Raw genomic sequence first — 51,146 nt, 5'->3', positions numbered from 1 at the left:
GGACGGCCCACTTCCCCCCCGCCAACCCCCCCCCCGGGCCCGGGGGGGGGGGCGGCGCGGCGCAACCCCCGGGTGCCGGCGGGGGCGAGGGACGGAGCGCCGCGCCCAGTCGCGCCCCCTCCACCCCTTCGGGGTCCCCCTCCCCCGCACGCGGGGGAGGAGCAAGAAGAAAACGCCCCTCCAAGACCCGCGACAACCTCGTCTACGCCGCCGTCTGGCTGGCCTGCGCCGCGCCGCTGGCGTGGCTGGCCTTCCGCGCCTTCACCGGCGACTTGGGGGTCAATCCGATCGAGACCCTGGTGCGCCAGCTGGGCGTCTGGGGCCTGCGGCTGCTGCTGGTGGGCCTCGCCATCACGCCCGCCGCGGTGATCCTGAAGAAACCGCGCCTGGTGCGCTTTCGGCGGACGATCGGCCTCTTCGCCTTCGCCTATGTGTCGCTGCACCTCTTCAGCTACATCGGCGTCGACCTGTTCTTCGACTTTCGCCAGCTGGTGAAGGACATTCTCAAGCGGCCGTTCATCACCTTGGGGATGGCGGCCTTCGCGCTGCTGGTTCCGCTGGCGGTGACCTCGACCAACGGCTGGGTGGTGCGGATGGGCCGGGCGGCCTGGAGCCGGCTGCACTGGCTGATCTACGTCATCGTGCCGCTGGGCGTGGCCCACTACTACCTGCTGGTGAAGGCCGATCACCGCCCGCCGCTGGTCTATGGGGCGATCCTGGCGTTGCTGCTGGGATGGCGGGTGTGGCGGAAAGTCGCCGCGAGGTAGCCCCCTTCCCCCTTGATGGGGGGAAGGGTCGGGGATGGGGGTGACCTGCTGAGCTGGCGGCCGTGCGCGGCTTCCGACGCCGTGGCCACCCCCACCCAACCCTCCCCCATCAAGGGGGAGGGCTTTCTTGGATCTACTTCGCCCCCTTCGCGAACGCCTGGGCCTGGCCCAGCAGCCTCAGCACATTCCCGCTCCAGATCGCCTCGATGTCGGCGTCCGAATAGCCGGCGGCTTTCAGGCGGGCGGTGATCTTGGGCAGGTCGGCCACGTCTTCCAGGCCCTCGACGCCGCCGCCGCCGTCCCAGTCGGCGCCGACGCAGACGGCCTTGGCGCCGCCGATCTTCAGCACGTGGTTCATGCTGTCCATGAAGGTGTCGAAGTTGGCGCGGACCGGCGGGAACTTCTTGTCGAGTTCGGCGCGCTTCCTGGCGTAGGCCACGAAGTCGGCCTGGGTCGCGTCGTCGCCCGGTCCGCGGCCCAGGGCCTCCAGCGCCGCCTTGCGCTCCGGGCTGTTGGCCGAGGCGCGCAGGTAGACCGAGTTGATGCAGATCGCCCCGCCGCTCTCGGCGATCTTCCTGATATGCGCGTCGTCGAGATTGCGCGGGTGGTCGAACACCGCCCGGGCGCCCGAGTGCGAGGCGATGACCGGGACCTTCGACAGGGCCACGGCCTGGTCCACCACATCGTCCGAGGCGTGGCTGACGTCGATCAGGACGCCCAGGCGGTTGGCCTCGGCCAGCCAGCGCAGGCCCAGCGGCGAGAAGCCGTTCCAGATCTTGCCCTTGGGGTCGGTCGAGCTGTCGGCGAACTGGTTGTTGCGGAAGTGGACCGGCCCGGCCATCCGCACGCCCGCGCCGTAGAAGGTCTGCAGCAGGGTCAGGTCCTCGCCCAGCGGCCAGCTGTTCTCGATGCTCTGGAAGGCGAACTTCTTGCCCGCCTTGTTGATGCGGATCGCATCCTCGGGGGTGTAGGCCAGCTCGAACTTGTCGCTGTGGGCGGCCACCATCTCGCGGATCTCGGTCGCGCGGGTCAGGGCGAAGTCGCGAGACTTGCGATAGCCCTCGGCGGTCAGGTCGCCCTGGCCGGTGTAGATCACGAAGAAGCCGCCATCGAGACCGCCGTCGTTCATGCGCGGCAGGTCAACCTGGCTGAAGTCCTGCGGCACGCTGTGGCGGTCGACCATGCTCCAGCCGGGCCGGGCGAAGTGCTCGGGCGTGTCGAGGTGGGTGTCGAGGGTCAGGATGCGCTCGTGCAGCGCCTTGTCAGTTTTGGAGACCGGGACCTCGGCGGCGTGGGCGGCGGCGCCCAGCAGGGCGGCCGAGCCAAGGAGGACTGACAGCAGGCGACGCATGGAACACTCCGGAACAGCTGATCCGGCCAAGCTCGGAGGAGCCGCGCCCCGCGTCAAGGATATTAGATTTTCTAGCGCCCACTTTTCGCGGATGAGCGTCAGATCAGCCCCAGCGCCTTGAAGCTGGCCACGCCGTCGCGACCGACCACCAGGTGGTCGTGGACGGCGATGCTCAGCGCCTTGCCGGCCGAGACGATCTGCTTGGTCATCTCGATGTCGGGGCGTGACGGGGTCGGATCGCCGCTCGGATGGTTGTGCAGCAGGATCAGGTTGGAGCTGGAAAGCTCCAGCGCCCGACGCATCACCTCGCGCGGATAGACCGGCGCATGGTCGACCGTGCCGTGGTTCATCACCTCGTCGGCGATCAGCTGGTTCTTCTTGTCGAGGAAAAGCACCCGGAACTGCTCGCGGGACTCGTTGGCCAGGGCGACCCGCACATAGCCCAGCAGCGCCGTCCAGGACGAGATCACCGGCCGCTTGGTGATGCCTTCGCGCCCAGCCCGCAGGGTGGCCTCGTGCAGGATCTTCAGGTCCACCGCCGCCGTCTCGCCGACGCCGGGCACGGTCTTCAGCTCCTCGACGGTGGCGCCCAGCACGCCGGCGAACGAGCCGAACCGACCCAGCAACGCCTTGGCCAGCGGCTTGACGTCGCCGCGCGGCAGGCTGCGGAAGAGATAGAGCTCGAGCAGTTCATAGTCAGGCAGGGCCGCCAGGCCGCCGGCCCTGGCCCGCTCGCGCAGGCGCTCGCGATGTCCGGCGTGATGGGCGGCGGCGAGGGCGGCCTTGCTCGGCTTGCCGGCCTTATCCGCCTGGAGCGCGCGCGGCGCGGCCTCCGACACCTTCAAGGACTTGCCGCTGACCATCGCGCCCCTCTGCGAGAGAGCGATTAGAGCTTAGCAATCATAAGTTGTCGAGGGCGCGCAAACGCCCTCGACGCAAAGAGCGGATCAGAACGCCGGGACGACCGCGCCCTTGTACTTCTGCGCCATGAACGCCTTCACCTCGGGCGAGGTCAGGGCCTTGGCCAGCTTGGCCACGCGCGGGTCCGAAGCGTTGTCCGGGCGGGTGACCAGGAAGTTCACATAGGGGCTGGTCTTGTCCTCGATCAGCAGGGCGTCCTTGGCGGGGTCGAGCTTGGCGTCCAGCGCATAGTTGGTGTTGATCACCGCCAGGTCCACCTGGTTCAGCACGCGCGGCAGGGTCGCCGACTCAAGCTCCTTGAACTTCAGGCCCTTCGGGTTGGCGGTGATGTCCTTCAAGGTCGAGACCGGGTTGGACGGGTCCTTCAGGGTGATCAGGCCGTTCTTGTTCAGCAGCAGCAGGGCGCGGCCGCCGTTGCTGGGCTCGTTGGGGATGGCCACGGTGGCGCCGGCCGGCAGCTCGGCGATCGCCTTGACCTTCGAGGAATAGGCGCCCAGCGGCTCGATGTGCACGCCGGCCACCTTGACCAGGCCCCAGCCGCGGTCGGCGTTGACGGTGTCGAGATAGGGGCCGGTCTGGAAGTAGTTGGCGTCCAGGTGCTTCTCGGCCAGTTGCACGTTGGGCTGAACGTAGTCGTTGAACACCTTGACGTCGAGCTTCAGGCCTTCGGCCGCCAGCTTCGGCTTGATGAACTCCAGGACCTCGGCGTGCGGCACGGCGGTGGCGCCGACCACCAGGGTGTCGGCCGCCGACGGCGCGGGCTGGCGGCTGCAGGCGGCCAGCAGGGCGAAGGCGGCGAGGCTGACGAGTGCGGCGCGGCGGGCGACCATGAACGGCTCCGATAAGTCGATAATTCCGGGAGGGTATTGCGCACAAACGCCGCCGATGCGGAATCAGTTTTCCTGGGGCGGGGAAGAGCGCGACGCCGCCTCAGTCGTCGTTGGCCGGGTCCTCGGGGCCCTGGATCGTCCAGTTCGACACGAAGTCGGGGTTCTCCAGCACCTCGCCGTTGGCCAGGGTGTAGGTCCCCGGCTGGGCCGACCGGATGTTCGAGGTCTGCGGCGGCAGCAGATAGGTGTCGCCGTCCTCTTCCTTCGTCAGCAGGTCGACGAGGATGCCCTCTTCCGGATCGGCCGACAGGATGACGCCGTGGAACTGCTCGACGTCCTCGATCTCGCCGTCGGCGTCGAGGAAGGTCAGGCCCACCAGGATGATGCGGCCCGGCAGGGTGTCGGCCAGCGCCTGGTCCCAGTGCTCGGGCGGCGGGACGGAAAGGATTTCGTCGGTCATTCGGGGTTCTTAAGGCCGCGCTCGCCGCCTCGCAATCACCCCAGGCGCTTGGCCCGCGTCAGGTTCAGCGGCGCATAGCCGGCGGCGGCGAAGAAGGCCTGGGCGCCGGCGTTGGCGGCCCAGGCGTCCAGCACGACGGTTTCCAGCCCCAGCGCCCTCGCCTCCCCCTCCAGCACATCGAGCAGGGCCGCGGCGATCCCCCGGCGGCGGAACGCCGGATCGACCGCCAGGTGGTGCAGGTAGAACCGCCGGCGGGCCAGGGCGAAGGGCGTCTCGGCGCGGTCCTGGATTTCGGCCCAGCCATAGCCGGCCGCCGCGCCGTCGACCTCCGCCAGCAGCAGACGATGGGCCGGCTGGTCCAGCACCCCGCGCAGGAAGCTCGCCAGTTCGACCGGATCGACGGCGGGCTTGAAGATCTCGGGCGACAGGGCCGCGTGCAGGGCTTGCACGCCGGCGTTCAACGCGACCAGGGCCGGGATGTCGGTGTCGACGGCGGGCCTGATCGCGATGGAACTCACCGGTGCGAGACCTTTCGCACCACCGTGTCGCCGACCATCTGCAACACCTGCACCAGGATCAGCAGCAGCACCACGGTGACCACCATGACGTCGGTCTGGAAGCGCTGGTAGCCGAAGCGGATGGCGAGATCCCCCAGCCCCCCGGCCCCGACCACCCCGGCCATGGCCGTGTAGGAGACCAGCGCGATGGCCGTCACCGTCGCCCCGGCGATGATCCCGGGCATGGCTTCGGGCAGCAGCGCGCCCAGCACCACCTGGCGACGCGTGGCGCCCAGGGCGAAGCTGGCCTCGACCACGCCCTTGTCGACCTCGCGCAGGGCCGTCTCGACCAGGCGAGCGTAGAAGGGCGCGGCCCCCACCACCAGCGGCGGGATGGCGCCGGCCACGCCCAGCGAGGTGCCGACCAGCAGCACCGTCAGCGGGATCATCACGATCAGCAGAATCACGAACGGCACCGAGCGCAGGATGTTGACCAGCAGGCCCAGGCCCGCGTGCGCGGCCTTGTTCTCCAGCATCTGGCCCTTGCCGGTCAGGAACAGGATCACGCCCAGCGGCAGACCCAGGATCACGGTCAGGGCCATGGAGCCGCCAAGCATGGTCAGGGTGTCGATCGTGGCCAGGCCGATGTCGGCCCAATCGATGTTGGAAAACAGGCTCATCGGGCGGCCTCCAGACGATCCACCCGCACGTCGGCGGCCTCGAAGCGGGCGATGGCGGCCTCGACGTCGCCGCCGGTCAGGGCCAGGGTCAGCTGGCCGTACGGCGCGTCACGCAGCTTGTGGATGCGGCCGCCGAGGATCGAATAGTCGACGCCGGTCTCGCGGGCCACCGCGCCCAGAACCGGCTTGTAGGTGGCCTCGCCCTTGAAGGTCAGGCGCACCAGCACCCCCGCCGGCAGGGCGGTCTCGGACGCGTCCTCCGCCTCGCCCACGAAACGACGGGCGGTGTCGCTGGCCGGGTGCAGGAACACCTCTTCCACCGGCCCCTGCTCGACCACGCGGCCGCCCTCCAGCACCGCCACCCGGTCGCAGACGCGGCGCACGACGTCCATCTCGTGGGTGATCAGCACGATGGTGAGGCCAAGCTCGCGATTGAGGTCGGAGATCAGGGCCAGGATCTGCTCGGTGGTCTCCGGATCGAGCGCGCTGGTGGCCTCGTCGCACAGCAGGACCTTCGGCGCCGTGGCCAGGGCCCGGGCGATGCCGACGCGCTGCTTCTGGCCGCCCGACAGCTGGGCCGGATACTTCGTCGCGTGGTCCGAAAGACCCACCCGCGCCAGCAACTCGGCCGTCCGCGCCTTGATCTGCGCCGGTTCGCGCCCGGCCAGCTTCAGCGGGAAGGCGACGTTCTGCTCGACCGTCTTGGACGACAGCAGGTTGAAGTGCTGGAAGATCATGCCGACGCGGCGACGCAGGGCCCGAAGCCCCGCGACGTCCAGCGCCGCCACGTCGTCGCCGTCGACGATGACCTTGCCGCCGGTGGGCAGTTCCAGGCCGTTGATCAGGCGGATCAGGGTGGACTTGCCGGCGCCCGAGGCGCCGATGACCCCGAACACCTCGCCCTGCGCGACCTCGAGCGAGGCCTCGCGCAAGGCCGCATGACCGGTCGCTCCGCGCGCGGCGGCATAGGTCTTGGATACGGCTTCGAAACGGATCACCGGCGGCAGGTCCCTACTTCGCGACCGGAGCGACGGCGGCCGGGGCGGCCGCGCGCGGCGGGGCGTTCTTGACGTAGCGGTCCATCCAGTCGGTCATCTCCCACAGGGTGTGCATCACCGACTCCCGGGCGCGATAGCCGTGGGCCTCGTAGGGCAGCACGGTGTAGCGCACGGTGGCCCCCGCCCCCTTCAGCGCGGCGTAGAAGCGCTCGCTCTGGATCGGGAAGGTGCCGGAGTTGTCGTCCGCCTCGCCGTGGATCAGCAGGATCGGCTCATTGACCTGCTTCACATAGGTGAAGGGGCTCATCTTCGTATAGGTGTCGGTGGCCTGCCAGTAGGTGCGCTGCTCCGACTGGAAGCCGAACGGCGTCAGGGTGCGGTTGTAGGCGCCCGACCGCGCGATGCCGGCCCGGAAGAGATCGCTGTGAGCCAACAGGTTGGCGGTCATGAACGCGCCGTAGCTGTGGCCGCCCACGGCGATGCGGTCGCGGTCGGCCACGCCCAGGGCCACCACCGCGTCGACCGCGGCCTTGGCGTCGGCGGTCAGCTGCTCGACATAGCTGTCGTTGGGCTCGGCGCCGTCCTTGCCGATGATCGGCATGCCCGGGCCGTCCAGCACCGCATAGCCCTGGGTCAGCAGGAACAGGTGGCTGGCGCCGCCCGGACGGGTGAAGCGGTTGCCCGCGTCCACCGTCTGGCCGGCCACCGAGGCGTCGGTGAACTCTTCCGGATAGGCCCACATCAGCATCGGCAGCGGGCCATCGCGGGTCTTGTCGTAGCCGGCCGGCAGGTAGAGGTCGCCCGACAGCTTCACCCCGTCGGGACGGCTGTAGGTGATGGTCTGCTTGGTGACGCCGGCGAACTGCGGGGCGCGGTCGACGAACTTGGTGAGCGCCTTGCCGTTGCCGCCCTTGAGGGGTTTGACGAAGTAGTTGGGAACCTCGTCCTTGCTCTCGCGGCGGGTGATCAGGGTCTTGCCGGCCTCGTCGGCCAGGGCCACCGGCGCCTCGTAGTACGGGGCCTCGGCCTGCCACAGGCGCGCGGTCTTGCCGTCGGCCAGGTTCATCACGCCCACGAACGGGAACTCGCCCTTGGCGCTCGCGCCGTCGCCGGAAACGAACACGCCCTTGCCGTCGGGCGTGAAGTGCAGCACCGCCTCGCCCTTGGCGTTGCGGCGGCTCAAGAGACTGCCCGGATCGTTGTAGCGGTCCTGGTAGTTGCGCTCGACCAGCAGGCGGGGGGCGCCGGACTTGGACGGATCGATGGCCAGGCGCTTTTCCTTGCGGTTGTCGAACCAGCGGCCGGTGACCACGGCGAAGTCGTCGCGCCCCCAGCTGATCCCGGCATAGCGCAGGTCCAGGTCGACCAGCGTCGTCGGCGCGGCCTCGAACGGCGCGGCCTGCATCAGCACGCGGTCGTGGATCTCGACCTTCTTCTTGGGATCGCCGCCGTCCTGGGCCTCGGCCCAGACCAGGGTCGCGGGCGCGTCGCTGCGCCATTGCGGGCTGCGCGGGCCGGCCACCACCGCGTCGAAGGCCGACGACAGGTTGTCGGCCAGCGGGCGGTCGACCAGGGTCTTGACCGGCTTGCCGCCCTCGGCGTCGACGATCTGGATCTCGGTGGGGAAACGGCCGGCCGGCACCAGGTAGCTGTAGGGACGCTTCAGGCGTGTAACCAACAGGTAGCGGCCGTCGGGCGAGACCGAGAAGCCGTTGATCACGCCGGGCGCGCCCACCGGGGTCGACGCCCCGTCGGCCAGGGCCACGCGGGTCAGCTGGCTGGTGAAGTAGTGGTCGAACAGCGCCTCGTCATGGGCGTTGCCCAGCAGGTCCTGATAGGTGCGGATGGCGGCGGTGCGGCCCGCCGACTGCTGGACGATCGGGCCCTCGGGCGCCGCCGGCTCGGCCGGGGCCGCGCCACGGCCGGCCGGGATCTGGCGCACCAGGAAGCCGCTGTCGTCGGGCAGCCAGTCATAGCTGCCGCCGAAGGCCGCGTTCAGCACCGGGCCGGTCAGCCTGCGCGCCGTCGCGGTCTTCAGGTCGGCGACCCACAGCTCCAGGCCGGTGGGCGCCTCCATCACGAAGGCCAGGCTCTGGCCGTTCGTCGACCAGCGCGTCTCGATGAAGCGCGCGCCCTGGGGCAGAGCCACCGGCCGCACCGCGCCAGTCTTCACGTCCTCGAAGGCCAGGCTGTTCATCCAGGTGGTGCGGGCCTCGATCGGGCCGTTGGTGCGCGGATTGATGCGGTAGCCGCCCAGCCGCAGGATCGGGTCGGCCACGGCCCGGATCGGCGGCAGGTTCTCGCGGCCCAGCAGGGCCAGCGTCTTGCGCTCGGGGCTCAGGCTGACGCCCGGCGTCGGCGCGGCGTCGAGGATCTGGGCGATCGGCGCCGGCGGCGTCCGATAGGCCTCGCCGGCGGTGGCGACCGAAGCGGCCCCGCCGCAGGCCATGGCCGCCAGCACGGCGGTCGAAGCCAACGCCACGGCGCGGCGACGGAATTGGGTGTCGAACATGAAGCCCCCGGGAAACGCGTAGGAGGGGCAGCAATAAGCGCGCTTACGGCTCAGGTGAACGGGAAAGTGTGGGCGAGTGGGATATCGGTGGTTGGGTTTTGCAGGGTGGGGAGGCGGATGAGACGCGTGTTGGATCAGCCTGACGCTTCGGCGCTGCGCCTCGCGAGATTAACCGAGAGTACGAGGGCTCTTCCATAGATCAACTGACTGGCCGAGCCTCCTGAGGCGCATTCAGCTCGAAAACCCCGCCGCCGATCTCCGTCAGGAGTTCGTTCACGCGCGCCCGCACTGCAGCCTGCAGTGGCGCATCATCAATAAAACCTGGACTATCGGGGATCTCGACGCGAAGGCGCTCGGGATCGTCCGCTGACAAAGGCGAATAGACGAAACCAAGCCCAGCTTGCGGCAATGCAACACCGATCACAGCGACACCCCTAAGCGAGCCGCCCACAACGCTGTAGTTGAAAGCGGTCGCCCCCGTCAGCTGTGCTCTCTGCTGAGCGGGGGTAATTCCGGTGGCCGTATGGATAGGGTCCCAGGCCATCGACAAGGTTTGGCCTTGATAGATATGTCCGTAGGGTGATCCGAGAAGGCTTATCGGGAAGCCGCCAACGGTGTCGTTGACCAGCGACCCAGCATCTGAGAACAGCCTAAAAAATGCACCATTGAATTGGATCTCAGCGGCCTGAACTCCCCATTCGGGATTATCGTATCCTGGCTGATTGGGCTCCTCTGCGAGAACTTTCCGAACCACATCCGGGTCGCCAATAAAACAATTTTCAACGTCACCCGAAATGCCGCGCGCAGTGATCTTGTGCAGGAACGGCTCTCCATCTCTATGGAATGCCAGAATGAATTCGACATCCGCTCCTGAGGTGGTGCAGGCACCCGCTAAAACATTGGCGACTTCTGAAACTTCGCCACTGGAAAGAAGCTGTTTACGAGCCTGTCGGATTGCGCTCAGAGCTGGGTCAGCGTGGCCAGCATAGGCAACGGAGACATATGGGCTCAGGATGATCCCTTTAAGTCGCCCGGGAAAAGCATCGCGCTTTCCCACCGCACTGTCAGAAATCATCGTATCGGTTAGGAGGCTGATACGCCTACCAAACTTACGCCCAATCCCAACCGTCATCGTTTCCCTGTCATCGGCGAGTTATCAGCCCTCCCGCTATCCCAGCAGTCGACTTCCCTAAGGCGTCTGCGGTCCGTTGCTCCCCCTACTTTCTAACCACCGCCCCGCCCTTCATCACGAACACCGGCTTCTCCAGCACGGTCACGTCAGCGAGCGGGTCGCCCGACACCGCGATCAGGTCGGCGTAGCGGCCGGCGGTCACCTGGCCCAGGTCCTTCTCGCGGCCCAGGGCTTGGGCCGCGTTGACCGTGGCGGCCTGGATGGCCTGGAGAGGCGTGGCGCCGTAGCGGACCATCACCGCGAACTGGCGGGCGTTGTCGCCGTGGGGATAGACCCCGGCGTCGGTGCCGTAGATCATCTTCACCCCGCCCTTGAGGGCCTTGCGGAAGTTCTCGCGCTGGACCTCGGCGATGTCGCGGTCCTTGCGCAGGTTGTCCTCGAGCACGCCGTTCTTGCGGCCTTCGGACTGGGTGTAGTCGGTGTTGTAGATGTCCATCGAGAACCAGGTCCCCTTCTGGGCGGCCAGCTTGATCCCCTCGTCGTCGACGAGGCTGGCGTGCTCGATGGTGTCGATGCCGGCGCGGATGGCCTCCTTGATGCCGGCCCCGCCATGGGCGTGGGCGGCGACCTTGAGGCCGGCCATGTGGGCCTCGTCGGCCACGGCCTTCATCTCGTCATAGGTCAGCTGCTGCTGGCCCGGCTCGTCGCCGCGCGAGAAGACGCCGCCGGTGGCGCAGATCTTGATCACCTGGGCGCCGTACTTCTTCAGCGTGCGCACCGCCTTGCGGGCCTCGTCGGGGCTGTCGATGTTGTAGGGCGCCTTCTGGTCCATCGACGGCGGGAAGAAGGTGCTGTCGCAGTGCCCGCCGGTGGCCCCGATGGCGTAGGTGGCGGTGACGACCCGCGGGCCGGGTACGACGCCCTCGTCGATCGCCTCGCGCAGGCCCACGTCGTTGAAGCGGTCGGCGCCGACGTTGCGCACGGTGGTGAAGCCGGCCTCCAGCGTGGCCTTGGCGTTGGCGGTCTGGGTCACGCTCCAGAAGGCGTCGCTGAACTGCAGGGAATTGTAGCCCCCATAGACCGGCGAGGCGTCGAGATGCACGTGCATGTCGATCAGGCCCGGCAGCAGGGTCGCGCCCGGCAGGTCGACCGCCTCGGCGTCGGGGGGGATCGCGAAGTCGCCGGCCTTGCCGACGGCGGTGATCCGGCCGGCGACCACCAGCACCACCGGCTTGTCGACATAGCGCCCGGTGGCGACGTCGAGCAGCCGCGCGGCGGTGACGACCTTGGTCTCGGCGGCGTGCGCGGCGCTCGCGGCCAGCGCCAGGGCGACCGCCAGGGTCGAAATCGTCGGTCCACGCATCCGGTCGGCCTCGCTTCAAGTTGCAGGCGAGGACGCTAGAGCGTGACCGTGAAAGTGGAAAGGGCGGCCGCGCACGGCGACCGCCCCTTTTTCGTCAGGCCTTGAAGAAGGCCAGCAGGTCCGGGTTGATGATCTCCGGATGGGTCGTGCACATGCCGTGCGGCAGACCCTTGTAGACCTTCAGCTCGCCCTTCTTGACCAGCTTGGCCGACAGCAGCGCCGAGTCGGCGATCGGCACGATCTGGTCGTCGTCGCCGTGCATCACCAGCACCGGCACGTCGACCTTCTTGAGATCGTCGGTGAAGTCGGTCTCGGAGAAGGCCTTGATGCAGTCGTAGTGGGCCTTGACGCTGCCGGTCATGCCCTGGCGCCACCAGTTCCAGATCACGCCCTGGTCGACCTTCGCGCCCGGACGGTTGAAGCCGTAGAACGGGCCGGCCGGCACGTCGTAGAAGAACTGGGCGCGGTTGCCGGCGGTGGCGGCGCGGAAGCCGTCGAACACCTCGATCGGCAGGCCGCCCGGGTTCTTGTCGCTCTTGACCATGATCGGCGGCACCGCGCCGATCAGCACGGCCTTGGCCACGCGTCCCGGCTTGGCGCGGGCGACGTAGTGGATCACCTCGCCGCCGCCGGTCGAGTGGCCGACGTGGATGGCGTTCTTCAGGTCGAGGTGGTCGGTCAGGGCCGCGACGTCGGCGGCGTAGGTGTCCATCTCGTTGCCGGTGTCGGTCTGGGTCGAACGGCCGTGACCGCGGCGGTCATGGGCGATCACCCGGAAGCCCTGAGCGTAGAAGAACATCATCTGGTTGTCCCAGTCGTCGGCCGTCAGCGGCCAGCCGTGGTGGAACACGATCGGCTGGGCGGTCTTGGGACCCCAGTCCTTGTAGTAGATCTGCACGCCGTCCTTGGTCGTGACGAAACCGCTGCTCATGGTCTTGGCTCCTGGGGTAGGGCTCGCGGGCGAGGCCGCGGCGAAGGTCGGGGCGACCGCGAAAGCCGCCAGGCCGAGGCCGACGGCGAGGACGTCCCGGCGCGAGGCGCCGTCGTCGGAAGATTGGGTGGTCATCGGTCGCCCTCTGCATCGAACAATCCGGGGCGCGTTTCGTTGCGGCCCCGAGCCCGTGCAAGGTGGCCCAGCGCGCCTCATGGGGCTTGAACGTATCGCGCGACCGCTGGGACGAACGCGCCGGGACGTTAGATTGATGTGGCGCGTCCCCAAAACGCCCGTCATTCCCGCCCTTGTGGCGCGACCCCCTCTATCAGCCGCAAGGGCGGGAGGGGCGGCGTGCACAGCACGCCGCTGGCGCTTTCACGTGCGAGCGGAACCAGAGGTTCCCGCCACAAGGGCGGGAATGACGGGAGAAATATTGCACCGCTACTCGGCGCGGGGCAGCACCAGGGCCACGCGCAGGCCCGGGCCCATGCCGTTGTACTCGCCCGGCCCCTCGGCCAGCTCCAGCCGGCCGCCGTGCGAGGCGGCGACGGCCTGCACCAGCGACAGGCCAAGGCCCGCGCCAGGCTCGCTGCGGCTGTTCTCCAGGCGCACGAAGCGCTGGACCACGCGGGCGCGGTCCTCCTCGGGCACGCCCGGTCCGGTGTCGGTGACCGAGAACTCCAGCTCGCCCGACGAGCGGCGGCGCAGGCGCAGCATGATCGCCCCGCCCTCGGGCGTGTACTTGATGGCGTTGTCGAGCAGGTTGGCCAGGGCCTGGGCGATGAACTCGCGGTTGCCGCGCAGGGACAGGGCCGGGGTGATCTCGGCCTTGAAGTCCAGGCCCTTGTCCTCGCACGAGAACTCGTAGAGCTCGGCCATGTCGGTGGCCAGGTCGCTGGCCTCGAAGGTCTTCTGATCGGGGGCCTGGCCGGCGGCCTGCAGGCGGGCGATGGCCAGCACGGCGTTGAAGGTCTTGAGCACGCCGTCGGCGTCGGCCAGAGCGGTCTCGAGCGCCGCCACCGGGTCGCCCTTGCCGTTCTCGGCGTCGATCAGGGCCACTTCCATGCGGGCGCGAAGGCGGGTCAGCGGGCTGCGCAGGTCGTGGGCGATGGCGTCGCCGGCGTGGCGCAGGCCGCCCATCAGGCGCTCGATGCGGTCGAGCATGTCGTTCAGGCCCTCGGCCAGCTCGTCGTACTCGTCGCGGGCGCCGCGGATCTTGGCCCGGGCGTGCAGGTCGCCGCCGCGCACGGCGTTCACCACGTCCACAAGCCCCTGCATGCTGCGGCTGACGTTGCGGCTGATCAGCACCCCGCCGGCGAGGCCCAGGATGATGACCAGCGCGCCTGCGCCCCACAGGGCGCGGACGATCTTCATCACATAGCCCTGGGACTCGGCGACGTCGGCGCCGACGAACAGGATCTCGCCGCCCGCCAGGCGCTCCTGCACGCCCCGGGCCGAGCGCCGCACGGCGGCGCCGTCGAGGTCGGTCTCGGTCAGGGTGAAGCTGCGCCAGGTCGGCCCCGCCCCGGTGAAGTCGTCGATCGGCGACTCCTCGATCGAGCCGGTGATCCGCCTGCCGGTCTTGTCGGCGAAGTAATAGAGGAACGGCCGCTCGCCGATGGCCCGCTCGACCAGGGTCTGGTTCAGGGCGTTGACCCCGCCCTGGCGATAGGCCGCCTCCAGGCTCTCCATCTCGCGGGTGATCTCGGCGTCGGCGCGCCGGTCCACCTCGCCGGCGGTGGCGATGTAGATATAGCCGAGGAACGCCGTCGCCGCCGCCGCGAACAGGGCCAGGAACAGCAGGGTGAGCCGGAAAGGCGTCGAGCGAACGAGGCGCGGCAGGCGCATGGATCAGGTCTTCTTACCGATCAGAGCGTCGAGGTCACGCCGGCCGTCCAAGACCCGCAGCACTTCGACGCCGCCCGATATCGGGCGATAAACAATGATCCACGGCTTGACGCTGTGAACGCGCGCGCCGCGGCGTGTGGCCCGGCCAAGGTGCGGAAAAGCCGCTAGGTTTGGCAAGGCCGCCTCCAGTCTTCTCAGCACCGAAGATGCAGCCGAAAGCCCGTTTTCGGAGACGACCTGACGAAAGATGTAGCGAAGGTCCGCCTCAGCCTTGGCCGTGGTGACGAAACACGGCGGCACGGTGGACGGGTCAGGCCTTGCGCTGGACTTGAAGAAACCGCGAGGTCTCCTCTGCAATCAGCTTTTCCACATCAAGCACCGAGCGCTCACCGCCCTGGGCGTCCGCCTCCGCGACGAGCGTCTCTAGCGCATCCTCGTTCCGCGAGAGCCAGGCATCGAGGTCCGCCCCGGAGAGCTCCGGATCGGTAACGACGTCCTTGGTGAAAGGCTTGGACGGCTCGTTCATGGCGCTCAGCCTAACACGGGTCCGGCGGACCGCCTACGGATCGAGCCGGTAGCCCGCCCCGCGCACGGTCTGCAGCATGGCCCTGTCGAACCCCTTGTCGATCTTCGATCGAAGACGAGAAATGTGCACGTCGATGACGTTGGTCTGCGGGTCGAAGTGGTATTCCCACACCTTCTCCAGCAGCATGGTGCGGGTCACCGACTGGCCGGCGTGGCGCATCATGAACTCCAGGAGTTGAAACTCCCGGGGTTGCAGGTCGATCTCCTTGCCCTGGCGATGGACCGTGCGATTGATGAGGTTCATCTCGAGCTCGCCGACCTTCAGGGTCGTGGCGACGGCGCCCGTCTCGCGACGGCGCGACAGGGCCTCGACGCGGGCGATCAGTTCGGGAAAGGCGTAGGGCTTGACCAGGTAGTCGTCGGCGCCGGCCTTCAGGCCGTCGACGCGGTCGCCCACCTCGCCCAGGGCCGACAGGAACAGCACCGGCGTCTGGTCGCCCTCGCGGCGCAGGGTCGAGACCACCTCGACGCCGTTCTTCTTGGGCATCATGCGGTCGACGATCAGCACGTCGAAGCCGCCCTTGCCGGCCTCGACCAGGCCGGCCTCGCCGTCGGGCGCGTGGACGCAGGCGTAGCCGGCTTCGGTCAGGCCATGGGACATCGCGCCGGCGGCCTCGAGATCGTCCTCGATAATCAGAATACGCATCAGCCAACCCCTCGTGCGCCGACAGAGAACAATCGACGTTCTCCCGATTCTATCGACCGGCGCGATAGTTGGCGACTGGATACCGGCTTCGCGCGCGACCGTCCCTTAAACCTTGGTCACATACGAAAAGCCCCGCCTCGATTTCTCGAGGCGGGGCTGATCGTTCACGATGTAAGGACCGCTTAGGGAGCGATCTTGATCGCGATGATGGTCGGGCGGCCGGCGCGGATGATGCGCAGGTTGACGCTCGGGCGCTGAAGCTTCTTGGCGGCCTCGATCGCGGCGTTGACCTCGCCGATCGTGACGACCTGTTCGCCGTTGATGCTGCTGATCACGTCGCCCTTGCGCAGGCCCTTCTCGCCGGCGTCGGACGTGGCCTTCACGCTGTCGATCAGCAGGCCCTTGACGCTGCTGTCGATGCCGTTGGCCTTGCGGGCCGCGTCATCGAGAGGCGACAGGCTCATGCCCAGGGCCTCGGCCTTGGGGGCCGCCGGCTTGGCCGGAGCGGACTTGTCGCCGCCGTCCTCGTTGTCGTTGTCGGCCAGTTCCTTCTCGGTCGGGCGCACGCCCGAGCGGATCTCGACGGTGCGGGGCTTGCCGCCGCGCAGCACGGCCAGCTTGATGACCTCGCCCGGACGGGCCTTGGCCACTTCGCGGGTCAGTTCCGAGCCGCTCTTGATCGCCACGCCGTTGACGCTGGTGACCACGTCTTCGGGCATCAGGCCGCCGCGCTGGGCAGGACCGCCCGGCACCAGGTCGGCGACGATGGCGCCCTTGGTCCCGGCCAGGCCTTGCGCCTCGGCCATCTCGCTGGTGAACGGCTGGATCTGGGCGCCGATATAGCCGCGCACGACCTTGCCGCCGTTGATCAGCTGCTTGGCGGTGGCCTCGGCCACGTCGGCCGGAATGGCGAAGCCGATGCCCACCGAGCCGCCGGTCGGCGAGAAGATCGCCGTGTTCACGCCGATCACCCGACCGTAGATGTCGAACGACGGACCGCCTGAGTTGCCGCGGTTGATGGGGGCGTCGATCTGGATGTAGTCGACGAACTGCGAGGAGTTGTCGCCCAGGTCGCGACCATAGGCCGAGATGATGCCGGCGGTGGCCGTGCCGCCCAGGCCGAACGGGTTGCCGATGGTGATCACCCAGTCGCCGACGCGCGGACGGGCCTGGTTCTCGAAGTTCACGAACGGGAACGCCGCGCCCTTGGCCTGCGGGTCGATCACCTTGATCACCGCCAGGTCGGTGCTTTCGTCACGCCCCACCACGGTGGCCTTCAGCTCGCGGCCGTCCTTCATGACGACGTTGATGCCGTCGGTGTCGGCGTCGGCCACCACGTGGTTGTTGGTGACGATGTAGCCGTCGGCCGAGATGAAGAAGCCCGAGCCCGAGGACTGCTGCTTGGGCGCGGCTTGCGCGTCCTCGCCTTCCTCGCCCGGCTTCTGGCCGCGCGGCACGATGTCGAACGGCAGGCCTTCCAGGCCCGGAATGCGAAGGCGGGCCTTCGGGTCGGCCTTCGAGGTCACGTCGATCTGCACGACGGCCGGCGAGACCTTCTCGAAGATGTCGGCGAAGGACAGCGGCGCGCCGGGCGGCGGGGCGAACATCGGGGCGCTGGTCGCCGAAGCGCGCACCAGCGACGGCTCCTGCTCGGCCGCGCCGGCCGGTCCCATGCGCATGCCCACGCCGGCCAAGGCGGCGCAAGCAACGCCGGCCCCCGCGACGGCGCCAACAATAAATCCTGACTTCCGAGCAGCCATCTTTCGTCTTTCCTCACCCACGACGCTCCGCGCCGGGTTCTCGAACAGAACCTAGTTGCACCAGCAATTCGTGCAACGGTTCCAGGATTATCTTTCCTTCATCCTCGCGGCGTTTCTTGCGGCCTCATCAGGGCGCAATCGTGTCATTCGCCCTCGAGTAGTCCCTTCAGCCGCGCTTCTTCCTCCGCAGACAACGCTTCCGGCGCAGCTTCGGGGCTCCGCCGACGCCGCAGCAGCGCGACCATCAGCCCCCCGCCGGCCAGCAGAACCGCCAGCGGCGTAAGCCAGAGCACCGCGTTTCCAGCCGAGAACGGCGGCTTCAGCAGCACGAACTCGCCATAGCGCTCCGTCAGGAACGCACGGATCTGCGCGTCGCTCCGCCCCTGCTTCACTTGGTCGCGCACCAGAAGACGCAGGTCGCGGGCCAGCGCGGCCTCCGAGTCGTCGATGGACTCGTTCTGGCAGACCAGGCACCGCACTTCCTTGAACAGATCGCGCGCCCTGGCCTCCTGGGCGGGGTCGGGCAGGCGTTCGGAAGGGTCGGACGCAGCGGCCATGCAGGCGATGGCGGCGATGGCCAAGGCGAGGGTGCGGAAAGTCTTCACGCCTGCGCTCCCTTGGCTTTTCGGGCGACGCCCATGCGCAGCCGGCGGTCCGACAACGAGACGACGCCGCCCAGGGCCATCACCAGCGGTCCCAGGAAGATCAGCCGCACCCACGGATTGACATAGGCCCGCACCAGCCAGGCCGGCTGGCCGTTCGCGCCCGCCCGGCGCTCGCCGATGACGACGTAGAGGTCGTCCAGGCCGCGGGGGCAAAGCGCCACCTCCGAGGTGGTCTGGCCGCCGGTGGGGAAGAACCGCCGCTCGGGCTGGGCGGTGCAGACAAGCCCCCCGCCCTGCTTCTCGATGCGCACGATGCCGCGCTCGGCCAGGTAGTTGGGGCCTTCCAGCGTGCCGACGTCGGTGAGGGTCAAAACGTAGCCGCCCAGCTCGAACCCGCCGCCGACCGACAGCGCCTGGGCGGTCTCCACCTTCCAGGCGGTCTCGAAGCTGGCGCCCAGCACGAAGAGGCCAAGACCGGCATGGGCGATGGTCGTGCCCCAGGCGCCGCGCGGCAGGCCGCCGGCCCGGCGTCGCACCTCGGCCCAGGGGACGCGGAAAGCCTTCACCCGTTCGAAGAGCTCGGCCAGCGTCCCGCCGATCAGCCAGAAGCCCAGGACGAGGCCCAGGCTCGCCAGCGCCTTGCGCGGGGTGACCACGGCATAGGCCGCCAGGCCCAGGATCGCGGCGACCAGCAGGGCCAGCCACAGGCGGCGCACCACCAGGCGCGCGTCGCCCCGCTTCCAGGCCAGCAGCGGCCCGGCCGGCAGGATGGCCAAGGCCAGCACCAGCAGCGGCGTGAAGGTCAGGTTGAAGAACGGCGGCCCCACAGAGACGGCCTCGCCGTCCATGGCCTCGCGGATCAGCGGATAGAGCGTGCCCAAGAGCACCGTCGCCGTCGCCGCCGACAGGATGATGTTGTTTAGGACGATGGCGCTCTCGCGGCTGACCGGCGCGAACAGGCCGCCGGCGTTCAGGCTCGGCGCGCGGATCGCGAACATCAGGAATCCAAAGCCCGCCGCGATCCCCATGATGGTGAGCAGCAGCACCCCGCGCGTCGGATCGACGGCGAAGGCGTGGACGCTGGTCAGGACGCCCGAGCGCACCAGGAACGCCCCCAGCATCGAGAAGCCGAACGCCGCCAGCGCCAGGAAGACCGTCCAGCCCGGCAGGGCGCCGCGCTTTTCCAGCACGATGGCCGAATGCAGCAAGGCGGCGCCGATCAGCCACGGCATGAAGCTGGCGTTCTCGACCGGGTCCCAGAACCACCAGCCGCCCCAGCCCAGCTCGTAATAGGCCCAAAAGGCGCCCAGGGTGATGCCGACGGTCAGCAGGCTCCAGGCCGCCAGGGTCCAGGGGCGCACCCAGCGGGCGAAGGCCGCGTCGACCTTGCCTTCGATCAGGGCGGCGACCGCGAACGAGAACACCACCGAAAAGCCCACATAGCCGGCGTAGAGGAACGGCGGATGCACGGCCAGCGCCCAGTCCTGCAGCAGCGGATTGAGCGAGCGGCCCTCCACCGGCGGATCGGCCAGGCGGGCCAGCGGGTTCGAGGCGAAGACGGTGTAGGCCAGGAAGAGCACGCCCAAGGCGCCCTGCACGGCCACGGCCCAGGCCCGCAGGCGCGGCGGCAGGCGCTCGCCGAACACCGCCACGGCCGCGCCGTAACCGGTCAGGACGAGGCACCACAGCAGCATCGAGCCCTCGTGGCTGCCCCAGGCGCCGGCCACCTTGTAGAGCAGCGGCTTGGCGGTGTGGGAATTGGCCGCCACGTTGGCCACCGAGAAGTCCGAGCCGACGAAGGCGTAGATCAGGGCGGCGAAGGCGCAGGCCAGGGCCGCGAAGGCGCCCAGGGCCGCGCCGCGCCCCGCGCCGGCCAGCACGCCCGAACGCCGCCACGCGCCGGCGGCGGAAAGACCCGTCTGGGCGACCGAAAGGGCCAGGGCCAGGACCAGCGCGAAGGCGCCGAACTCGACGATCATTGGGCGGCCTTCTCCGGACCATAGGACGGCGGAGGCGCGCCCTCGCCGCGCCACTCGCCCTGCTCCTTGATGGCCTTGGCCACCTCGCGCGGCATGTAGCGCTCGTCGTGCTTGGCCAGCACCTGCTTGGCGACGAACACGCCGCCCTCGTCGAAAGCGCCGGTGGCGACGATCCCCTGCCCCTCGCGGAACAGGTCGGGCAGGTCGCCCTGGTAGCGCACCTTGCTGGTCGTCTTCTGGTCGGCGACCGTGAACTCCACCAGGCCGTCGGGATGCTTGACCACGCTGCCGGCCTGGACGAGACCGCCCAGCTGCACCTTGCGGCCGGCCGGCACCTGGGCCTCCTGGGCCTGGGCGGGGGTGTAGAACAGCGAGATCGAGTCCCGCATGCCGTACAGCGCCAGGCCGACGGCCAGGGCGACGACCGGCGCGATCGCCAGCAGGATGGTCAGGCGCCGGCGCGCCTTGCGGGATTTCGGGAGAAAGCTCATCGGCCGTTCAGATTCTGCGGGGGCGTGTCGGCGGCCTGGCGCAGGGCGACCAGCACCCTGGGCTGGTCCTTGAAGCGCGCCGAAGCCGCCTTCAGGGCCGCGTCGCGGCGGGAGGCGTCGCCCAGCACGGCGTAGGCGCGCACCAGGCGCACCCAGCCCTCGGGATCGTCGGGCGCGGCGGCCAGGCGCCGGGCCAGGCCCTCGACCATGCCCTGGATCATGTCGGGCGTGACCTCGCCGCCGGCGGCGGCCTGCTGCGGCGCCGCGTCGACCAGGCGGCCGGCCTGGGCGGTGCGGTCGATCTCGGCGGCCAGCACCGGGCGGCGCGGGTCGTCCACGGCCAGGTCGGCCAGCACCGCGCGCCAGCCCGAAAGGCCCGTCTCGAGCCGGCCGTCGGCGATCTCGCCCTTGGCCAGGTGATAGCGGGCCGACAGGTTCTTCGGATCGCGCTCCAGCGCCTGCGCGAAGGCCGTGCGGGCGTCGGCGCCCACCTGGCCCTCCTCGCTGGTGACGAAGGCCTCGCCCAGCGCGGTCCACAGGTCGGCGCGCTGCGGCGCCAGGCGCACGGCCTTGCGCAGCGCCTCGGCCGCGCCGACCGCGTCGCCGCCGGCCATGCGGGCGATCGCGAGGTTGCGATAGAGCTCGGGATTGGCGCCGTCCTTGCCGCGGGCCGCCTGCTCCAGGATCGCCACGATGCGCGGCGGATCCAGCATGGCCGGATCGCCGGCCTTCCACTCGGCCACGCGCTTGGCGAACGGCTGGTCGGGCGCGCCCGGCGCGCCGACGACGACATAGAGGCCCAGCGCCAGCAGCGGCGCGGCGGCCGCGGCGATCACCGTCACGCGGCGCGGGCCAAGACCCTCCCTGGGCCAGGCCGTGCTCTGGTCGGCGGCGGCCAGCAGGCGGCGGCCGGCTTCGGCGCGGGCGGCCTTCAGCTCGCCCTCCGCCAACAGGCCGCGCTCGGCCAGCTCGTCGATCTCGGAAAGCTGGCGGCGGTGCACGGCCATGGCCGGATCGTCCCCGGCGGGTGCCAGGCCACGCGCCGCGCCTCGCAGCACCAGGGCGGCGACGGCGGCGGACAGACCCGCGGCGGCGATCCAGAAGCCTATCATGGCCAGAAACCGATCATGAGACCGCTGTTAGCCGGAGAAGCGTCCGCCCGTCAGTGAAAAAACGCTCTTAAGGGAGGGATTAGGCCGCCATGGCCGCGACGGCGCGGCGGCGGACGATCTCGGCGGTCTTCTCGTCGCGCGTATGGACGATGTAGCCGGCGGCGATGTCGAGATAGGCCCGGGCGATCTGCGGGTCGCCGCCCTCGCCGGTGCGCGCCACGTGCAGGCAGTCCTCGATATACTGGTCCAGGCGCTGGTTCAGCTTTTCCAGCGCCTTGGCGCGGGTCGCGCCGTAGCCGGCCTGGGCCGCGCAGGGACGCAGGTCCTCGATGAAGGCCAGGGCCGCGGCGGCCCGACGCACCAGGGCCTCGTCGGGCGCGGCGTCCAGCTTGGGCACGCCCTTGCCGCCGCCCATCTTGCCCATCATCGAGATCGGCCGCGACGGCAGGGCCAGCGACAGTTCCTTGTCGGCCGCGTTCATCCGCGCCTCGGCCGCCTGGGCGGCGGCCTGCTTGAACTTCGAGATCCGCTTGCCCCACGGGCCGTCCTTGGCCACGTCCACGGCCTGCTCGAACTCGGTCAGCTGGTTGGCGATGCGCTGGGCGCTGGCGGCCGCTTCGCGCCCGGCCGCCACGCCGCCGGCGAGGTCGAAGCCGCGCACCTGCTCGATGCTGGCCTCGATGTCGGCCAGCATGCGCTCGCCGAAGGCCTTGACCTCCGACGAGGCCAGGTAGCGGTCGTTGGGGCGGTCCATCACCGCCGAGATCACCCGCAGGATCCGCCACGGCTCGGGCAGATGCGCGGCCAGCATCTCGAACATCCGGGGCCCGGCGTCGCCGCTGATGGCGCAGGCGTCGCGATAGGCCAGGCGCGCCGAGGCCGCCCGCTCGCCGTTCATCCGGCTGACCCATTCCGACAGCCGCGGCAGGGCGTTGCGGACGATCACCGACAGGTCGAGATAGTCGGCCAGGGCCGCCGCGTCGCAGATCTGGCCCACCGCCTCGAACTCGCGCCGGGTCGGCTCGCGCAGGCCGCGCGCGGCGATCTTGCACAGCTGGTTGAAGACGTCGGGGGCGCCGTTGTCGAGGTCCCAGGGATTGCAGCGCGCCGCGCCCTCGGCGACCTGGCGCGGGGCCTCGGCCTTCAGCGCGATCCACAGCAGGGCCAGCGCCCGGCGCGGAAACTGCGGCAGGTCGGCCGCGCGCGGCTGGCACAGCGGGGCGATCGGCGAAAGGATGGTGTTGCGCACGTAGCGGTCGGCCGTCTCGTCCTCGACGATGGCCCGCACGGTCGACAGCGCCCCGCCCGTGGCGTTGGCGAGGGCCAGCTCGAGACTGCGCAGAGCCGCATCGGGCGCGGTCTCGACCAGCGTCCGGATGATCTGCAGTTTTTGCGCGGCGAGTGCGGCCATGGATCTCCGCCGGGAACTGGGGGGTCCTGGCAGCGTCAACCATGTTGCGGACGAGGTTAAAACTTTCCGAAACCGCTGCTTTTTCAATGCAGGAAGGCAAGGCGAATAGTCGCGGGGCCCTTGGCTCCACCTGCGCGACAGCAAGCTCGCCCGAAGATGGCGCCGGGTAGCGTTAACCCTCGGCGCGCGGCAGCGACAGTACGACCCGCAGGCCCCCCAGCGGCGAATCGTCCAGCGTCACCGAGCCGCCATAGGCCCTCGCCAGCTCGTCGACGATCGACAGGCCAAGGCCGGTGCCCGGCGTGTGCTCGTCCATCCGCTGGCCGCGCTTGAGCGCCTGGGCCCGCTGCTCGAGCGGAATGCCCGGACCGTCGTCGTCGACGACCAGCAGCATCTTGCCCTCGCCGTCCGGCTTCGCCTCGGCCCGGATCCTGGCCTTCGACCACTTGCCGGCGTTCTCCATGACGTTGCCGGCCAGTTCCATGAAGTCCTGGCGCTCGCCCTGGAAGCACAGGTCTTCCGGACAGCGCCAGTCGATCTCGACGCCCCGGCCCTCGTCCTTGTCCTGGAAGATCCGCTCCAGCGTCACCGCCAGTTCGTCGAGGATCGGCTCGACCGGCGTGCGCTCGCCGCTGGTCTGCGAGCGCGCCGCCGCCCGCGCCCGGCGCAGGTGGTGGTCGACCTGCTCGCGCATGGTCTGGGCCTGGCGCTCGACCACCTCGGCCAGGGCGCCGCCCTGCTGGCTGGCCTCGGTCAGCATCACCGACAGCGGCGTCTTCAGGGCGTGGGCCAGGTTGCCGACGTGGGTGCGCTGGCGCTCGACGACTTCCTGGTTGTGGGCCAAGAGGCCGTTCAGTTCCTCGGCCAGCGGCTCCAGCTCCACCGGATAGGGCCCGGCCAGCCGCTCGGCCTTGCCGCGCCGCACGTCGGCGATCTCGCGGCGCAGGCGGAAGATCGGCTGCAGGCCGAAACGCACCTGCACGACAATGGCCAGGATCAGGCCCGCGCCCAGCAGCAGCAGGGCGAAGATCGTGATCCGCCCGAAACGGTCGGCGTCGGCGTCGATCGGCGAGCGGTCCTCGGCGGCGATGAACACCACCGGGTCGGGATAGTTGGGCAACCGCGCCAGGATCGCCGCCGCCCGCAGCGGCTTGTCCTGCGGACCGTGCATGTCGAAGAACTGGGTCTTGCCCGGGTCGGCGGTCAGCCGGTCGACCTGGGCGGTCGACAGCATCAGGTCGCTGTCGAACAGCGAGCGCGAGCGCTCGACCGCCTTCAGCGACCCGTTGCGCTGGGCGAAGATCGTCCAGTAGCGGCCCGAATAGGCCCGCGTGGCGCGAATGTCGGTCAGGAACGGCGCTTTCAGCACCCCGTCCTCCACCGCCGAGCCGGCGTAGAGGTCGTCGGTCAGCACCGCCAGCGACTGGTCGAACCGGCGGATGGCCGCGTCGCGGAACTGGGCGGTCAGGAAGGCCCCGGCCGCCAGCAGGACGATCAGCGTCCAGCTGGCCGCCAGCAGCACCAGCCGCCGGACGAGCGAGCGCTTGCGGAAGCCGAGCAGCATCAGGCGCCGCCGCGCGGGATCACCCGGCCGTCTCGCCTTCCAGCGGAATCAGCCGATAGCCCAGGCCCCGCACCGTCTCGATGCGGTCGGCGCCCAGCTTCTTGCGCAGCCGGCCGATGAACACCTCGATGGTGTTGCTGTCGCGGTCGAAGTCCTGATCGTACAGATGCTCGACCAGCTCGGTGCGGCCGATCACCCGGCCCTGGTGCATCATCATGTAGTGCAGCAGGCGGTATTCCAGCGAGGTCAGGCGCAGCGGCTCGCCGTTGACGCTGGCCCGCGCCGCGCGCGGGTCCAGGCGCAGGCCGCCGCAGGTCAGGCTCGGCGCGGCGTGGCCGGCCGAGCGCCGCAGCAGCGCCCGCAGGCGCGCCAGCAGTTCCTCGGTGTGGAAGGGCTTGGTCAGGTAGTCGTCGGCGCCGGCGTCGAAGCCGGCGACCTTCTCGCTCCAGGCGCCGCGGGCGGTGAGGATCAGCACCGGCGTGGCGACGCTGCCGCGCCGCCAGCGCTCCAGCACCGACACCCCGTCCACCTTGGGCAGGCCAAGGTCGAGGATCACCGCGTCATAGGGCTCGGTCTCGCCCAGGAACTGAGCCTCCTCGCCGTCGGCGGCGTGGTCGACCGCATAGCCGGCGTCGGCCAGGGCCAGCTTCAGCTGGCGCGACAGGTCGGGATCGTCTTCGACGAGCAGGATGCGCATAGTTCTTAAGAGACTCCTTAGCCCCCGCTGAGGATCTGGCCGCTCTCGGCGTCGACGATGAAGTCGATGCGGCGGCCGTCGGTCGTCGCCCAGCGGATGCGATAGTTGCGCCCTTCCAGGCCCGCGTCGAGCAGGCGGCCGGGAGTGCGGCGCGAGATGCGGTCGATGACCACGCTCAGCGGCACCAGCCGGCCCGACTGAACGCCGCCACGCGCCTGGTCCTGCCGGGCCCGCCAGTCGGCGCCCAGGGAGTCAGGGCCGCGCTGGGCCAGAGCCGCGCCCGGGAGGGCGGCGACGATGGCGGCTGCGGCGAGTATGGCTCGGATCGGCTTCATGGCGTCCGGTTTAGCCGCATGCGGCTGAATGGAGACTGAACGCGGGGTTTATGAACGGTGTGCGACGTCCTGTCACGGGCCAAGGCCACGCTCGGACGCAATCGGAGATCACATAAAGATATCTTTATGTCCCAATTGACAATGCCCACGACCCCAGGCTTGATAAGGGGGTCGTGGTCTGCGGGCGCTCGCGCGTCCAAAGCTAAGAGGGAAGCCGGTGCGAAACCGGCGCTGCCCCCGCAACTGTAAGCGGCGAGCGGCCGTCCGATACGTGTCACTGGCGCCCCGAACTCGACTCGGTGGGGCGCCGGGAAGGCCAGGACGGCGGCGTTGACCCGCGAGCCAGGAGACCTGCCTCGACAGATAACGTCCTCCGGCGGGGTGCCCGGTCTGGTCGCGAGTTCCAGGCGCGGGTCGGCCATCCCGTTCGCGCGCCTGCGCGCCTGCGCCCCGTCCAGCCTCCGTCACCATCGAGACAGAGGCTAGTAAATGACCGTCACCGTCGCCGCCCTCGGCTTTCCCCGCATCGGCCCCCAGCGCCGCCTGAAGACCGCCCTCGAAGCCCACTGGGCCGGCCGGCTGGACGCCGCCGACCTCCAGCGCGAGGCCGCCACGCTGCGCGCCCTGGCCTGGCGCCGCCAGGCCCACCTGGGCGTCGACCACGTGCCCAGCAACGACTTTTCGCTGTACGACCACGTGCTCGACACCGCCGTCATGGTCGGCGCGATCCCGGCCGCCTACGGCTGGACCGGCGGCCCGGTCGACCTGCCCCTCTACTTCGCCATGGCCAGAGGAACGCAAGATGGCGGCACGCCGGGTCGCCAGGCCTGCGACCACGGCTGCGCTCACGAGACGTCCGCCTCCGGCCTGCCGGCGCTCGAAATGACCAAGTGGTTCGACACCAACTACCACTACCTCGCGCCCGAGCTCTCGCCGGGCCAGGCCTTCGCCCTGACCTCGACCAAGGTCGTCGACGACTTCCTCGAGGCCAAGGCGCAGGGGGTCTTCACCCGCCCGGTGATCCTGGGCCCCGTCACCTTCCTCAAGCTGGCCAAGAGCAAGGACCCCAACCCGAATGGGGATTTCCAGCCGCTGTCGCTGCTGTCCGCCCTGCTGCCCGTCTACGCCGAGATCCTGCAACGCCTGGCCCAGGCCGGCGCCGACTGGGTGCAGTTCGACGAGCCCTGCCTGGCGCTCGACCTCACCGATTTCGAGCGCGCCGAGATCCGCCGCGCCTACGGCGCCCTGACCCACGCCGCCCCGCGCATCCGCATCCTGCTGGCCAGCTATTTCGGGACCTACGGCGACAACCTGTCGACGGCCGCCAACCTGCCCGTCGACGGCCTGCACCTCGACCTCGTCCGCGCCCCGGGCGACCTCGACGCCGTCATCGCCCTGGCCCGCGACAGCCTCGTTCTCGAACTGGGCGTCGTCGACGGCCGCAACGTCTGGCGCGCCGACCTTACGGCCATTCTCGACCGGGTCGAGCCGGTGGTCGCCGCCCGCGGCCCCGACCGGGTGATCCTGGCCCCGTCCTGCTCGCTGCTGCACACCCCGCTCGACCTCGCCATCGAGACCGACCTCGATCCCGAGGTCGGCCAATGGCTGGCCTTCGCCGTGCAGAAGCTGGAAGAGCTGGCGATCCTGGCCAAGGCCCTGAACCAGGGCCGCGCCGCCGTCCGCTCCGAGCTCGACGCCGCAGGCGCCGCCGTCGCCTCGCGCAAGACCTCGCCGCGCATCCACGATCCCGCCGTCCAGGCCCGCGCCGCCGCCGTCACGGCCCATGACGCGGCCCGCGCCACGCCGTTCGAGCAGCGCATCGTGCTGCAACAGGCCAGGCTAGGCCTGCCGCCCCTGCCGACCACCACCATCGGCTCGTTCCCGCAGACCGCCGCCGTCCGCCAGGCCCGCGCCGCCCACGCCAAGGGCCAGCTGGCCGACGCCGACTACGCCGACTTCCTGCGCGCCGAGACCGCCCGGGCGGTGGCCTGGCAGCAGGAGATCGGCCTCGACGTGCTGGTCCACGGCGAGTTCGAGCGCAACGACATGGTCCAGTATTTCGGCGAGCGGCTGAACGGTTTCGCCTTCACCCGGCACGCCTGGGTGCAGTCCTACGGCTCGCGCTGCGTGCGCCCGCCGATCCTCTACGGCGACGTCTCTCGCCCCGCGCCGATGACGGTCGAGTGGTGGGCCTACGCCCAATCCCTCACCGCCCGGCCGATGAAGGGCATGCTGACCGGACCGGTCACCATTCTGCAATGGTCGTTCGTCCGCGACGACATCCCGCGCGGTGAAACCTGCCGCCAGATCGCCCTGGCCGTCCGCGACGAGGTCGTCGACCTCGAAGCCGCCGGCGCGGCGATCATCCAGATCGACGAGGCCGCCCTGCGCGAGGGCCTGCCGCTGCGCCGCGGCGACTGGGACGCCTATCTCGCCTGGGCCGTCGAGGCCTTCCGCATCGCCGCCAGCGGCGTGCGCGACGAGACCCAGATCCACACCCACATGTGCTATTCGGAGTTCAACGACATCATCGCCGCCATCGGCGCCATGGACGCCGACGTCATCTCCATCGAGACCGCGCGATCGAAGATGGAGCTGCTCGACGCCTTCGAGGCCTACGCCTACCCGGCCCAGATCGGCCCCGGCGTCTACGACATCCACGCCCCCCGCAGCCCAGCCTCCGGCGAGATGCTCGACCTGCTGGCGAAAGCCGGCCAGCGCCTGTCGCCGGCCCAGCTGTGGGTCAATCCCGATTGCGGCCTGAAGACCCGCAAATGGGAGGAAGTCGAACCGGCCCTCGCCAACATGGTCGCCGCCGCCAAGGCCGCCCGCCAGCAGTTGATCGGGGCCTAGCCGACACGGAGGGCGCGCCGCACGAGGCGCGCCCTTTGCCGCCGCCCGTCGTTCCTCACCCTCGGGGGCCTCCATCCGCTAGCGACAACCTGCACGAAGCGGGTGGATTTGATGTCGGCGAAGGGTGGGTGGCGGACATCAAATCCCTCTCTCATGGAGAGAGGGTCATTGGGCCCGATGTCCGACATTGGGTCGCGACCGGACGTTGCTCGCCGGGCCGGCTTCGGACTTCAGATCGACGTCGCAAGCAACTGCCGGCTTTGGTCAACACCGGCCCTTGCGGCGGAAATGACCTGTTGGGCCTCAGGCCGAGATGTCGACCAGCACGCCGGTCAGTTCGCCGGTGGCCTGGGCCAGAGCCGCGCCGGCCGCCTGGGTCGCCTTGGCGTTGGTCTGCGCCACCGCCAGCTGGGTCAGGTCGACGATGGCCGCGGCGGCCTCGCCCGAACCGGCCGGGCGCGGCGGGGCGTAGCGAACGGCGGCGTTGGTTGCGGAAACCTGCACGGCGACTTCCCTTCTGGAAACACCGCGCAATCTGTTCGCCAGGTCTTAACCAGACCTGACCAGGCATGGTTAAGACCCGATGCGCCCGCCCCTAGCGTCGCTTGGGCGTGTAGGGCTTCTGCTCGCGCCAGGCCTGGGCGAACTTCTCCAGGTCCTCGTCGATGGTTTCGGGCAGGGTGACGACCAGGCGGGCGTAGAGGTCGCCGCGATGGCCCTTGGCGTCGGCCAGCCCCCGGCCCTTCAGCCGCAGCTTGGAACCGCTGTTGGCGCCCTTGGGCACCGTCACATTGACCGGACCGTCGGGCGTCGGGGCCTCGACCTTGCCGCCCAGCACCGCGTCGGGAACGCTGACCGGCAGGTCCATGACCAGGTGCTCGCCTTCCTTGCGGTAGATCGGGTGCGGCTTGACCGCCAGCTCGATCAGCGCGTCGCCGTTGCCGCCGCGCCCCGGGCTGCCCTGCCCCTTCAGGCGCAGGGTCTGGCCTTCCTGGGCGCCGGCCGGGATGGTCACGTCGATCGTGCGGCCGTCCGAGAAGGCCACGCGCTTCTTGCCGCCCTTGATCGACTCTTCCAGGTCGATGTCGAGCCGCGCGCGCACGTCCGCGCCCTTGGCCGAGAAGCCGCCGCCGCCGAAGCCGCCGCCGGCTCCCGCGCCGCGATTGCGGCCCAGGATGTCGCCGAACAGGTCGTTGAGGTCGATCTCGGGGCCATCGCTTCCACCGCCGCCGCGCCCGAAGCCGCCGCCCCGGCCAAAGCCGCCGCCGAACGGGCCGCCGCCGGCGCCGCCGAAGCCGCGCATGGTCTCGCGCCCGTCGGCGTCGATCTCGCCGGCGTCGAACTTCTTCTTCTTCTCGGCGTCGCCGAGGATGTCGAAGGCGGCGCTGACCTGCTTGAACTTGTCCTCGGCCTTCTTGTCCCCGGGATTGGTGTCGGGGTGATACTGCTTGGCCAGCTTGCGGAAGGCCTTGCGGATCTCGTCCGCGCTCGCGCCGCGGGAAACGCCAAGCTCCAGATAGGGGTCGCGCGCCAAGGAAGGCCCTCAAGACAGTACGGAAATGTCGAAGCCCCTCAATTAGGCGGTTCCGCGCCGGGCGCAAGCCAAATGTTGCATTAATATCACAGCGAGATTGTCGTGGAGGCGGCCCAGCCCCACGTCGCCGAGCCCTGCGCCACCCTGGCCGACAGCGCGCTCGTCGGCCCAGCCGGCAGGTCGGCCGCCCGCATCGCCGCCGTCCAGGTAAAGCCCGGCGTCGCCATCTCGGCCGTCCGCACCACCGTTTCGCCGTCCAGGATCTCCACCCGCCAGGCCTCTCCCGCCTCGGCCAGCGGAGCCTCGCCCTCCCAGCCGTCGCCGCCGATCCGCGCGCGGCGGATCCACGACAGCCGGGTGTCGCCGCCCACCCTCTTCGCCCTGAGATGCGCCGGCGACCAGGGCCGCAGGGCCAGGCCCCGCCAGTCCGCCTCGACCTGGGTCATCGCCGGTCCCGCCGCCGGACCGCCGGCCGGCGCCGCCCGCCAGGCCAGCGGCAGGCCGCGCTCGGCCAGGCCGACCTCGGCCCGAACCAGGGCCTCGTCGACCAGCACCACCGTCGCCCCGGCCGCAACCATCGTCGCCATGTCCGAGCCCTGCTGCCCGCGCAGCAGGCCGCTCAGCGCCCAGGCGTCGGGCCCGACCATCTCGGCGCTCAGGAACTGCAACAGCTCCCAGCCGTCCGGCCCGCGCACCGTCAGCAGGTTCTCGCCGGCCAGCATGGCCGCGCGGGCCCGGCTCCGGGGCGCGCCGCCCTCCAGGCGCACCACCAGCCGCGTTCCCCGGTCGAACCGGTGGCGCGGCCCGGCCGGCAGATCCGACAGTCGTCCCCACGGTCGCGCAGGCCCCCGCCGTCCCCCGCACGCGCAGGGCCTCCACCTCCGCCCCCGCATGCACGTCGAAGGCCCGCCACGGCTGGGCGGCGACGGCGACCAGCGGCCGGACGTCCTCCTCCGCGCCGGGCAGCGGCGGCAGGTCCAGCACCACCACGGCCGGCGGCCCGACCACCGCACGAGGCGGGGCCGGGCTCCAGTCGATCTCGCCCGCCTCGCCCACGGCGGGCAAGACGGGCAGCAGCTTCACCCGCGGCCGCTCGTCGATGTCCACCCGCGCAACGCGCCAGGTCTCGCCGTCCAGCGCCAGGCGGTCGCCGGCCTGCCAGCGCAGCGCCGCCAGGGGCGACAGGTGGACGACCCGCTCGCGCCGCGCGGCGCTTTGCGCGTCCAGCCGCCGCCGGGCGATGGCGCCGGCCTGGGCGGCCGTCAGCACCAGCGGCGCCTCGACGTCGAGGGTCAGCGCTCCCGGCCCGCCGCGCACCACCAGCCCGCCGGCCTGGTAGTCGCGCGCCAGGTCCACGAACCGCAGCCGCACCGCGCCGGCCGCGTCCTCCAGCCGCCGCGCCGCGCTGGCCGGCGCGGCGCGATCCTCCGGCCAGGCCAGGTCGTCGCCGGCCAGGACGCCTTGCGCCGGGCCCGAGCGCGAGACCAGACGCACCCGCCCGCCGCGCTCCACCGCGTCCAGCCCGAAGGCCTCGGTCAGCGGCGACAGCGCGTCGCGCAGGCGCATCGGTCGGTCGATCACATAGCCTTCCACCAGACCAGACGCCTCGCCCGGATCGACCACCACCCCGGCCCGCGCCGCCACGGCCATGACCAGTTCGCTCAAGCCCGCCGCGCCGGCCCGGCCGTTCAGCCAGTGGCCCAGCCGCCAGTTGGGCGCGTCGGCCCACACCTGCGCCCGCGCCGGAAAGTCGGGGAACGGCCGCGCGTCCCAGCACCAGGCGCTGGCCTCCTCGATCATCGGCCCGCCATAGACCGGCGACACCGGATTGGTCTCCGGATCGCCCACCATGGCCAGCACCGCCTCCAGCGCCCGCCGCTGGCCCAGCGCGTCGGCGCCGCCGTCCGAGAATGGCGGCAGCGAACTCTCGGCGCTCTTGGGATCGACGAACAGGTTGGGCGCATTGGCGCCCTTGTCCACCGCCCCGCAGCCGAACTCGATCAGCCGGATCGGCTTCGATTTCGGGACCCAGGCCGTGGGCGCCTCCGACCTCACGCCGCCCGGCCGGTCGTGGTGCGCATGGCTCCACCACGACAGCAGGTCCTTGGGCCGGAACACCCACGGCTCGCCATGCGCCCCGTCGGTGATCGGCGTGCGGACCTGCGCGGCGCGATCGGCGTTCGAGGCGTAGAACCACTCGAAGCCCTCGCCGCCCGTCAGGGCGTAGCGCAGGTAGTTCGGATCATGCGGCCCGCCCCAGCCGGCCAGGGCGTCTTCGTGCTCCTGCCCGTCCCGCCAGTCGGTGATCGGCGGATAGTAGTCGACGCCCACGAAGTCGATGTTCGGATCGGCCCACAGCGGGTCGAGATGGAAGTGAACGTCGCCCGAGCCGTCGGCCGGCTGGCTGCCGAAATATTCGCTCCAGTCGGCGGCGTAGCCGATCTTCGTCTGCGGCCCCAGCAGCGCCCGCGCCTGCCCGGCCAGCGCCTTCAGCGCCGCCACGGCCGGGAACCCCGCCGCGTCGCGCACCCGGGTGAGGCCCACCAGCTCCGAGCCGATCAGGAAGCCGTCCACCCCGCCGGCCCGCGCCGCCAGCTCCGCGTAATGCCGCACGAAGCGGGCGAAGCCCCATTCGCCGTCGAAGAACGCCGCCGCCTGCGCGGTCGCAGCTGCGGTCCTGTGCGGCGAGCCCGCCCGCCCCGGGGCCGGATGGCAGGTGATCCGCCCGCGCCAGGGATAGGCCGCCTGCTCGCCCCCGCCGTGGGGGTCGGCCAGACCGTTGCCGGCCGGCACGTCCATCAGCACGAACGGATAGAGCGTGACCGAAAAGCCCCGCCGCTTCAGCTCGACGATCGCCTGCGCCACCGCCGCGTCGGCCGGCGTGCCGCCATAGGCCACGCCCCCGCCGCTCTGCGAGATAAGCCGCGCCTGCCCGCGCTCCAGCCCCGCTGCCCGCCAGACCATCGGCTCGGTCGGCTTGTCGGCCGCCTCGACGCCCGGCCGGATCTCGCACGACCCGCAGCGCAGGTCGGTGCCGAACCAGCTGACCACCAGGTTGACCCGCCGCACGTTCGGCAGCTGCGCCTGCAACTGGTCCAGCGACAGCAGCAGGTCGGCCCGGCCCTCGGCGTTGTTCTGGTTCTCGGCCGTCGTGCGCGTCAGCCCCTCGCGGCGCAGCACCACGTCGGTCGCCAGCACGAACTCGCCCGCCCCGGGGATCAGGCACACGCTTTCCAGCCGGTCCTCCAGCCCCGTCCCGTCGCCGCCCGGCCGGCGCAGCACCTCGAACGACAGCTGCGGCGGCCGCCCGCCGAAGGCGTCCAGCGCCAGGTCCTCGAACACCACATAGGCCACGCCCCGATAGGCCGGCGCCTCGCCCTCCACCGCCGCGATCAGCGGGTCGGGCAACTGGTCCTGCGTCCCGCGATGGACGCGCATGACCACGCCGTCCATGTCCATCACCTTGCCGTCGGCCCACACCCGGCCGATGCCGTCGATCGGCCCCTCGCCCACCGCCAGGGCGAACGACAGGCTGTAGCCGTAGGACCGCACGCGCCCGCCCTTGCCGCCGGTCTCGCGGCGGTGCTCGCGGAAACGCGCCGCCCAGATCACCTGGCCGGCCACCCGCGCCCGGCCGAACGCGCAAGGCATCGCCGCCCCCTCGGCCGCGCCGGTCAGCTTCAGTTCGGCGATGCGCGGGCCCGCGGTCCGGGCCGGCGCCAGGGCGGCGGCCAGGCCGACATCGACCATCGCCCCCAGGGTGGCGCCGATCGCGCCCAGCGAACCAAGGCTCGAACCGGCCCCGGTGAGGATCATCTGCGCCATCAGTCGTGCTCCGGAAACGAGAAGGCGGCGACCAGCCGCGCGCGCCACCAGGGTCCCAGCCAGCTCTCGACGCAGGCCCGGCCCCAATAGGCATGGATCATCCGCGTCCCCGCCGGCCCTTGCGCCGACAGGATCGCGCAGTGCTTGGCCGCCGCCCCGGCAAGCATGCGGAACACCACCACGTCGCCAGGCCGAGCATCCGCCGGCTCGACGGCGACCAGCGTCCGCGCCAGCCCCTCCAGCAAGGGCTCTCCCTCGCACAGCTCGGCCCAGTCGGGACGATAGGGCGGCGGCGCCTCGCGCTCGGGCCCGTGCAGCGCCCGCCACACCCCGCGCACCAGGCCCAGGCAGTCACAGCCCGCGCCCCTCAGGCTGGCCTGGTGCTGGTAGGGCGTGCCCAGCCAGCTCCGCGCCTCGACCAGCACCGCCGCGCGGACGCTCATCGCCGCCCCCCGTCGTTGAGGTCGCCCTCGGCCGGATAGAGGGTGAGGAAGTCCTCGCCCGGCAGGGTCGGAAAGCCCCGGAAATTGGTCGCGTTGGCGAATGCGTCTCGGCAGGTCGTCCAGCGCCGGTCGCAGGTCGCGCCGGGATGGGCGGCCAGGTCGACGCCGCAACGCCCGTCGCCCAGGGTCGCGTCGCAGCTGCGGGCGTAGGTCCGTCCCGCTGCCCGCTCCAGGTCCGCCGCCGGCCCCTCCAGCTCGGCGGTGAAGGCCTGGCCCGTCCAAGAGATGCGCGCCACCCGGGCCCGCCACAGCTCGACCAGCAGGTCCGGCGCGCTCCAGTCCACTCGCCGGCAGACCACGTGGGCGCCGTCATAGAGCCCCGCCTCGATGTCGGCCGCGGTGATCGCCGCCCCCTCTTGCGAAGAGTCGTCCAGCGCCCCCAGCGCCGCGGCCAGGCCGGGTCCGAACCCCGCCTCGTCCTCGGCCGCCCCCGCGCTCCAGCCGCTGGCCGCCCGGCAGACCGTCCCCGCCACCGTCAGGTCGCGGTCGTGATCGGTGAAGCCCAGCGCCACGCCGTCGGCCCGGGTCAGCACCCAGGCATGGCACAGCCGCGCCGCCCCGCTTTCGATGCGCGCCGCCAGCGCCGCCTCGACCGCGCGCATCAGGCCCGCACCTCGACCAGCGACACGGCCCCGACCCGCGCCGCCCCGAACCCCTCCAGGGTCACGTCGAGGCGGTCGAGGTCGAAGCGCACCGGCGTGTCGAACAGGAAGCCGGCGGTCACCGCCGCCCCCGCCGCCGGCGCGGCCGCAAGGGTGACCAGGCCCGTGGCCGCATCCACCGCGAAGGCCCCGGCCGCCTGCTCGACGCCGGCCACCGCCACCCGCACCGTCCCGGCCTGCGGCTTGGCGATCGGCCGCGACACCGCCGTCTCTGCGGCCCCGTAGGCCTTGGCCAGTTGGAACGTCTTCCGCGTTCCGTCGCCTGTCCCCAGCAGCTGGTCGTTCGGGGCGGGGTTCAGCGACGGCGCGCACGACTTGAAGTCGGCCGGGTCCCTGAACCGAAAGCCGTGCAGCCGCCCGCGCCGCGCCTCGAAGAACGCCACCAGCTCGGCGGCCTCGTCCAGGCTGCGCGTCGCCGTGCCGACCAGGTAGCGCCGGCGCCCGTGCGCCCATGGGCTGGACCGGTGCTCGGCGCCCGAGGCCAGGCCGACGATCTCGGTGCGGCGCTCGATCCCGCTCGTCCCGCCGAAGGCCAGGCGCACGGGCAGCCGCACCTCGTGAAAGGCGCTCATGCGGAGTCTCCTTGACAGCTGCACAATGTGAGTGATTATTTACTTACATTCGATCCAGACCCGCCGGAGACCCCGCCGTGCCCTTCTTCGCCCTGCTCTTCTCGCCGCGCGGCGCCATCGGCCGCGGACCGTTCTGGCTGGGCCTGTTCCTGCTGCTCGGGCTCGAGATCGGCGGCTTCCTGGCGTTCGGGCGCCATGGCGCGGCGCCCATGGCCGCCATCCCGCTGGTCGGGCCCTGGCTGGTCGACGTCAGCGGCCCGGCTCTCGGTTTCGACGGCTGGATCCCGGGCCTGGCGATTCTGGCGCTGCAAGGCTGGGTCAGCGGCGTGCTGTGCCTCAAGCGCCTGCGCGACATGGGCCACGGCCCCTGGCCGCTGGTCGGCGTCTGGGGCCTGGACCTGATCCTCACCGGCGGGCTGATGGCCTGGATGGGCCACCTGCAGGGCATGGCCGTCATCGTGCCGATCTTCACCGGCGCGGGGGCCTCGGGCCTGCTCTGGCTGGCGCTGCTGGGCTGGCTGGGCGTCGAGCCCGGCCCGCGCCGCGCGACGCCCGCAGCCGCGGCCGCACCGTCCCCCGCGCTCGCAACGGCGGGTTAAACCCTTGTCATGACGTCCATTTCACTTCAGCCGCGACAGGGCCGGCCCTAGTCTCTCCTCAAGGTTGGGAGACAAAGACATGGACTGGAAAACCCTGATGTTCTCCGCCGACGGCCGTATCGGCCGTCAGGCGTTCTGGATCGCCTGGCTGATGCTGCTGGGCGCCAACGTGGTGGCCGGGTGGGTCCCGGTCATCGGCAATCTCGTCGCCCTGGCGTCGCTTTACTGCTTCGTCTGCATCTACACCAAGCGCCTGCACGACATGGGCAAGAGCGGCTGGTGGCAGGCCCTGCCGATCGTGCTGGGCCCCGTGATGCTGATCGGCTCGGCCCTGTGGCTGGGCTTCGGCGCGGCGGCCATCGCCCTGAACGGCGGCGACCCCGAACTGTTCGCCCTGGCCGGCGCCGGCGGCGTGGTGATGTCCCTGCTGCTGGGCTTCCTGGTCAGCATCGGCTTCACGCTGTGGGTCGGCGCCACCCCGGGCGACACCAGCGACAACCGCTGGGGCGACCGGCCGCTGAACGCCCTGGCCGTCTAGCCCGGACGAACACAGCGAGAGCCCTTTCGCGCACGCAACCCCGCCGCTACTGTCGCGGCGGGGTTTTGTGTGTCGGGGGGCGCGGCGTGAACGCGATCAAGGGCTATCTGGCGGGCCGCGGCAAGCAGCGCGAATACCGGCTCGGCCTCGTCGTCCTGCTGGCCCTGCTGGTGGTCGCGCGGCTGCTGCCGCACCCCGCCTTCGGGCTGTCGGTGAACCTTTCCGGCCTGGTCTTCTGGATGGTCCTGGCCGCCCGCCGGCTCCGCGATATCGGCCAGCCCGCCTGGCTGGCCCTCGCCCCGGTCGCGGTGATGGCCCTGGCCGTGGCGGCAGGCCTGATTCCGCTGCCCGCCGACGCCTGGATCACCCTGACCGTCAGCGTGCTGCCGATGGCGTCGGGCTGGATCTGGGCGGCCTTCGTCATCGCCATCGGCCTCTGGAAACCCAGGCCCCGCCCCGCCGCCGACGGCGATAACAAGGCCAAGGTGTTCGCATGACGAAGCTGGTCCTGGCCTATCTGACCGGCCGTGGCCGGCGGCTCGAATACTGGCTGAGCCTGATCGCCATGCTCGTCGCCGTGTTCGCCGTGTTGGAGATCCCGCACAACGACCTCTTCAGCGACACGGTCGACTGGGTCAGCCTCGTTGTCTGGTGCGCCTTCGCCGCCCGACGCCTGCGCGACGCGGGCCTGCCGTTCTGGCTGGCGCCGTTTCCGCTGCCGATCGTCCTCGTCGGCATCGGCCTGAACAGGACGCTCGGGGTCCCGCCCAGCGTGGCGGAAAACCCGGACGTCTCCATGAGCGCCTTCTCCCTGGCGGCCGCATTGGTGCTGGTGGCGCTGGTCTTCGTCCTCGGCTGCCTGCCCTCGCGGACGCCTAAGGCCACGACCCGAGAAACGGCTGACGTCTTCGGCTAGAGCCGCCGCGCGCCCAGGCTGACCGCCCGCGCCAGGGCCTGGGCCAGCTGGGCGTCCGAGCGGGCCAGGGCCGCCGCCTCGCCGCCCGCCACCTGCACCGTCACGCTGATCGCGCCGCCGCCGCCAAGGGGCTCGACCACCCCCGCCCCGGTCGGCCGGAACACCTCGGGTCCGCGCTCGCCGACCAGATAGGCCCCGCCGCCGGTGACCGGCCCGCCCTCGGCCCGCGCCCCGGAAAACACGCCCGACACCGCCGCGCTCAGCGCCTCGCCCAGGCCGCTTCCGCGACCGCCGGACACCGCGCCCAGCACCGCCCGCGCCAGTTCGGCCAGCGACACCTCGCCGTCGGCGGCCGCCCGGGCCAGCGACCGCGCCAGGTTCTCGCCGGCGCCGGCGAAGGCGTCTTCGATCGACCGCGCCGCCGCCCGGGCCGGCGCCTCCAGGCCCGCCAGGGCGTCGGCCGCCTCGGCCGTGCGCAGCGGCAGGCCTTCGTCGAAACCGCTCATGCCTCGTCCTCCATCTCGTCGGGAAACCGCGCCATCAGCGCCGCCAGGTGCGACCGCCCCAGCGCTGCGCCCGCCCCCTCGCCCGCCAGGGCCCGCCACTCCTTCAGCGACAGCCGCCAGAACGCCGCCGGCGGGATGGCGAACGCGACCGCCGCCCGCCGCAGCATCTCGCCCCAGGGGCTCACGCGGCCGCCGCCAGGGCCATGGCCACCGCCGCGGCGGCCTCGCGCGGGTCCAGCCGGCCGGCGTCCAGCGGGCCCAGCTCGTCGTCGACCAGCGCCTCCAGCACCGCCATCAGCTCGCTCGCCGACGGCCGCGCCAGCCGCGCCGGCAGCTGGCTCCAGTCAGACAAGCCCAGCGCCGCCTCGATCCTGGCCAGGCCGCCCAGCGTCAGACACAGCCGCCGCGTCACCCCGCCCAGCGTCACGGCGACCTCGCCGCGCGCGCGATTCACCTCGCCCATCTCGCCTCCTTGTTGTTCGCCGGACCGAAAGCTAGGCTGCGCCCGCTTGGTCCCTTCTCTTCGCGATGGCCGCCCTGCCCGACCTCCTCGACGTCATCGGTTTCGTGTTCGTGCTCGCCGCCTGCTGCGGCCCGTTCGCGCTATACCTGGGCTGGCTCCTGGCCGCCGGGCGCGAGCGCGACCTCCTGCGCATCAAGCGCGACTACGAAGGGTCCGGCCGCCGGGTGCTCGAGATCGCCTTCGCCGGCCTCGACTTCCCCCAGCACAGCGGCGCGCCGCCTTGGCGGCTCTACAGGGTGTCGCTGCAACGCGACGATGGCCGGCTCGAGACCTTCCGCGTCGGCGTGGAGGCCACCCTGGTCTCCGACCCCGACCTGCGCGACGACGACCCCGAGCGCCTGCGCGCCTTCAAGGCCGAGAACCAGCGCTTCTTCCTCGGCTAGATCGCCGTCACGCTGACCGCCCCGGCCGAGGCCAGGGTCAGGGCGAAGGCCGCCTCGCCGTCATGCTGGCCGGCATATTCCAGCGCCGAGACCAGGAACGGCCCCTCCAGCTGGGCGAAGTCGGGGATCACCAGCCGCCAGGTCCTGGCGGTCTGCGAAAAGAAGCTGTCGCGCACCAGCGCGTCGGAGGCGGCGTCGCGGAACACCCCCGCCCCCGATACCGAGGCCGAGCGCACGCCCGCCCCGGCCAGCAGTTCGCGCCAGCGCCCGGCGCTGTCGCCGTCGGTGGCGTCGATGGTCCTGGCGTTCAGGCTGATGGTCCGGGCCCGCAGGCCCGCCACCGTCACGAAGGCCTGCGGCGAGCCCCCGTCGCCGATCTTCAGCAGCATGTCCTTGCCGGCTTGCGCGGCCATGGTCGGTCTCCTTCTGGGTTGGAATTCAGGCCGGCTCGCTGACCGCCCGCACGCGCAGCACGCCCAGCGTCAGCTCGTCGTCTGCCGCGGCGAACACGTCGGAAAAGCGCACCTTCAGCGAGGCCAGCACGCGCCCCTCCACGGCCGGCGCGGCGTCGTGCAGCGCCAGCCGCGCGGCGGCCACCATGGCCCGCGCCTCCTCCGGCCCGCCGAAACGCGAGGCGCAGGTGATGGTCACGACGTGCTCGAGCAGGTCGCCCTCGCCCACGGGCCGGCTCTCGATCCGGCCGACGCTGACGCACGGATAGGTCAGCATCCGGGGCGGGGCGGCATGCACCCGCGTCCCGACGATCGCCGCCACCGCCGGCGCGGCCGCCAGCCGCTGCGCCAAGGCCCCGGCCAGGGCGATCTCGGCGCTCACAGCCGCGCCTGCCGGAACGGCGCGATCCACGGCTCGACCAGCGACAGCGGCGGCGGCCTCGCGTCGCCGCGATGCTCGTAGGCGTGGCAGGCCAGGATCAGCACCGCCAGGCGCAGCGGCGCGGGACTGGCGGCGCTCATGACGACTCCGGCCGCCTGCCCGACCCGCGCCTCGGCGGCGTCGATCAGCAGGGAAACCAGCTCGTCCTCGCCGCCCGCGCGCAGGAAGTCCCTGGCCTGCGCCAGGGTCACGGAATTGGGCATGGGGATTTCCAGTGTTGAGGGAAGGCGCCCTGCGGGTCGGCCTTCGGGAACCTCCCCCTGTGGGGGGAGGCGATCGCGCAGCGATCGGTGGGGGGAGACCTGCGAAACCGGCCGTCTCCGCGACAGCTGAGAACGTCCCCCCTCCGGCCCTCCGGGCCGCCTCCCAAAGGGGGAGGTTCCCGAAAGGTCGGAGGAAGGTTCAGATCAGCTCGCCGCGAACTTCAGCAGCTTCACCGCGTCGAAGTTCTGCACGCCGCCGCCGACGCGCTTGGTGGTGTAGAACAGCACGTGCGGCTTGGCCGAATAGGGGTCGCGCAGCACCCGCACCCCGGCGCGGTCGACGATCAGGTAGCCCTTCTCGAAGTCGCCAAAGGCGACAGCGAGCGCGTTGGCGCCGACGTCGGGCATGGCCTCGATCTCGGTCACCGGGAAGCCCAGCAGGCTCGCCGACTGCCCCGGCTGCAAGGCCGCGTTCCAGATGTAGTTGCCCTGCGCGTCCTTGAACTTGCGCACCGCGCTCACCGTCCGGCGATTGAGCACGAAGCGGCCGTTCTGGCGGTACTGGGCCCTGGCCGAGTAGATCAGGTCGATCAGCTTGTCGGTCGGGTTGCTGGCCGGCCAGTTCCCGGCCACGCCAGTGGCCACGTAGCCCAGTTGGCCCCAGGCGTACGACGCGTCCGGCGCGGCGGTGTAGGCCAGCAGGCCCTTGGGCTTGTTGACCCCGTCGCCGGCCACGAAGGCCGCCGTCTCCTGGGCGGCGAAGGCGTCCTGCACCTCTTCGGCCAGCCACTCGTCGATGCTGACATAGGCGTCGTCCAGCAGGGCCTGGGTGGCGGCCGGGCTGGCGTAGAGCTCGCCGGCCGGGAAGTCGATGACGTCCAGGGTCGGCGCCGTGGTCTCGGGGCGCGCGGCGGTCTCGGCCACCCAGGCCGCGGCCAGGCCCATGGGCGACACCGGCTTGCGGAACGTGCCGCCGCCGATGGTGCGCACCTGGCAGATCTCGCGCATCGGGCTGGTGGCCGCCAGGCGGCGCAGGATCTGCCGCTCCAGCTCGGGCGGGGCCACATAGCCGCCGGCCGTGGCGACGCCCTCCGACAGGCCCTTGGCCTCCAGCAGCCCCCCGACAAGACCGGCCGTCTCGCCGGTCTTCACATAGCGGTCGAAGGCGGCCTTGCGCTCGTCGACCCGCGCGGCCGGCGCCTCGCCGGCCAGGGCCGGACGGCGGCTGTCGGCCAGCACCCGGTCGAGGCGATCCTGGGCGGCGTTCAGGGCCGCGTCGATGCGCGACACCTTCTCCTCCAGCAGCACGTCGACGCCACCGGGGACGCTCTTGCTTTCGATCGCCGCCAGCCGCTGGTCGTTGGCGGCCTTGAAGCCCTCGAACGCCGCCAGCATTTGCGCCAGCGCCGCCCGGGCCTCCGGCGAGGCCGGGACCTGTTTGGTTTCCTTCATGGAGTTCTCCGTTTCTGGAAAATCCTCCCCCTGAAGGGGGAGGTGTCGGCCCGGCGAAAGCCGGGACGATGGAGGGGGAAGCGGCCGGCGTGGAAGCTTGCTTCCCCCTCCGGCCCTTCGGGCCACCTCCCCCTTCGGGGGAAGGATCCTGGTGTTCAAACCACCGCCAGCCGCGCCTGCGGCAGCATCGGGAAGGTCACAATCGACACCTCCCAGAGGTCGACGCGCGACAGCACCCGCAAGCGCCCGTCCGTCCGCGCCTTGACCTGCCGAAAGCCGATCGACAGGCCGTCCAGAGCGCCCGCCTCGACCAGCGTCGCCACCAGCCGCCCGCGCGGCGTCGCGGCAATGATCCGTCCACGGACGAATAGGCCGCGGGCGTCCTCAGAAGCCTCGTCCCAGACGCCCACGGGCTCGGCCTCGTCGTGCTGGTGCAGCATGCGGATCGGCCCGGCCTCCAGGCTCTGCTTGAAGGCGCCGGCGGCGGTGACGTCGTCGTTGAGATCGCGGGTCCAGAACAGCGAGGCGTAGCCCTCGATGTGCAGCTCGCTCATCGACCGCCCCCTTCCAGCTTGGCCTCGATCCGCACCAGGGCCGCGCGCGTGGCCTCGGCCTGGGTCTCCAGCCTGGCCAGCCGCTCGGCCACCGGGGCCTGGGCGTCGAGGCGCTTCTGCATCTCGTCGATCCGCGCGCTGGCCCGCCCGGCCCACATCAGCGCCGCGGCCGCCTGCAGCGTCACCGCCACCAGCACGGCCGCCGAGATCTGGCGGTCCAGCCGCCAGCGGTTGGGGGATGAAGTCATGGAAGTCCGTTCTCCAAGACCCTCCCCCTGAAGGGGGAGGTGTCGGCGAAGCCGACGGAGGGGGATGTGATTGCGGAGGTGGCGATGCACCGGAGGCCGAAGGGACTTCCCCCTCCAGCCCTTCGGGCCACCTCCCCCTTCGGGGGGAGGATCTTGATCACCCCTCCAGCCCCGCCAGCCGCCGCCGCTCCTCGTCGGTGAGAAAACTCGCCGCCTCCAGCCGCGCCCACAGCGCGTCCCGTTCAGCGCTCAGCGCGGGCACGGCGTCGAGGTCGCAGCCCACCCGCGCGCCGGGAAACTTCGGCCCCAGCCAGGCCGTGATCGCCCGCGCCGCCCGCTCGGCCAGCGGAACCACCGTGTGCCGCCAGAACGCCCCGTTGGCCTCGCGATAATTGGCGTAGGTGTTGTCGCCGGGGATCCCCAGCAGCTGCGGCGGAACCCCGAAGGCCAGGGCGATCTCCCGCGCCGCCGCGTGCTTGCCCTCGACGAAATCGAGGTCGGCCGGGGTCAGCGACATCGGCTTCCACTCCAGCCCGCCCTCCAGCAGCAGCGGCCGGCCGGCGTTGTCGGCGCCGGCATGCGCATTGGCCAGCTCGGCCTTCAGCCGCTCGAACTGCTCCTCGGAAAGCCGGTCCCCGTCGCGCCCGCCATAGACCAGCGCCCCCGACGGCCGCGCGGCGTTGTCGAGCAAGCCCTTGTTCCACGCCCCCGAGGCGTTGTGCACGTCGATGGCGAAGGCGGCGGCTTCGAGCGGCGAGGCCCCGTAGTGGTCGCTGGTCGGGTTGAACAGCTTCAGGTGCAGCACCGGCAGCCAGCCGTCGGCGTCGCGCCCGATCCGCGCCGTCCGCCCGCCGGCCTGGTAGTCATAGGCCGCCGGCCAGCCGCGCGGCCCGGGAACCACCGCCATCCGGTCGGGCCGCAGGGCGTAGAGCTCGGTCGGCTGCTCCCCGGCCGCCTCCAGGTAGCCGTTGCCCGCCACCTGCAAGTGCCCGAAGAACGCCTCCATCAGGTCAGGCCCGCCCTGCTCGGGATTGGGCGCCGCCAGCAGCCGCGCCAGCGGATGATCGTCGCCGCGCCGCCCGTCGTGGAACACCGCCAGCGGCACGGATCCCGCCGCCTCGGCGATCATCCGCACGCAGCGATAGGCCACGGGGTTCTTGGAAAACCCCTCGGCCGCCAGGGCCCCATAGTCCCTCGGCGTCCACTGCGGCCGCCCGCCGCTGGTCAGCGCCACCAGCCTGGCGGCCCGCGAATCCTTGATTTCCGGCACGCGCCGGCGCGCGAAAAGGGCCATGGCCGCTCCCGTGAAGGTTGAGAACAAATGAAGAACGATGTATTAAGATCCTCCCCCTGAAGGGGGAGGTGTCGCGAAGCGACGGAGGGGGAAGTCGATGCAGCCGCCCCGCCCCCGCATCGCCAGGGCCAGGAAGCTCAGGCGAGAGATGTCCCTCCCGGAAGTCCTGCTATGGCAGGGCCTCAAGGGTGGTCGCCTGAAAGGATGGAAATTCCGCCGGCAACATCCCGCTGGCCCCTACGTCTTGGATTTCTACTGCCCCGAAGCGCAACTGGCCGTCGAAGTCGACGGCTATGCCCATGACACCGAAGACCGGCCCGAGCGGGATCGCATTCGCGACATGCGTCTTGCCGAACGAGGCGTGCAAACCTTGCGGATACCGGCCTTCGAAGTGCTGGCGTCCGTCGACGATGCTCTGGCCACGATCCTGGCCACGATCGAAGACACTTCCCCCTCCGGCCCTCCGGGCCACCTCCCCCTTCGGGGGGAGGATCCTTGAAGCCGCCCGAAGGGCGCTAAACCACCCTAAGCCGCGGCGCCTTCCCCCCGCCCAGCATCAGTTCGCTCAGCGCCCAGACCAGCGCGTCGGCCCGGTCCGGGCTGTGGCCCAGGTCGCCGTCGCCCAGGCCCATCAGCTCCTCCTCCAGGGCCGGGAAGGCGCCGCAATGCACGACCTTCCCCTGCTCGTACAGCGCCGCCACCGGCTCGGCCCGGGCCCGCTTGCCCACCGACGCGCGCACCAGCTTGATCGGGCACGGCGGGGCGGCCTGGGCCAGCACGCTGCGCACCATGTCGCCGCCCTGGTTGGCCTCGGCCACCAGCGCGTCAGCGTCGAAATCCACGGCCGCCGCCACGGCCAGGCTCGCCCAGCCGTTGGGCGACAGCCCCCGCGCCGTGCGGTCGGCCAGCACATAGGCGCGGCCGTCGCGGCGGCCGGCGACCACCACCCCGCAGGCGTCGCCCCGCGCGGTGGCCGGCGGATCGACCGCCACCACCACCCGGTCGAATCTCGCCGGCGGCGCGCCCCGACAGCTCGCCAGGTCCTCGGCTCGGAACAGGCCGCCGTCGGTCTCGACGACGATCCCGTCCAGCTCCTGGGCCGCCAGCCGCGTGCCGCCGTACAGCGCCTCCAGCGTCGCCAGGAACCGGGGCGCGAGGTTCTCGGCGTTGGCCGCCGTCCCCGCCCGCGTCGTGACGACGCCCGGCTCGGCCATCAGCACCTTCAGCGCCCGGGTGGGCCGCGGCGTGGTGGTCACCACCAGCCGGGGGTCCTCGCCCAGCCGCAGGCCGAACCGCAGCATGGCCAGGGTCTCGCCGGCCTTGGGCCAGGCGCAGAACTCGTCGGCCCAGGCCGCATGGAACTGCGGCCCGCGCAGGCTGTCGGGATCCTCGGCCGAAAAGGCGTAGGCGGCGGCCCCATTGGGCCATACCAGCCGCCGGCGAGAGCTTTCCCAGCGCGGCCGGAAGGCCGGTCCGCTGGTCGCCCGGAGCCCCGAGGCGCCCTCGACCATCACCTCGCGCACGTCGTGCAGGGTCGGTCCCACCAGCGCCATGCGCGGCACGGTCAGCGCCATCTGCGCCAGCCAGCGCGCCCCGGCGAAGGTCTTGCCCGACCCCCGCCCGCCCAGCAGCAGGAAGGTCGACCAGTCCTCGCCCCCCTCCAGCTCCTGATGCGGCAGCGGCTCAGCCAGAGCGACGCTGAGAAACCTCCGCTGCTGCTCCGGGCTCATCGCAGCGGTCGTCGCCGCCGGCCCCGTCGCGCCGCTTGCGCTCCAGGAGCTCCGCAAGCTTGGCAACCTTGGACTCAACTGCGGCTCGAAGCTCTTCGGGATCGTCGGGGATCTCGCCATGCATGTCGGCCTCGTCCTCTTCGCCGTCGTCCGCGGCGGGCTGTCTCGAAGCCGAGATCTTTTGCGAACGCAGCCTGGCGGCGTGCAGCATCTCCACCGGTCGCCCGACCAGGGCCGCCAGCTTGCTCGCCTCCATCCGCGCCTTGGGCGGCTCACCCTGCACCTGGGTCAGCAGCTCCTTGGCCGCGCCGTGATAGGTCTCCACGACCAGGTCGCGGATCTCGGTCAGCAGCGCGTCGTTCTGTTCGCTTTTCTCGGCCATGACAGAAGTGTACGGCGCCAGCGAGCGCGTCTGATCCAGCCCCATGAGAAAGTTGCAAGCGACTGATATCGCGCGATCTTTTTCCGAATTCGCCGTGGATAGATGCTGCTCTATCCCCGTCCGGGCCGCCGCCTGCTAGGCTCTGACCATGACCGCCCTCGCCTATCTTCACCTGCCGCCCGGCGCGCCGCCGCCCGCGCTGCCGGTCGCGGCCCCCTTCAAGACCGTGCTGGTGCTCGAGGCGCCCGCCGACCCGGCCTGGCGCGCAAGGGTTTCAACCTGGCTGGTGGACGGCGGCTGCCTCTACGCCATGACCTGGGGCGCCGGTTGCGAGGCCTGGCACGACGCCATCGACGACGCCTTCATCGCCACCTTTCCGGGCGATCTGCCCGACGACGACCAGTTGATCATGACGACCTGGCACGACGGCGAAACCCTCGACGACGTCGCCTGGTTCGCCGCCCACGCGGCCGTCCATCCACTGTGCGACCTGGCCCGCGCCCTGGTGCTGCACGTCGCCGGCACGCCGCGAGAAGCCGACCTGATTGCGACCTTCCGCGCGTCCGCGACCGCCTAGCGCCCCTGGTGCAGCGCCCGGCAGTCGGCGCCTTCCAGCGCCTCGCCGGCCGCGGCCCGGCGCAGACGGTCCATCGCCGCCTCGCCCACGGCCTGGGCGTTGGCCCGGCCGGGGCCTTCGAAGGCCAGGGCGACCGGCGAGCGCCCCTTGGCGCGGATCACCACTTCCAGGCGCCCGGCCCGGTCGACCGCCGCCAGCACGCCGGCCGCGTCGATCCGGCGGACGCCCTGGCTCTGCGGCGGCGCGGGCAGGGCCTCCATGCCGGGCGGAAGGGCCGCCGCCGTCCATGCGACGGGCCCGCCGTCGATCAAAACCCCGTCGGCCAGCAGGTCCACGGTCCAGCCGCGCCCGGTCTCGCGGGTCCAGGCGACCATCCGCGCCTCGATCGCCCAGGCGCCGGGCGTTCCGTCAGGGGCGGTCGCCGTCGCCAGGTAGCGCACCCAGGGCGTGGCCGGCGCGCCGCGCGGCGCAGCCTGCGGCGGGACGACGACGACCTCGGCCTTCTCCAACCGCCCGTCCGGCCAGGCGTGCGCGTAGGCCTGCCCGTTCCAGCCCTTGACCGTCCATTCGGCGAAGCAGGCGCGCGGCGCCGGCTCGGCCATCGCCGCCCCGCCCCAGGCCAGAACCAACACCAGACCGGCCGCCCGCCCGATCAATACGGCAGCTCCTCCGGCGCCGGGACCGGCCCCCGCCCGTCGTCGACCGGCGCGTCCTGCGCCGCCTCGCTCTCCAGCTCAGACGCCGTACGGGCGAACTCCGAGGCCAGGGTCTCGTAGAAGCCGTTGCGCGGATCGGGCGAGGTGCGGGGCGAAGGATCGGGCAGCAGCCACGGGAAATCCCGGATCGCCAGGTTCTGGTGCGCGGCCAGCATGTAGCGGCGCCAGATGCTGGCCGGCATGTCGCCGCCCACCACCTTGTTCATCGGCTTGTCGTTGTCGTTGCCCACCCACACGCCGGTGGCGAAGTCCGGGGTGAAGCCCACGAACCAGGCGTCGCGCCAGTTCTGGCTGGTGCCGGTCTTGCCCGCCGCCGGCCAGCCGAACGCCGCCCGCTTGGCCGTGCCCTGGTCGACCACCTTCTTCATCATCTTGACCATCATGCTGGCCTTGGCGATGTCATAGACCTGCGCCGGGGCCATCGGCCCGCGGGCATAGATCGGCCGGCCGTCCTGGGCGGTGATGCTCTCGATGACATAGGGCTCCACCCGCTGGCCGCCCAGCTGGAAGACCTGGAAGCCCGAGGTCATCTGCAACAGGTTCACCTCATAGGCCCCCAGCGCCACCGACAGGTCGGGCCGGTCGGGCAGGCTGGTGATCCCGAAGCGCCGGGCCAGATTGCCCACCTGCGCGCCGCCGGCTTCCTGGGCCAGCTTGACGGCGATGGTGTTGGTGGAATTGACCAGGGCCTGCTCCACCGTCATCGGGCCGCGATAGTCGCCGCCGTAGTTCTCGGGCTTCCAGTCGCCGAACTGCACCGGCCCGTCGACGCGGATGTCGGTCGGCAGCACGCCCTTCTCCAGGGCGGCGGCATAGACGAACGGCTTGAAGGTCGAGCCCGGCTGGCGCCTGGCCTGCACCGCGCGGTTGAAGGGGCTGGCGATGTAGTCCGTGCCGCCCACCATCGCCCGGATCGCCCCGTCGGCCGACAGCGACAAGAGCGCCGCCTGGCTGGCGCCGGCGTGCTGGCCGCCCAGCGCGATGGCCTGGCGCACGATGTCGGCCCCGGCCTTCTGCAGGCGGGTGTCGATGGTCAGGCGGACGACGAGATCAGGGGCGTTCTGGCCGGCGATGCGGATCGCCTCGGTGGTGGCGTAGTCCAGCACCCAGCCGTAGTCGCCCTCGTCGCTGACCGCGTCGGGTGAAAGCTTGGGCGTGTCGTCCAGGGCCGCGGCGTGCTCGGCCGCCGTGATCCAGCCCTCCTTCTCCATGTTCGCCAGCACCAGGCGCGAGCGGGCCAGCGCCCCCTCCATGTCGCGGGTCAGGGCCAGGCGCGACGGCGCCTTGGGCAGCGACGCCAGCAGGGCGGCTTCCGACAGGGTCAGCCGGCTGGCGGGCTTGCCGAAATAGGTCTGGGCCGCGCCGTCGACGCCATAGGTGTTGGCCCCGAAGAACACGCGGTTGAGATAGAGCTCCAGCACCTCGTCCTTGGTCAGCACCTGCTCCAGGCGCCAGGCCATCAGCATTTCCTGAAGCTTGCGCTCGACCGTGCGGTCGGGGGTCAGGAACAGGCCCTTGGCCAGCTGCTGGGAAAGGGTCGAGGCGCCCTGCACCGTGCGGCCGGCGCGCCAGTTGACGTAAGCCGCCCGGACGATGCCGTAGAGGTCGATCGGGCCGTGCTTGTAGAAGCGCTTGTCCTCGGCCGCCAGGAAGGCCAGCGGCACATAGCCGGGCACGGTCTTGACCGTCACCCGCTGGCCGTAGCGCGGCCCGCGCGTGGCGATCACCTGGCCGCTGCGGTCCTCGAACCGCACGCCCGGCGCGCGGTTGACGGCGAACAGCGCCTCTCGCGACGGCAGGTCCGGCGTGTCCTTCAGATACTTGAACCAGACATAGGCCCCCGCGCCGCCCACGGCGAGGAAGCCCAGGATCACGCCGACCAGCAGGGTCAGCCACACCCAGCCCCAGCCGCCCCGCTTGCGCGGCGTCTTCAGGTCGGCGCGGAAAGGCTCTTCAGGCGGACGCTGCGGCGGGCCTTTCGGGGGCTGCGGAGGCGGCGGCGGAACCGGCGCGAAACCGCCGCCCGCCGGCGGCGTCGGGCGCGCGGGCGGGTCGTCGAACCTGTAGGGCGGCAGCGTCCAGTCGTTCACGTGCGGTGTTGCGTCCGGTTGGTCTTATCGGCGTTTGGGTTTAGGACGCGCGGATGATGCCGCGCAAACCTTTCTGGGAGACGAAATCCCTTCACCAGATGACCGTCCCCGAGTGGGAGAGTCTATGCGACGGCTGCGGCCTTTGCTGCCTGGTTCGCTTCGAAGACGAAGACACCGGCGAGGTGATCCCCACCCGCGTGCACTGCCAGCTGCTCGACGCCCATCTTTGCCGCTGCAGCGACTATGCCAATCGCCGCAAGACGGTGCCCGACTGCATCAAGCTGACGCCGCACAACATCGAGGACCTGGAGTGGATGCCCCCCTCCTGCGCCTATCGCCGCCTGCACGAGGGCAAGACCCTGCCCCAGTGGCACCCGCTGATCACCGGCGACCCCGACAGCCCCCACAAGGCCGGCGTCTCGGTCCGCGACCAGACCATCAGCGAAGCCAGCCTCGACGATCCGGAAGACGCCATGGACTTCGTGGCCACCGACCTGATGGTCGACAAGGGCGACTGGCCCTACGAGCCGGACGAGGACTGACTTCAAGATCCTCCCCCTGAAGGGGGAGGTGGCCCGTAGGGCCGGAGGGGGAAGTTCCCGCCGCCTCGGAGACGGCCGCTGGCTCGGAAGCCACATCCCCCTCCGTCGCTCCGCGACACCTCCCCCTTCGGGGGGAGGATTTCCTGAGCTTGACCTTTACGAGCGAACCACCACCTCAAGCTGCACCTTGAGGAAACCCATGCTCCTGACCGTCCTGCTGATGTGCCTGTTCGCCGCCGCCCGCCACGACGGCCCCGCGCGGCGCTGGCTGGTCGAGGTCCCCGCCGAGCGGCTGGCGGCCATGACGCCGCGCAACGCCGTCGCCCTGATGCTGCTGCTGGCCATCGCTCCCTTGGCTGGCCAAGTGATCCTGCCGGAAATGGCCTGGATCCTGGCCCTGGATCTCGCCGCCTGGATCGAGGTCGGCGTCGCCGCCACGGTGATGGCCCGCCTCGTCCCGGCCTGGAAAGGCCTGCGCGCCGGCGCCGCCCGCCTGGTCCGCGCGGCGGTCCGCCCCGCCGGCCGCGCCCGACGCGGTCCCGCCGCCCGCCGCAAGCCGGCCAAGGCCCCCGCGCCCGAAGACGGATGGGCGTTTGCGTAGAGCCCTTCTCCCACAGGGGGAGAGGGGCTTCGCGGCAGTCCCGAGCCCTGCTACCCCTGCCCCATGCTCACCCGCCGGTCCCTCGCCCTGTCCGCCCTCGCCCTGCCGCTGGCCAACGCCGCCCGGGCGCAAGCTCCCGAGCCATGGCGCAAGGCCGATCGTCTTTATACGGATGATTTCACCCAGGGCCTGGCCGACTGGACCATCGAGGCCGAGCAGCCGGCCAAGGTCGCCGCCCGGAACGGCGTCCTCGAGCTGGACGCCCCGGCCGGCCTGACGGCCTGGTTCAAGCCGCGCCTGCAAGGCCCCGTGCTGATCGAATACCAGGCCCTGGCCGTCTACGAAGGCGGCCGCAACGACCGGATCAGCGACCTCAACGCCTTCTGGATGGCCACCGACGTTCGCAGCCCCGGCGACCTTTTCGCCAGCCCCCGCACCGGCGCCTTCGCCGGCTACGACCTCTTGAAGACCTACTATGTGGGCCAGGGCGGCAACTACAATTCCAGCACCCGCCTGCGCCGCTATGTCGGCCGTCCGGGCGACCGCCCGATGCTGCCCCAGCACGACCTCAAGGACGCCCGCGCCCTGCTCCAGCCCAACCGTTGGGTCCACGTCCAGCTCGTGGCCTATGGCGACCTCGTCCAATACTGGGCCGACGGCCGCAAGCTGTTCGAACTGCGCGACCACGACGCCTACACCGCCGGCTGGTTTGGCCTGCGCACGACGTGGAGCCGGTTGCGGTTCAAGGATTTCTCGGTGTGGCGGCTGGCGGCGGCCTGAAGACCCTCCCCCTGAAGGGGGAGGCGCCGCGAAGCGACGGAGGGGGAAGTAGCTCGATAGCCTGCCACCCCCCGCGAAAGCTGAAAACGTCCCCCCTCCGGCCCTCCGGGCCACCTCCCCCAGAGGGGGAGGATCTAAAGCGGCGGGAGCTGTCGGCGAAGCCGACTGAGGGGGCCGGCGCGCCCCCTCGA

The 51,146-nt window shown here is 71.1% G+C and carries 54 protein-coding genes, 2 pseudogenes and 1 riboswitch; of the genes and pseudogenes, 12 read left to right on the top strand and 44 right to left on the bottom strand.

Annotated features, from left to right (window positions below; genetic code table 11):
- Window positions 1–149 precede the first annotated feature (149 nt).
- A pseudogene (gene msrQ, locus V6S85_RS22655) lies at window positions 150–767 on the top strand (protein-methionine-sulfoxide reductase heme-binding subunit MsrQ); the annotation flags it as partial.
- Between the two features lie 133 nt (window positions 768–900).
- Here the strand turns inward: msrQ and V6S85_RS22650 are convergent.
- The 24 genes from V6S85_RS22650 to V6S85_RS22540 all read right to left on the bottom strand — a co-directional run bounded on the left by V6S85_RS22650 (window position 901) and on the right by V6S85_RS22540 (window position 25,478).
- Entirely contained in the window at window positions 901–2,118 is a 1,218-nt protein-coding gene (locus tag V6S85_RS22650; protein WP_334350345.1) for a dipeptidase, read from the bottom strand.
- A 98-nt stretch (window positions 2,119–2,216) separates the two neighbouring features.
- The gene (gene radC / locus V6S85_RS22645; RefSeq protein ID WP_116568561.1) at window positions 2,217–2,981 is read right to left on the bottom strand and encodes a RadC family protein; all 765 of its coding nucleotides are present in this window, start codon (window positions 2,979–2,981) and stop codon (window positions 2,217–2,219) included.
- An 84-nt stretch (window positions 2,982–3,065) separates the two neighbouring features.
- On the bottom strand, window positions 3,066–3,869 hold the full coding sequence (locus V6S85_RS22640) for a MetQ/NlpA family ABC transporter substrate-binding protein (protein WP_116568560.1): 804 nt from the start codon (window positions 3,867–3,869) through the stop codon (window positions 3,066–3,068).
- A gap of 100 nt (window positions 3,870–3,969) precedes the next feature.
- The gene (locus V6S85_RS22635; RefSeq protein ID WP_334350344.1) at window positions 3,970–4,329 is read right to left on the bottom strand and encodes a hypothetical protein; all 360 of its coding nucleotides are present in this window, start codon (window positions 4,327–4,329) and stop codon (window positions 3,970–3,972) included.
- Window positions 4,330–4,364: 35 nt separating this feature from the next.
- Window positions 4,365–4,847, bottom strand: coding sequence for a GNAT family N-acetyltransferase (locus V6S85_RS22630; protein WP_334350343.1), 483 nt, complete (start codon window positions 4,845–4,847; stop codon window positions 4,365–4,367).
- Window positions 4,844–5,506, bottom strand: coding sequence for a methionine ABC transporter permease (locus V6S85_RS22625; protein ID WP_116568557.1), 663 nt, complete (start codon window positions 5,504–5,506; stop codon window positions 4,844–4,846). The genes V6S85_RS22630 and V6S85_RS22625 overlap by 4 nt, the downstream gene beginning before the upstream one ends.
- Window positions 5,503–6,504, bottom strand: coding sequence for a methionine ABC transporter ATP-binding protein (locus V6S85_RS22620; RefSeq protein WP_116568556.1), 1,002 nt, complete (start codon window positions 6,502–6,504; stop codon window positions 5,503–5,505). Before V6S85_RS22620 ends, V6S85_RS22625 begins: the two co-directional genes overlap by 4 nt.
- Window positions 6,505–6,517: 13 nt before the next feature.
- Window positions 6,518–9,016: a S9 family peptidase gene (locus V6S85_RS22615; RefSeq protein WP_334350342.1), complete on the bottom strand. Its 2,499-nt coding sequence runs from the start codon at window positions 9,014–9,016 to the stop codon at window positions 6,518–6,520.
- A 199-nt stretch (window positions 9,017–9,215) separates the two neighbouring features.
- Window positions 9,216–10,148, bottom strand: a complete 933-nt coding sequence (locus V6S85_RS22610) for a hypothetical protein (protein WP_334350341.1) — start codon at window positions 10,146–10,148, stop codon at window positions 9,216–9,218.
- 85 nt (window positions 10,149–10,233) lie between these two features.
- The gene (locus V6S85_RS22605) at window positions 10,234–11,511 is read right to left on the bottom strand and encodes a Xaa-Pro dipeptidase (protein WP_334350339.1); all 1,278 of its coding nucleotides are present in this window, start codon (window positions 11,509–11,511) and stop codon (window positions 10,234–10,236) included.
- A gap of 94 nt (window positions 11,512–11,605) precedes the next feature.
- Window positions 11,606–12,442, bottom strand: a complete 837-nt coding sequence (locus V6S85_RS22600) for an alpha/beta fold hydrolase (RefSeq protein ID WP_205685389.1) — start codon at window positions 12,440–12,442, stop codon at window positions 11,606–11,608.
- A gap of 444 nt (window positions 12,443–12,886) precedes the next feature.
- Window positions 12,887–14,293: a sensor histidine kinase gene (locus tag V6S85_RS22595; protein ID WP_334350338.1), complete on the bottom strand. Its 1,407-nt coding sequence runs from the start codon at window positions 14,291–14,293 to the stop codon at window positions 12,887–12,889.
- Between the two features lie 3 nt (window positions 14,294–14,296).
- Window positions 14,297–14,593, bottom strand: coding sequence for a type II toxin-antitoxin system RelE/ParE family toxin (locus tag V6S85_RS26690; protein ID WP_442885728.1), 297 nt, complete (start codon window positions 14,591–14,593; stop codon window positions 14,297–14,299).
- A 10-nt stretch (window positions 14,594–14,603) separates the two neighbouring features.
- The gene (locus tag V6S85_RS22590) at window positions 14,604–14,819 is read right to left on the bottom strand and encodes a hypothetical protein (RefSeq protein ID WP_334350337.1); all 216 of its coding nucleotides are present in this window, start codon (window positions 14,817–14,819) and stop codon (window positions 14,604–14,606) included.
- Between the two features lie 33 nt (window positions 14,820–14,852).
- Window positions 14,853–15,524 (bottom strand): response regulator transcription factor, encoded by a 672-nt coding sequence (locus V6S85_RS22585; RefSeq protein ID WP_116487713.1) that lies wholly within the window; start codon window positions 15,522–15,524, stop codon window positions 14,853–14,855.
- A 182-nt stretch (window positions 15,525–15,706) separates the two neighbouring features.
- On the bottom strand, window positions 15,707–17,284 hold the full coding sequence (locus V6S85_RS22580) for a Do family serine endopeptidase (protein WP_334350336.1): 1,578 nt from the start codon (window positions 17,282–17,284) through the stop codon (window positions 15,707–15,709).
- Between the two features lie 143 nt (window positions 17,285–17,427).
- Window positions 17,428–17,889, bottom strand: coding sequence for a cytochrome c-type biogenesis protein (locus tag V6S85_RS22575; RefSeq protein WP_334350335.1), 462 nt, complete (start codon window positions 17,887–17,889; stop codon window positions 17,428–17,430).
- Complete coding sequence (locus V6S85_RS22570; RefSeq protein ID WP_334350334.1) at window positions 17,886–19,868, bottom strand: heme lyase CcmF/NrfE family subunit; 1,983 nt, start codon at window positions 19,866–19,868, stop codon at window positions 17,886–17,888. The genes V6S85_RS22575 and V6S85_RS22570 overlap by 4 nt, the downstream gene beginning before the upstream one ends.
- The gene (gene ccmE / locus V6S85_RS22565; RefSeq protein WP_334350333.1) at window positions 19,865–20,359 is read right to left on the bottom strand and encodes a cytochrome c maturation protein CcmE; all 495 of its coding nucleotides are present in this window, start codon (window positions 20,357–20,359) and stop codon (window positions 19,865–19,867) included. Before ccmE ends, V6S85_RS22570 begins: the two co-directional genes overlap by 4 nt.
- Window positions 20,356–21,471, bottom strand: coding sequence for a c-type cytochrome biogenesis protein CcmI (ccmI, locus tag V6S85_RS22560; protein WP_334350332.1), 1,116 nt, complete (start codon window positions 21,469–21,471; stop codon window positions 20,356–20,358). Before ccmI ends, ccmE begins: the two co-directional genes overlap by 4 nt.
- Before the next feature lie 79 nt (window positions 21,472–21,550).
- Complete coding sequence (locus V6S85_RS22555; RefSeq protein WP_116568543.1) at window positions 21,551–22,882, bottom strand: hypothetical protein; 1,332 nt, start codon at window positions 22,880–22,882, stop codon at window positions 21,551–21,553.
- A gap of 172 nt (window positions 22,883–23,054) precedes the next feature.
- Window positions 23,055–24,449: a sensor histidine kinase gene (locus V6S85_RS22550; protein WP_334350346.1), complete on the bottom strand. Its 1,395-nt coding sequence runs from the start codon at window positions 24,447–24,449 to the stop codon at window positions 23,055–23,057.
- 16 nt (window positions 24,450–24,465) lie between these two features.
- The gene (locus V6S85_RS22545) at window positions 24,466–25,143 is read right to left on the bottom strand and encodes a response regulator transcription factor (RefSeq protein WP_101718415.1); all 678 of its coding nucleotides are present in this window, start codon (window positions 25,141–25,143) and stop codon (window positions 24,466–24,468) included.
- Between the two features lie 17 nt (window positions 25,144–25,160).
- On the bottom strand, window positions 25,161–25,478 hold the full coding sequence (locus tag V6S85_RS22540) for a PepSY domain-containing protein (RefSeq protein WP_101718416.1): 318 nt from the start codon (window positions 25,476–25,478) through the stop codon (window positions 25,161–25,163).
- Window positions 25,479–25,635: 157 nt separating this feature from the next.
- Window positions 25,636–25,851, top strand: a riboswitch (cobalamin riboswitch).
- Window positions 25,852–25,967: 116 nt separating this feature from the next.
- Here V6S85_RS22540 and metE point away from each other — a divergent pair.
- Complete coding sequence (metE, locus tag V6S85_RS22535; protein ID WP_334350331.1) at window positions 25,968–28,331, top strand: 5-methyltetrahydropteroyltriglutamate--homocysteine S-methyltransferase; 2,364 nt, start codon at window positions 25,968–25,970, stop codon at window positions 28,329–28,331.
- Window positions 28,332–28,634: 303 nt separating this feature from the next.
- Here the strand turns inward: metE and V6S85_RS22530 are convergent, their stop codons facing one another.
- From V6S85_RS22530 to V6S85_RS22505, 6 genes and pseudogenes are all read right to left on the bottom strand, one after another.
- Window positions 28,635–28,835, bottom strand: coding sequence for a hypothetical protein (locus V6S85_RS22530; protein WP_101718418.1), 201 nt, complete (start codon window positions 28,833–28,835; stop codon window positions 28,635–28,637).
- A 91-nt stretch (window positions 28,836–28,926) separates the two neighbouring features.
- A complete protein-coding gene (locus V6S85_RS22525; protein ID WP_334350330.1) occupies window positions 28,927–29,865 on the bottom strand; it encodes a J domain-containing protein in 939 nt (312 codons plus the stop codon).
- A gap of 86 nt (window positions 29,866–29,951) precedes the next feature.
- Window positions 29,952–33,690 (bottom strand): annotated as a pseudogene (locus V6S85_RS22520) (baseplate multidomain protein megatron).
- Complete coding sequence (locus tag V6S85_RS22515) at window positions 33,690–34,133, bottom strand: NlpC/P60 family protein (protein ID WP_334350327.1); 444 nt, start codon at window positions 34,131–34,133, stop codon at window positions 33,690–33,692. Before V6S85_RS22515 ends, V6S85_RS22520 begins: the two are co-directional and overlap by 1 nt.
- Window positions 34,130–34,795 (bottom strand): baseplate hub domain-containing protein, encoded by a 666-nt coding sequence (locus V6S85_RS22510; RefSeq protein WP_334350326.1) that lies wholly within the window; start codon window positions 34,793–34,795, stop codon window positions 34,130–34,132. Before V6S85_RS22510 ends, V6S85_RS22515 begins: the two co-directional genes overlap by 4 nt.
- Window positions 34,795–35,427: a DUF2460 domain-containing protein gene (locus tag V6S85_RS22505; protein ID WP_334350325.1), complete on the bottom strand. Its 633-nt coding sequence runs from the start codon at window positions 35,425–35,427 to the stop codon at window positions 34,795–34,797. The genes V6S85_RS22510 and V6S85_RS22505 overlap by 1 nt, the downstream gene beginning before the upstream one ends.
- 77 nt (window positions 35,428–35,504) lie before the next feature.
- Here V6S85_RS22505 and V6S85_RS22500 point away from each other — a divergent pair, with 77 nt between their 5' ends.
- The 4 genes from V6S85_RS22500 to V6S85_RS22485 all read left to right on the top strand — a co-directional run bounded on the left by V6S85_RS22500 (window position 35,505) and on the right by V6S85_RS22485 (window position 37,480).
- On the top strand, window positions 35,505–36,026 hold the full coding sequence (locus V6S85_RS22500) for a hypothetical protein (protein WP_334350324.1): 522 nt from the start codon (window positions 35,505–35,507) through the stop codon (window positions 36,024–36,026).
- Window positions 36,027–36,105: 79 nt separating this feature from the next.
- Window positions 36,106–36,564, top strand: coding sequence for a DUF805 domain-containing protein (locus V6S85_RS22495; RefSeq protein ID WP_116487700.1), 459 nt, complete (start codon window positions 36,106–36,108; stop codon window positions 36,562–36,564).
- A gap of 86 nt (window positions 36,565–36,650) precedes the next feature.
- Complete coding sequence (locus V6S85_RS22490; protein WP_334350323.1) at window positions 36,651–37,061, top strand: hypothetical protein; 411 nt, start codon at window positions 36,651–36,653, stop codon at window positions 37,059–37,061.
- Complete coding sequence (locus V6S85_RS22485) at window positions 37,058–37,480, top strand: DUF805 domain-containing protein (RefSeq protein ID WP_334350322.1); 423 nt, start codon at window positions 37,058–37,060, stop codon at window positions 37,478–37,480. The genes V6S85_RS22490 and V6S85_RS22485 overlap by 4 nt, the downstream gene beginning before the upstream one ends.
- On the opposite strand, the gene V6S85_RS22480 is transcribed toward V6S85_RS22485, so the two are convergent.
- From V6S85_RS22480 to V6S85_RS22470, 3 genes are read right to left on the bottom strand one after another with little or no spacing between them, the layout of a single operon-like run.
- On the bottom strand, window positions 37,477–37,986 hold the full coding sequence (locus V6S85_RS22480; protein ID WP_334350321.1) for a phage tail tape measure protein: 510 nt from the start codon (window positions 37,984–37,986) through the stop codon (window positions 37,477–37,479). The two genes, V6S85_RS22485 and V6S85_RS22480, sit on opposite strands and share 4 nt — an antisense overlap.
- Window positions 37,983–38,171 (bottom strand): phage tail assembly chaperone, encoded by a 189-nt coding sequence (locus V6S85_RS22475; protein ID WP_334350320.1) that lies wholly within the window; start codon window positions 38,169–38,171, stop codon window positions 37,983–37,985. Before V6S85_RS22475 ends, V6S85_RS22480 begins: the two co-directional genes overlap by 4 nt.
- Window positions 38,168–38,449: a GTA-gp10 family protein gene (locus tag V6S85_RS22470; protein ID WP_116487692.1), complete on the bottom strand. Its 282-nt coding sequence runs from the start codon at window positions 38,447–38,449 to the stop codon at window positions 38,168–38,170. The genes V6S85_RS22475 and V6S85_RS22470 overlap by 4 nt, the downstream gene beginning before the upstream one ends.
- Window positions 38,450–38,514: 65 nt before the next feature.
- Here V6S85_RS22470 and V6S85_RS22465 point away from each other — a divergent pair, with 65 nt between their 5' ends.
- Entirely contained in the window at window positions 38,515–38,892 is a 378-nt protein-coding gene (locus V6S85_RS22465) for a hypothetical protein (RefSeq protein WP_116568529.1), read from the top strand.
- On the opposite strand, the gene V6S85_RS22460 is transcribed toward V6S85_RS22465, so the two are convergent.
- The 7 genes from V6S85_RS22460 to V6S85_RS22430 form a co-directional block, all read right to left on the bottom strand.
- Window positions 38,889–39,305 (bottom strand): phage major tail protein, TP901-1 family, encoded by a 417-nt coding sequence (locus V6S85_RS22460; protein WP_116568528.1) that lies wholly within the window; start codon window positions 39,303–39,305, stop codon window positions 38,889–38,891. The genes V6S85_RS22465 and V6S85_RS22460 overlap by 4 nt on opposite strands.
- A 25-nt stretch (window positions 39,306–39,330) precedes the next feature.
- Window positions 39,331–39,726, bottom strand: coding sequence for a DUF3168 domain-containing protein (locus V6S85_RS22455; RefSeq protein ID WP_243410581.1), 396 nt, complete (start codon window positions 39,724–39,726; stop codon window positions 39,331–39,333).
- Complete coding sequence (locus V6S85_RS22450) at window positions 39,723–39,989, bottom strand: head-tail connector protein (protein WP_243410580.1); 267 nt, start codon at window positions 39,987–39,989, stop codon at window positions 39,723–39,725. The genes V6S85_RS22455 and V6S85_RS22450 overlap by 4 nt, the downstream gene beginning before the upstream one ends.
- A 204-nt stretch (window positions 39,990–40,193) precedes the next feature.
- On the bottom strand, window positions 40,194–41,441 hold the full coding sequence (locus V6S85_RS22445; RefSeq protein WP_334350319.1) for a phage major capsid protein: 1,248 nt from the start codon (window positions 41,439–41,441) through the stop codon (window positions 40,194–40,196).
- A gap of 155 nt (window positions 41,442–41,596) precedes the next feature.
- Window positions 41,597–41,995 (bottom strand): HK97 family phage prohead protease, encoded by a 399-nt coding sequence (locus V6S85_RS22440; protein ID WP_334350318.1) that lies wholly within the window; start codon window positions 41,993–41,995, stop codon window positions 41,597–41,599.
- Entirely contained in the window at window positions 41,992–42,243 is a 252-nt protein-coding gene (locus tag V6S85_RS22435; protein WP_116487687.1) for a hypothetical protein, read from the bottom strand. The genes V6S85_RS22440 and V6S85_RS22435 overlap by 4 nt, the downstream gene beginning before the upstream one ends.
- A 157-nt stretch (window positions 42,244–42,400) precedes the next feature.
- Entirely contained in the window at window positions 42,401–43,537 is a 1,137-nt protein-coding gene (locus tag V6S85_RS22430; protein WP_334350317.1) for a phage portal protein, read from the bottom strand.
- A gap of 97 nt (window positions 43,538–43,634) precedes the next feature.
- Here V6S85_RS22430 and V6S85_RS22425 point away from each other — a divergent pair, with 97 nt between their 5' ends.
- On the top strand, window positions 43,635–44,036 hold the full coding sequence (locus tag V6S85_RS22425; RefSeq protein ID WP_116568523.1) for an endonuclease domain-containing protein: 402 nt from the start codon (window positions 43,635–43,637) through the stop codon (window positions 44,034–44,036).
- Between the two features lie 16 nt (window positions 44,037–44,052).
- On the opposite strand, the gene V6S85_RS22420 is transcribed toward V6S85_RS22425, so the two are convergent.
- On the bottom strand, window positions 44,053–45,267 hold the full coding sequence (locus tag V6S85_RS22420) for a DNA-packaging protein (RefSeq protein WP_116568522.1): 1,215 nt from the start codon (window positions 45,265–45,267) through the stop codon (window positions 44,053–44,055).
- Window positions 45,221–45,694: a hypothetical protein gene (locus V6S85_RS22415; RefSeq protein WP_116568521.1), complete on the bottom strand. Its 474-nt coding sequence runs from the start codon at window positions 45,692–45,694 to the stop codon at window positions 45,221–45,223. The genes V6S85_RS22420 and V6S85_RS22415 overlap by 47 nt, the downstream gene beginning before the upstream one ends.
- A gap of 103 nt (window positions 45,695–45,797) precedes the next feature.
- On the opposite strand from V6S85_RS22415, the gene V6S85_RS22410 reads away from it, so the two are divergent.
- Window positions 45,798–46,226, top strand: a complete 429-nt coding sequence (locus V6S85_RS22410) for a DUF7684 family protein (RefSeq protein ID WP_334350316.1) — start codon at window positions 45,798–45,800, stop codon at window positions 46,224–46,226.
- Here V6S85_RS22410 and V6S85_RS22405 read toward each other — a convergent pair.
- Window positions 46,223–46,882, bottom strand: coding sequence for a hypothetical protein (locus V6S85_RS22405; protein WP_334350315.1), 660 nt, complete (start codon window positions 46,880–46,882; stop codon window positions 46,223–46,225). The two genes, V6S85_RS22410 and V6S85_RS22405, sit on opposite strands and share 4 nt — an antisense overlap.
- Window positions 46,879–49,032, bottom strand: coding sequence for a multimodular transpeptidase-transglycosylase PbpC (gene pbpC / locus V6S85_RS22400; protein WP_334350313.1), 2,154 nt, complete (start codon window positions 49,030–49,032; stop codon window positions 46,879–46,881). The genes V6S85_RS22405 and pbpC overlap by 4 nt, the downstream gene beginning before the upstream one ends.
- Before the next feature lie 53 nt (window positions 49,033–49,085).
- Here pbpC and V6S85_RS22395 point away from each other — a divergent pair, with 53 nt between their 5' ends.
- The 3 genes from V6S85_RS22395 to V6S85_RS22385 all read left to right on the top strand — a co-directional run bounded on the left by V6S85_RS22395 (window position 49,086) and on the right by V6S85_RS22385 (window position 50,955).
- The gene (locus V6S85_RS22395) at window positions 49,086–49,574 is read left to right on the top strand and encodes a YcgN family cysteine cluster protein (protein WP_116487679.1); all 489 of its coding nucleotides are present in this window, start codon (window positions 49,086–49,088) and stop codon (window positions 49,572–49,574) included.
- Window positions 49,575–49,773: 199 nt separating this feature from the next.
- Window positions 49,774–50,175, top strand: a complete 402-nt coding sequence (locus V6S85_RS22390; protein ID WP_334350312.1) for a hypothetical protein — start codon at window positions 49,774–49,776, stop codon at window positions 50,173–50,175.
- 63 nt (window positions 50,176–50,238) lie between these two features.
- Window positions 50,239–50,955: a DUF6250 domain-containing protein gene (locus tag V6S85_RS22385; protein ID WP_334350311.1), complete on the top strand. Its 717-nt coding sequence runs from the start codon at window positions 50,239–50,241 to the stop codon at window positions 50,953–50,955.
- The last annotated feature ends 191 nt before the right edge of the window (window positions 50,956–51,146 follow it).

It is taken from the genome of Caulobacter sp. CCNWLW153, assembly GCF_036889365.1.
Classification (GTDB): Bacteria; Pseudomonadota; Alphaproteobacteria; order Caulobacterales; family Caulobacteraceae; genus Caulobacter; species Caulobacter radicis.
Note: the sequence above shows the minus strand (reverse complement) of the source record. Positions and strands in the feature narration are given on the sequence as shown.

Excerpts from the sequence above, each read along its gene's own strand:
- V6S85_RS22545 (WP_101718415.1), bottom strand. The coding sequence starts at position 25,143 with ATGCGCATCCTGCTCGTCGAAGACGATCCCGACCTGTCGCGCCAGCTG.
- V6S85_RS22610 (WP_334350341.1), bottom strand. The coding sequence starts at position 10,148 with ATGACGGTTGGGATTGGGCGTAAGTTTGGTAGGCGTATCAGCCTCCTA.
- V6S85_RS22495 (WP_116487700.1), top strand. The coding sequence starts at position 36,106 with ATGGACTGGAAAACCCTGATGTTCTCCGCCGACGGCCGTATCGGCCGT.
- ccmI (WP_334350332.1), bottom strand. The coding sequence starts at position 21,471 with ATGATAGGCTTCTGGATCGCCGCCGCGGGTCTGTCCGCCGCCGTCGCC.
- V6S85_RS22440 (WP_334350318.1), bottom strand. The coding sequence starts at position 41,995 with ATGAGCGAGCTGCACATCGAGGGCTACGCCTCGCTGTTCTGGACCCGC.
- V6S85_RS22465 (WP_116568529.1), top strand. The coding sequence starts at position 38,515 with ATGGCCGCCCTGCCCGACCTCCTCGACGTCATCGGTTTCGTGTTCGTG.
- V6S85_RS22445 (WP_334350319.1), bottom strand. The coding sequence starts at position 41,441 with ATGAAGGAAACCAAACAGGTCCCGGCCTCGCCGGAGGCCCGGGCGGCG.
- V6S85_RS22470 (WP_116487692.1), bottom strand. The coding sequence starts at position 38,449 with ATGGGCGAGGTGAATCGCGCGCGCGGCGAGGTCGCCGTGACGCTGGGC.
- V6S85_RS22590 (WP_334350337.1), bottom strand. The coding sequence starts at position 14,819 with ATGAACGAGCCGTCCAAGCCTTTCACCAAGGACGTCGTTACCGATCCG.
- metE (WP_334350331.1), top strand. The coding sequence starts at position 25,968 with ATGACCGTCACCGTCGCCGCCCTCGGCTTTCCCCGCATCGGCCCCCAG.
- V6S85_RS22570 (WP_334350334.1), bottom strand. The coding sequence starts at position 19,868 with ATGATCGTCGAGTTCGGCGCCTTCGCGCTGGTCCTGGCCCTGGCCCTT.
- V6S85_RS22480 (WP_334350321.1), bottom strand. The coding sequence starts at position 37,986 with ATGAGCGGTTTCGACGAAGGCCTGCCGCTGCGCACGGCCGAGGCGGCC.
- V6S85_RS22605 (WP_334350339.1), bottom strand. The coding sequence starts at position 11,511 with ATGCGTGGACCGACGATTTCGACCCTGGCGGTCGCCCTGGCGCTGGCC.
- V6S85_RS22600 (WP_205685389.1), bottom strand. The coding sequence starts at position 12,442 with ATGAGCAGCGGTTTCGTCACGACCAAGGACGGCGTGCAGATCTACTAC.
- V6S85_RS22395 (WP_116487679.1), top strand. The coding sequence starts at position 49,086 with ATGATGCCGCGCAAACCTTTCTGGGAGACGAAATCCCTTCACCAGATG.
- V6S85_RS22540 (WP_101718416.1), bottom strand. The coding sequence starts at position 25,478 with ATGAAGCCGATCCGAGCCATACTCGCCGCAGCCGCCATCGTCGCCGCC.
- V6S85_RS22385 (WP_334350311.1), top strand. The coding sequence starts at position 50,239 with ATGCTCACCCGCCGGTCCCTCGCCCTGTCCGCCCTCGCCCTGCCGCTG.
- V6S85_RS22505 (WP_334350325.1), bottom strand. The coding sequence starts at position 35,427 with ATGAGCGCCTTTCACGAGGTGCGGCTGCCCGTGCGCCTGGCCTTCGGC.
- V6S85_RS22485 (WP_334350322.1), top strand. The coding sequence starts at position 37,058 with ATGACGAAGCTGGTCCTGGCCTATCTGACCGGCCGTGGCCGGCGGCTC.
- V6S85_RS22625 (WP_116568557.1), bottom strand. The coding sequence starts at position 5,506 with ATGAGCCTGTTTTCCAACATCGATTGGGCCGACATCGGCCTGGCCACG.
- V6S85_RS22635 (WP_334350344.1), bottom strand. The coding sequence starts at position 4,329 with ATGACCGACGAAATCCTTTCCGTCCCGCCGCCCGAGCACTGGGACCAG.
- V6S85_RS22580 (WP_334350336.1), bottom strand. The coding sequence starts at position 17,284 with ATGGCTGCTCGGAAGTCAGGATTTATTGTTGGCGCCGTCGCGGGGGCC.
- V6S85_RS22410 (WP_334350316.1), top strand. The coding sequence starts at position 45,798 with ATGACCGCCCTCGCCTATCTTCACCTGCCGCCCGGCGCGCCGCCGCCC.
- V6S85_RS22450 (WP_243410580.1), bottom strand. The coding sequence starts at position 39,989 with ATGCCCAATTCCGTGACCCTGGCGCAGGCCAGGGACTTCCTGCGCGCG.
- V6S85_RS22555 (WP_116568543.1), bottom strand. The coding sequence starts at position 22,882 with ATGGCCGCACTCGCCGCGCAAAAACTGCAGATCATCCGGACGCTGGTC.
- radC (WP_116568561.1), bottom strand. The coding sequence starts at position 2,981 with ATGGTCAGCGGCAAGTCCTTGAAGGTGTCGGAGGCCGCGCCGCGCGCG.
- V6S85_RS22425 (WP_116568523.1), top strand. The coding sequence starts at position 43,635 with ATGCAGCCGCCCCGCCCCCGCATCGCCAGGGCCAGGAAGCTCAGGCGA.
- V6S85_RS22515 (WP_334350327.1), bottom strand. The coding sequence starts at position 34,133 with ATGAGCGTCCGCGCGGCGGTGCTGGTCGAGGCGCGGAGCTGGCTGGGC.
- V6S85_RS22640 (WP_116568560.1), bottom strand. The coding sequence starts at position 3,869 with ATGGTCGCCCGCCGCGCCGCACTCGTCAGCCTCGCCGCCTTCGCCCTG.
- V6S85_RS22460 (WP_116568528.1), bottom strand. The coding sequence starts at position 39,305 with ATGGCCGCGCAAGCCGGCAAGGACATGCTGCTGAAGATCGGCGACGGG.
- V6S85_RS22415 (WP_116568521.1), bottom strand. The coding sequence starts at position 45,694 with ATGGGGCTGGATCAGACGCGCTCGCTGGCGCCGTACACTTCTGTCATG.
- V6S85_RS22430 (WP_334350317.1), bottom strand. The coding sequence starts at position 43,537 with ATGGCCCTTTTCGCGCGCCGGCGCGTGCCGGAAATCAAGGATTCGCGG.
- V6S85_RS22650 (WP_334350345.1), bottom strand. The coding sequence starts at position 2,118 with ATGCGTCGCCTGCTGTCAGTCCTCCTTGGCTCGGCCGCCCTGCTGGGC.
- V6S85_RS22420 (WP_116568522.1), bottom strand. The coding sequence starts at position 45,267 with ATGAGCCCGGAGCAGCAGCGGAGGTTTCTCAGCGTCGCTCTGGCTGAG.
- V6S85_RS22435 (WP_116487687.1), bottom strand. The coding sequence starts at position 42,243 with ATGACTTCATCCCCCAACCGCTGGCGGCTGGACCGCCAGATCTCGGCG.
- V6S85_RS22390 (WP_334350312.1), top strand. The coding sequence starts at position 49,774 with ATGCTCCTGACCGTCCTGCTGATGTGCCTGTTCGCCGCCGCCCGCCAC.
- V6S85_RS22510 (WP_334350326.1), bottom strand. The coding sequence starts at position 34,795 with ATGCGCGCGGTCGAGGCGGCGCTGGCGGCGCGCATCGAAAGCGGGGCG.
- ccmE (WP_334350333.1), bottom strand. The coding sequence starts at position 20,359 with ATGAGCTTTCTCCCGAAATCCCGCAAGGCGCGCCGGCGCCTGACCATC.
- V6S85_RS22585 (WP_116487713.1), bottom strand. The coding sequence starts at position 15,524 with ATGCGTATTCTGATTATCGAGGACGATCTCGAGGCCGCCGGCGCGATG.
- V6S85_RS22595 (WP_334350338.1), bottom strand. The coding sequence starts at position 14,293 with ATGCGCCTGCCGCGCCTCGTTCGCTCGACGCCTTTCCGGCTCACCCTG.
- V6S85_RS22615 (WP_334350342.1), bottom strand. The coding sequence starts at position 9,016 with ATGTTCGACACCCAATTCCGTCGCCGCGCCGTGGCGTTGGCTTCGACC.